The organism is Desulfocurvus thunnarius (assembly GCF_055390965.1).
Genome location: NZ_AP042411.1, coordinates 563,643 through 619,859, shown reverse-complemented (window position 1 = coordinate 619,859; position 56,217 = coordinate 563,643). Strand labels below are relative to the sequence as shown.

At 68.5% G+C, this 56,217-nt stretch carries 50 protein-coding genes, 2 tRNA genes and 1 other RNA gene (2 of these 53 running past the window's edge); 21 read left to right on the top strand and 32 right to left on the bottom strand.

From position 1 onward, the window contains the following. The 4 genes from ACZ5KV_RS02750 to ACZ5KV_RS02735 form a co-directional block, all read left to right on the top strand. Positions 1-343, top strand: partial view of a 3-isopropylmalate dehydratase large subunit gene (locus tag ACZ5KV_RS02750; protein ID WP_464240812.1) — the end only. Its footprint begins 917 nt before the window's first position; 343 of the gene's 1,260 nt are visible here — the last part of the coding sequence; the start codon falls outside the window, past its left edge; its stop codon occupies positions 341-343. A 16-nt stretch (positions 344-359) separates the two neighbouring features. After that, positions 360-863 carry a 3-isopropylmalate dehydratase small subunit gene (locus ACZ5KV_RS02745; RefSeq protein ID WP_464240811.1) on the top strand — a complete coding sequence of 168 codons (504 nt, stop codon included), beginning with the start codon at positions 360-362 and terminating at the stop codon, positions 861-863. Between the two features lie 2 nt (positions 864-865). Beyond that, complete coding sequence (leuB, locus tag ACZ5KV_RS02740) at positions 866-1,939, top strand: 3-isopropylmalate dehydrogenase (protein WP_464240810.1); 1,074 nt, start codon at positions 866-868, stop codon at positions 1,937-1,939. Positions 1,940-2,047: 108 nt separating this feature from the next. Then, on the top strand, positions 2,048-4,012 hold the full coding sequence (locus ACZ5KV_RS02735; RefSeq protein WP_464240809.1) for an ABC-F family ATP-binding cassette domain-containing protein: 1,965 nt from the start codon (positions 2,048-2,050) through the stop codon (positions 4,010-4,012). Positions 4,013-4,021: 9 nt separating this feature from the next. On the opposite strand, the gene ACZ5KV_RS02730 is transcribed toward ACZ5KV_RS02735, so the two are convergent. Further along, entirely contained in the window at positions 4,022-4,852 is an 831-nt protein-coding gene (locus ACZ5KV_RS02730; protein WP_464240808.1) for a substrate-binding periplasmic protein, read from the bottom strand. A gap of 199 nt (positions 4,853-5,051) precedes the next feature. On the opposite strand from ACZ5KV_RS02730, the gene ACZ5KV_RS02725 reads away from it, so the two are divergent. The 5 genes from ACZ5KV_RS02725 (at position 5,052) to ACZ5KV_RS02705 (ending at position 9,569) form a co-directional block, all read left to right on the top strand. Then, on the top strand, positions 5,052-5,471 hold the full coding sequence (locus ACZ5KV_RS02725) for a (deoxy)nucleoside triphosphate pyrophosphohydrolase (protein WP_464240807.1): 420 nt from the start codon (positions 5,052-5,054) through the stop codon (positions 5,469-5,471). Positions 5,472-5,483: 12 nt separating this feature from the next. After that, positions 5,484-6,356, top strand: a complete 873-nt coding sequence (locus ACZ5KV_RS02720) for a methylenetetrahydrofolate reductase (RefSeq protein WP_464240806.1) — start codon at positions 5,484-5,486, stop codon at positions 6,354-6,356. A gap of 80 nt (positions 6,357-6,436) precedes the next feature. Continuing rightward, positions 6,437-7,471, top strand: a complete 1,035-nt coding sequence (locus ACZ5KV_RS02715) for an aspartate-semialdehyde dehydrogenase (protein WP_464240805.1) — start codon at positions 6,437-6,439, stop codon at positions 7,469-7,471. Between the two features lie 20 nt (positions 7,472-7,491). Beyond that, a complete protein-coding gene (locus tag ACZ5KV_RS02710; RefSeq protein ID WP_464240804.1) occupies positions 7,492-8,433 on the top strand; it encodes an aminotransferase class IV in 942 nt (313 codons plus the stop codon). Positions 8,434-8,495: 62 nt separating this feature from the next. Beyond that, a complete protein-coding gene (locus tag ACZ5KV_RS02705) occupies positions 8,496-9,569 on the top strand; it encodes a glycosyltransferase family 4 protein (RefSeq protein ID WP_464240803.1) in 1,074 nt (357 codons plus the stop codon). A 160-nt stretch (positions 9,570-9,729) separates the two neighbouring features. Here ACZ5KV_RS02705 and ACZ5KV_RS02700 read toward each other — a convergent pair whose 3' ends face one another. Further along, a complete protein-coding gene (locus ACZ5KV_RS02700) occupies positions 9,730-10,476 on the bottom strand; it encodes a TIM44-like domain-containing protein (protein ID WP_464240802.1) in 747 nt (248 codons plus the stop codon). A 256-nt stretch (positions 10,477-10,732) separates the two neighbouring features. Then, positions 10,733-11,131 carry a response regulator gene (locus ACZ5KV_RS02695; protein ID WP_464240801.1) on the bottom strand — a complete coding sequence of 133 codons (399 nt, stop codon included), beginning with the start codon at positions 11,129-11,131 and terminating at the stop codon, positions 10,733-10,735. A gap of 157 nt (positions 11,132-11,288) precedes the next feature. On the opposite strand from ACZ5KV_RS02695, the gene ACZ5KV_RS02690 reads away from it, so the two are divergent. Continuing rightward, entirely contained in the window at positions 11,289-11,828 is a 540-nt protein-coding gene (locus ACZ5KV_RS02690; protein ID WP_464240800.1) for a hypothetical protein, read from the top strand. 127 nt (positions 11,829-11,955) lie between these two features. On the opposite strand, the gene ACZ5KV_RS02685 is transcribed toward ACZ5KV_RS02690, so the two are convergent. Then, the gene (locus ACZ5KV_RS02685; protein ID WP_464240799.1) at positions 11,956-12,738 is read right to left on the bottom strand and encodes a DUF4198 domain-containing protein; all 783 of its coding nucleotides are present in this window, start codon (positions 12,736-12,738) and stop codon (positions 11,956-11,958) included. 437 nt (positions 12,739-13,175) lie between these two features. Beyond that, positions 13,176-13,271: signal recognition particle sRNA small type (gene ffs, locus ACZ5KV_RS02680), an RNA gene on the bottom strand. A gap of 200 nt (positions 13,272-13,471) precedes the next feature. Here ffs and ACZ5KV_RS02675 point away from each other — a divergent pair. After that, positions 13,472-13,828, top strand: a complete 357-nt coding sequence (locus tag ACZ5KV_RS02675; RefSeq protein ID WP_464240798.1) for a hypothetical protein — start codon at positions 13,472-13,474, stop codon at positions 13,826-13,828. A 24-nt stretch (positions 13,829-13,852) separates the two neighbouring features. Here ACZ5KV_RS02675 and ACZ5KV_RS02670 read toward each other — a convergent pair whose 3' ends face one another. From ACZ5KV_RS02670 to ACZ5KV_RS02640, 7 genes are all read right to left on the bottom strand, one after another. After that, a complete protein-coding gene (locus ACZ5KV_RS02670) occupies positions 13,853-15,508 on the bottom strand; it encodes a methyl-accepting chemotaxis protein (RefSeq protein WP_464240797.1) in 1,656 nt (551 codons plus the stop codon). 456 nt (positions 15,509-15,964) lie between these two features. Beyond that, positions 15,965-16,056, bottom strand: a tRNA-Ser gene (locus ACZ5KV_RS02665). Between the two features lie 678 nt (positions 16,057-16,734). Continuing rightward, the gene (locus ACZ5KV_RS02660; RefSeq protein WP_464240796.1) at positions 16,735-17,838 is read right to left on the bottom strand and encodes a DegT/DnrJ/EryC1/StrS family aminotransferase; all 1,104 of its coding nucleotides are present in this window, start codon (positions 17,836-17,838) and stop codon (positions 16,735-16,737) included. A 110-nt stretch (positions 17,839-17,948) separates the two neighbouring features. Beyond that, a complete protein-coding gene (locus ACZ5KV_RS02655; RefSeq protein WP_464241797.1) occupies positions 17,949-19,025 on the bottom strand; it encodes an NAD(P)H-dependent flavin oxidoreductase in 1,077 nt (358 codons plus the stop codon). Positions 19,026-19,191: 166 nt separating this feature from the next. Next, a complete protein-coding gene (locus tag ACZ5KV_RS02650) occupies positions 19,192-20,091 on the bottom strand; it encodes a phosphoribosylaminoimidazolesuccinocarboxamide synthase (protein WP_464240795.1) in 900 nt (299 codons plus the stop codon). Between the two features lie 97 nt (positions 20,092-20,188). Further along, positions 20,189-21,493, bottom strand: a complete 1,305-nt coding sequence (hisD, locus tag ACZ5KV_RS02645; protein ID WP_464240794.1) for a histidinol dehydrogenase — start codon at positions 21,491-21,493, stop codon at positions 20,189-20,191. 350 nt (positions 21,494-21,843) lie between these two features. Further along, positions 21,844-23,211, bottom strand: a complete 1,368-nt coding sequence (locus ACZ5KV_RS02640) for an outer membrane homotrimeric porin (RefSeq protein WP_464240793.1) — start codon at positions 23,209-23,211, stop codon at positions 21,844-21,846. A 333-nt stretch (positions 23,212-23,544) separates the two neighbouring features. Between ACZ5KV_RS02640 and uvrC the strand changes: the two genes are divergently transcribed. Then, positions 23,545-25,560: an excinuclease ABC subunit UvrC gene (uvrC, locus tag ACZ5KV_RS02635; RefSeq protein WP_464240792.1), complete on the top strand. Its 2,016-nt coding sequence runs from the start codon at positions 23,545-23,547 to the stop codon at positions 25,558-25,560. A 273-nt stretch (positions 25,561-25,833) separates the two neighbouring features. Here the strand turns inward: uvrC and ACZ5KV_RS02630 are convergent, their stop codons facing one another. From ACZ5KV_RS02630 to ACZ5KV_RS02620, 3 genes are all read right to left on the bottom strand, one after another. Beyond that, entirely contained in the window at positions 25,834-26,535 is a 702-nt protein-coding gene (locus ACZ5KV_RS02630) for a metal-dependent hydrolase (RefSeq protein ID WP_464240791.1), read from the bottom strand. 35 nt (positions 26,536-26,570) lie between these two features. Next, positions 26,571-27,755, bottom strand: coding sequence for a M28 family peptidase (locus tag ACZ5KV_RS02625; RefSeq protein ID WP_464240790.1), 1,185 nt, complete (start codon positions 27,753-27,755; stop codon positions 26,571-26,573). Between the two features lie 108 nt (positions 27,756-27,863). Next, the gene (locus tag ACZ5KV_RS02620) at positions 27,864-28,385 is read right to left on the bottom strand and encodes a UbiX family flavin prenyltransferase (RefSeq protein WP_464241796.1); all 522 of its coding nucleotides are present in this window, start codon (positions 28,383-28,385) and stop codon (positions 27,864-27,866) included. A gap of 268 nt (positions 28,386-28,653) precedes the next feature. Here ACZ5KV_RS02620 and ACZ5KV_RS02615 point away from each other — a divergent pair. The 7 genes from ACZ5KV_RS02615 (at position 28,654) to ACZ5KV_RS02585 (ending at position 32,335) form a co-directional block, all read left to right on the top strand. Next, positions 28,654-28,730 (top strand) — tRNA-Arg (locus ACZ5KV_RS02615). A gap of 125 nt (positions 28,731-28,855) precedes the next feature. Further along, positions 28,856-29,026: a S24 family peptidase gene (locus ACZ5KV_RS02610; protein ID WP_464240789.1), complete on the top strand. Its 171-nt coding sequence runs from the start codon at positions 28,856-28,858 to the stop codon at positions 29,024-29,026. Beyond that, the gene (locus ACZ5KV_RS02605) at positions 29,023-29,451 is read left to right on the top strand and encodes a hypothetical protein (protein ID WP_464240788.1); all 429 of its coding nucleotides are present in this window, start codon (positions 29,023-29,025) and stop codon (positions 29,449-29,451) included. The genes ACZ5KV_RS02610 and ACZ5KV_RS02605 overlap by 4 nt, the downstream gene beginning before the upstream one ends. 471 nt (positions 29,452-29,922) lie before the next feature. Continuing rightward, a complete protein-coding gene (locus ACZ5KV_RS02600) occupies positions 29,923-30,318 on the top strand; it encodes a terminase gpA endonuclease subunit (RefSeq protein ID WP_464240787.1) in 396 nt (131 codons plus the stop codon). A 248-nt stretch (positions 30,319-30,566) separates the two neighbouring features. Further along, the gene (locus ACZ5KV_RS02595; RefSeq protein WP_464240786.1) at positions 30,567-31,256 is read left to right on the top strand and encodes a dual OB domain-containing protein; all 690 of its coding nucleotides are present in this window, start codon (positions 30,567-30,569) and stop codon (positions 31,254-31,256) included. A gap of 13 nt (positions 31,257-31,269) precedes the next feature. Next, entirely contained in the window at positions 31,270-31,899 is a 630-nt protein-coding gene (locus ACZ5KV_RS02590) for a DUF488 domain-containing protein (protein ID WP_464240785.1), read from the top strand. Further along, the gene (locus ACZ5KV_RS02585) at positions 31,892-32,335 is read left to right on the top strand and encodes a DUF488 domain-containing protein (protein ID WP_464240784.1); all 444 of its coding nucleotides are present in this window, start codon (positions 31,892-31,894) and stop codon (positions 32,333-32,335) included. Before ACZ5KV_RS02590 ends, ACZ5KV_RS02585 begins: the two co-directional genes overlap by 8 nt. Positions 32,336-32,602: 267 nt before the next feature. Here ACZ5KV_RS02585 and ACZ5KV_RS02580 read toward each other — a convergent pair whose 3' ends face one another. The 8 genes from ACZ5KV_RS02580 to ACZ5KV_RS02545 all read right to left on the bottom strand — a co-directional run bounded on the left by ACZ5KV_RS02580 (position 32,603) and on the right by ACZ5KV_RS02545 (position 42,932). Continuing rightward, positions 32,603-33,667 (bottom strand): lipid II:glycine glycyltransferase FemX, encoded by a 1,065-nt coding sequence (locus ACZ5KV_RS02580; RefSeq protein ID WP_464240783.1) that lies wholly within the window; start codon positions 33,665-33,667, stop codon positions 32,603-32,605. Between the two features lie 578 nt (positions 33,668-34,245). Beyond that, positions 34,246-35,856 carry an N-acyl-D-amino-acid deacylase family protein gene (locus tag ACZ5KV_RS02575; protein WP_464240782.1) on the bottom strand — a complete coding sequence of 537 codons (1,611 nt, stop codon included), beginning with the start codon at positions 35,854-35,856 and terminating at the stop codon, positions 34,246-34,248. Between the two features lie 60 nt (positions 35,857-35,916). Continuing rightward, positions 35,917-37,101 (bottom strand): YgeY family selenium metabolism-linked hydrolase, encoded by a 1,185-nt coding sequence (locus ACZ5KV_RS02570; RefSeq protein WP_464240781.1) that lies wholly within the window; start codon positions 37,099-37,101, stop codon positions 35,917-35,919. A gap of 9 nt (positions 37,102-37,110) precedes the next feature. Further along, positions 37,111-38,580 (bottom strand): pyridoxal-phosphate dependent enzyme, encoded by a 1,470-nt coding sequence (locus tag ACZ5KV_RS02565; RefSeq protein ID WP_464240780.1) that lies wholly within the window; start codon positions 38,578-38,580, stop codon positions 37,111-37,113. Positions 38,581-38,622: 42 nt separating this feature from the next. After that, entirely contained in the window at positions 38,623-39,924 is a 1,302-nt protein-coding gene (thrC, locus tag ACZ5KV_RS02560) for a threonine synthase (protein WP_464240779.1), read from the bottom strand. 127 nt (positions 39,925-40,051) lie between these two features. Further along, positions 40,052-41,083, bottom strand: a complete 1,032-nt coding sequence (locus ACZ5KV_RS02555) for a TRAP transporter substrate-binding protein (protein ID WP_464240778.1) — start codon at positions 41,081-41,083, stop codon at positions 40,052-40,054. A gap of 26 nt (positions 41,084-41,109) precedes the next feature. Then, the gene (locus ACZ5KV_RS02550; protein WP_464240777.1) at positions 41,110-42,393 is read right to left on the bottom strand and encodes a TRAP transporter large permease; all 1,284 of its coding nucleotides are present in this window, start codon (positions 42,391-42,393) and stop codon (positions 41,110-41,112) included. Then, positions 42,390-42,932: a TRAP transporter small permease gene (locus ACZ5KV_RS02545; RefSeq protein WP_464240776.1), complete on the bottom strand. Its 543-nt coding sequence runs from the start codon at positions 42,930-42,932 to the stop codon at positions 42,390-42,392. Before ACZ5KV_RS02545 ends, ACZ5KV_RS02550 begins: the two co-directional genes overlap by 4 nt. Before the next feature lie 370 nt (positions 42,933-43,302). Between ACZ5KV_RS02545 and ACZ5KV_RS02540 the strand changes: the two genes are divergently transcribed. Beyond that, complete coding sequence (locus ACZ5KV_RS02540; protein ID WP_464240775.1) at positions 43,303-45,081, top strand: sigma-54 interaction domain-containing protein; 1,779 nt, start codon at positions 43,303-43,305, stop codon at positions 45,079-45,081. 79 nt (positions 45,082-45,160) lie between these two features. Here the strand turns inward: ACZ5KV_RS02540 and ACZ5KV_RS02535 are convergent, their stop codons facing one another. From ACZ5KV_RS02535 to ACZ5KV_RS02510, 6 genes are all read right to left on the bottom strand, one after another. Next, a complete protein-coding gene (locus tag ACZ5KV_RS02535) occupies positions 45,161-46,654 on the bottom strand; it encodes a tripartite tricarboxylate transporter permease (RefSeq protein WP_464240774.1) in 1,494 nt (497 codons plus the stop codon). 3 nt (positions 46,655-46,657) lie between these two features. After that, the gene (locus ACZ5KV_RS02530) at positions 46,658-47,212 is read right to left on the bottom strand and encodes a tripartite tricarboxylate transporter TctB family protein (protein ID WP_464240773.1); all 555 of its coding nucleotides are present in this window, start codon (positions 47,210-47,212) and stop codon (positions 46,658-46,660) included. 31 nt (positions 47,213-47,243) lie between these two features. Next, positions 47,244-48,233 (bottom strand): tripartite tricarboxylate transporter substrate binding protein, encoded by a 990-nt coding sequence (locus tag ACZ5KV_RS02525; protein ID WP_464240772.1) that lies wholly within the window; start codon positions 48,231-48,233, stop codon positions 47,244-47,246. A 936-nt stretch (positions 48,234-49,169) separates the two neighbouring features. Then, on the bottom strand, positions 49,170-49,907 hold the full coding sequence (locus ACZ5KV_RS02520) for an IclR family transcriptional regulator (protein ID WP_464240771.1): 738 nt from the start codon (positions 49,905-49,907) through the stop codon (positions 49,170-49,172). A 511-nt stretch (positions 49,908-50,418) separates the two neighbouring features. After that, a complete protein-coding gene (locus ACZ5KV_RS02515) occupies positions 50,419-51,531 on the bottom strand; it encodes a (Fe-S)-binding protein (RefSeq protein ID WP_464240770.1) in 1,113 nt (370 codons plus the stop codon). A gap of 46 nt (positions 51,532-51,577) precedes the next feature. Beyond that, complete coding sequence (locus tag ACZ5KV_RS02510; RefSeq protein ID WP_464240769.1) at positions 51,578-52,954, bottom strand: FAD-binding oxidoreductase; 1,377 nt, start codon at positions 52,952-52,954, stop codon at positions 51,578-51,580. 355 nt (positions 52,955-53,309) lie between these two features. Between ACZ5KV_RS02510 and ACZ5KV_RS02505 the strand changes: the two genes are divergently transcribed. Beyond that, positions 53,310-53,966, top strand: coding sequence for a hypothetical protein (locus ACZ5KV_RS02505; RefSeq protein ID WP_464240768.1), 657 nt, complete (start codon positions 53,310-53,312; stop codon positions 53,964-53,966). A 164-nt stretch (positions 53,967-54,130) separates the two neighbouring features. Here the strand turns inward: ACZ5KV_RS02505 and ACZ5KV_RS02500 are convergent, their stop codons facing one another. The 3 genes from ACZ5KV_RS02500 to ACZ5KV_RS02490 form a co-directional block, all read right to left on the bottom strand. Further along, positions 54,131-54,958: a class I SAM-dependent methyltransferase gene (locus tag ACZ5KV_RS02500; protein ID WP_464240767.1), complete on the bottom strand. Its 828-nt coding sequence runs from the start codon at positions 54,956-54,958 to the stop codon at positions 54,131-54,133. A gap of 216 nt (positions 54,959-55,174) precedes the next feature. Continuing rightward, positions 55,175-55,789 carry a class I SAM-dependent methyltransferase gene (locus ACZ5KV_RS02495; protein ID WP_464240766.1) on the bottom strand — a complete coding sequence of 205 codons (615 nt, stop codon included), beginning with the start codon at positions 55,787-55,789 and terminating at the stop codon, positions 55,175-55,177. Beyond that, positions 55,786-56,217 carry the end of a metal ABC transporter permease gene (locus ACZ5KV_RS02490; RefSeq protein ID WP_464240765.1) on the bottom strand. Its footprint extends 459 nt past the window's final position, so the window shows 432 of its 891 coding nt (coding positions 460-891); its start codon lies beyond the right edge, outside the window; its stop codon occupies positions 55,786-55,788. Before ACZ5KV_RS02490 ends, ACZ5KV_RS02495 begins: the two co-directional genes overlap by 4 nt.

Below are 56,217 nucleotides of genomic sequence, written 5' to 3'. Positions count from 1 at the left end.
GGACCTGCGCGAGGCCGCCGCCGTGCTGCGCGGCCGCCGGGTGGCCCGGGGCGTGCGGCTCATCGTGCTGCCCGCCACCCCGCGCATCTGGCGCCAGGCCCTGAAGGAAGGTCTGCTGGAAACCTTCATGGACGCCGGGGCCGTGGTCGGTCCGCCCACCTGCGGGCCGTGCCTGGGCGGGCACATGGGCATCCTGGCCAGGGGCGAGCGCACCGTGGCCACCACCAACCGCAACTTCAAGGGGCGCATGGGCAGCCTGGAGTCCGAGGTCTACCTCAGCGGGCCCGCCGTGGCCGCCGCCTCGGCCGTGGTCGGCTCCCTCGCCAGCCCGGCGGACCTCTAGGACGGAGAAAGCGACAATGCACTATACCGGAACCGCCCACGCCGTGGGCGCCAACATCGATACCGACGCGATCATCCCGGCGCGCTTCCTGGTCACCACCGACGAGGCGCAGCTCGGGGCCAACTGCATGGAAGGCCTGGAGGCGGGTTGGGTGTCCCGCGTCCGCCCCGGGGACATCATGGTCGCCGGGCCCAACTTCGGCTGCGGCTCCTCGCGCGAGCACGCGCCCATCGCCATCAAGGGCGCGGGCATTCCCGTGGTGGTGGCCCACAGCTTCGCGCGCATCTTCTACCGCAACGGCTTCAACATGGGCCTGGTGCTCATCGAGGTCGGCGACGGCTACGCCGACCTCGGCGACGGCCACCGCATCGAGGTGGACACCGACGCGGGCGTGGTCCGTGATCTGGACACCGGAGTCGAGGTCCGCTGCCAGCCCGTGCCGCCGTTCATGCAGGAGATCCTCGACGCCGGGGGCCTTGTGGGCTACGTGGGCCGACGTCTGGCCGGGGAGGCCCGCTAGCCATGCGCAAGACCATCTGCATCCTGCCCGGCGACGGCATCGGCCCGGAAATCATGACCCAGGCCCGCAAGGTTCTGGAGCGCGTGGGCGCGCGCCACGGCTGCGAGTTCGTCTGCACCGAGGCGCTGCTGGGCGGCGCGGCCATCGACGCCACGGGCGGCCCCCTGCCCGAGGCCACCGTGGCGGCCTGCAAGGCGGCCGACGCCGTGCTGCTCGGCGCCGTGGGCGGCCCGAAGTGGGACACCATCGACCCCGCCATCCGCCCCGAGCGCGGCCTGCTGGGCATCCGCAAGGCCCTGGGCCTGTTCGCCAACCTGCGTCCGGCCAAGCTCTTCCCGCAGCTTCGCCGGGCCTGTTTCCTGCGCCCCGACATCGTGGCCGACGGCCTGGACGTGATGGTCGTGCGCGAACTGACCGGCGGCGCATACTTCGGCGAGCCCCGGGGCGTCGAGGTCCGCAACGGCGTGCGCGTGGGCTGGAACACCATGATCTACGACGAGCACGAGGTGGAGCGCATCGCGCGGGTGGCCTTCGAGGCCGCCATGCGTCGCTCGCGGCGGTTGTGCTCGGTGGACAAGGCCAACGTGCTCGACGTGTCGCGCCTGTGGCGCGAGGTGGTGGTCGAGGTCGCCCGCGACTACCCCGAGGTCGAGCTTTCGCACATGTACGTGGACAATGCGGCCATGCAGCTCGTGCGCAACCCCGCGCAGTTCGACGTGCTGGTTACCGAGAACCTGTTCGGCGACATCCTCTCCGACGAGGCCGGGTGCATCACCGGGTCCATCGGCATGCTGCCCTCGGCCTCGCTGGGCTCGGGCGGGCCGGGGCTCTACGAGCCCATCCACGGCTCCGCGCCGGACATCGCCGGGCAGGACAAGGCCAACCCCCTGGCGACCATCCTCTCCGTGGGCATGATGCTGCGCCATACCCTGGACATGCCCGCCGCCGCCGACGCCGTGGAGGCCGCCGTGTCCGCCGTGCTCGACGAGGGCTGGCGCACGGGCGACATCCGCGAGGAGGGCTGCCGCATGGCCGGGTGCGAGAAAATGGGTGACCTCGTGGCCGAAAAGCTGTAGAAGCGGTGCGGCGCGAGCCCGCACATTGCCAGCAACCCAGAACCCGGGAGGCCGCGCGGCTTCCCGGGTTTTTCTTCGTCAGCCGCCCCAGCCGGGCGCATGTGAGCCATGTCCAGAATCAGCATCCAGTCCCTGTCCAAGTCCTTTGGCGGGCGCGACCTGTTCCAGGCCTTTTCCCTGGAGGTCACGCCCGGCATGCGTCTGGCCGTGGTCGGCCCCAACGGCTGCGGCAAGTCCACCTTCCTGCGCATTCTGGCGGGCATCGAAGACCCCGACTCCGGAACGGTGTCCATCCCCAAGGACGCGCAACTCGGCTACTCCAAGCAGGAACTGGCCGAGCGCGACCTGGGCGAGTCCGTGACGAGCTGGGTCATGGAGGGGCTGCCGTCGTGGGGCGACTTCTGGGAGCGCTGGGAGGCCGCCACCCGCGCCGGAGACAAGGCCGCCCTGGGCGCCCTGGCCCAGGAGCAGGCCCACCTGGAGCACGTGTGCGGCTACAACCCCGAGCACAAGGCCCGGGCCGTGCTCTCGGGCCTGGGCTTCTCCGCCGAGCAGTTGGGCAGCCCCCTGCGCGAGCTTTCCGGCGGCTGGCGCGAGCGGGCCAAGCTGGCGCGCATCCTGGTGGAGGGCGCGGGCGTGCTGCTGCTCGACGAGCCCACCAACCACCTGGACCTGGAAGCCGTGGAATGGCTTGAGGACTACCTCAAGGCCTTCGAGGGCGCCCTGGTCTTCGTGGCTCACGACCGCATGCTCCTGGACCGCGTGTCCACCCATGTGCTGTTCCTGGGCGGGGTCAAGCCCGTGGTGCGCAAGGGCACGTTCACCCAGTTCTGGGCCTGGATGGACGAAACCGAGGAGCAGCGCCGCCGCGCCGAGCAGCGCGTGCAGGACGACATCGCCAAGAAGATGGATTTCGTGCGCCGCTTCCAGGTCAAGGCCACCAAGGCCCGGCAGGCCAACAGCATGAAAAAGCAGGTGGCCAAGCTGGAAAAGGAGCTGGAAGGCGTGCGCGCCGAGCCCAAGGCCAAGGAGCTCAAGTTCTCCTGGCCCGCGCCCGAGCGCGGCAACAAGACCGTGCTCTCGGCTATCGGCGTGCAGGTGGCCTATTCGGGCGGCACGAGCCTGTGGCGGCCCCTGGATTTTCACATCTACGCGGGCCAGAAGATCGCCCTGGCCGGGCCCAACGGTTGCGGCAAGACGACCCTGCTGCGGGCCATCACCGGCCAGCTCGCGCCCAGCGCCGGGTCCATCGAGGTCGGCTCCAAGATGCGCGTGGGCTACTTTTCCCAGCATCAGGCCGAGACCCTGAACCTCGACCGCACGGTGCTCGGCGAAATCCGCCGCCTGTCCGACCCGCGCACCACCGAGGAGGAGCTGCGCAGCGTGCTCGGCCTGTTCATGCTGCCCGAATCGTTCTGGGACCGGGAGGTCCGCGAGCTGTCCGGCGGCGAGAAGAACCGGCTGATCCTGGCCACCCTGTTCCTCAAGCGGGCCAACTTCCTGGTGCTGGACGAACCCACCAACCACCTGGACCTGGAAAGTCGCGACGCGCTCATCAGGGCCCTGTGCGACTACGAGGGCACCATCCTCATGGTCGCCCACGACCGGCACCTCATGAGCGCCGTGGCCCGCGAGGTCTGGTGGCTGAAGCCCGGGGGCATCGAGGTCTTTCCCGACGGGTTCGAGGGCTACGACCGCGCCCGGCGCGCGGCCCTGGAGCCCGCGTGCGCGCCCCAGGCCGATGCCCGCCGGGGCAGCCGCGCCGATGCCAAGGAGGCCAAGCGCCGTCAGGCCGAGGCCCGCAACGCGCTGTACAAGAAGCTGCGCCCGCTCCAGGAGCGCTACGCCGCCAAGGAGGCCGAGCTGGAAAAGCTGCTGGCCGAGCAGGGCGAGGTGGAGCAGACCCTGGCCGATCCCGAGGTCTACGCCGACGCGGCGCGCTCCTCGGGGCTCATGAAGCGTTTCGCGGAGCTGCAGGGGCTGACGGAGAAGCTCGTGGAGCGCATGGACGGGCTCGAAGGGGAGATCGCGGCCCTGGAAGCCGAACGCGAGGCCCTGGGCGACGGCTGCTGACCCGGGGCGCTAGCGGTAGGTGTCCACGATGGCCTGGAGCCGTCCATCGGCGCGCATGCGTTCGATTTCGGCGTCCAGGCGCCCGACCAGGGCCCTCCAGTCGCGCGCGCGGGTGAAACCGAAGCGCATCCAGGCCAGGCCCACGCTCCGTTCGGAAAAACGCAGGGAGTCGGCCCCGGGCTCGTGCAGGCCGCGCAGCACCCAGCGCGCCACCAGCTCGTTGACCACTGCGGCGCCGGTCCTGCCGTAGAGCAGTTTGCGCAGTTGGCTCGCGGTGTCCGGGGCGTCGTCGCGCGTCACCCGGCCGCTGGCCAGGGCCTCGTCCAGGCCGGGATAGGAGTAGCCGAGCACAGTGCCCAGGCGCAGGCCCGTCAGGTCCTGCGGGCCGTCGATGGGCCGCCCGCCCGCCGGGGCCACGAGCACGTCGCGCGAGGGCAGCACCGGCGCGGACCACAGGAACGCCTCGGAATCCTCCACCCACTCCGGCGCCTTGCTGTACACGTCCACCTCGCCCTGGCGCAGCATGACCAGGCTGCGCTTTTCGGGAAAACTGCGCGTGACCACGGTGACGCCCAGGCTTCGCATGGCCTCCCGGAATATCTCGGGCATGATGCCGCGGCAGTCGGAACCGTTGCAGGGCAGGAGGTAGGGCGGCCAGCCCGCTTCCGGGCAGCAGAAGACGATGGTGGCGGGCGCGTCGCCTCCGGGCCGCCCGGCCCGCGCCGGGCCCCCGGGCGAGGCCAGCAGCAGCGCCGCCAGCAGCAGGGCCGCGGGGCAACGGCCCCATGTCCGGCGGGAGGGCGCGGCGCGGGCGGGCAAAGGCGGGGCGGGGGGGTGCATGAATTCTCGCTGGTTCGGCGGGCGAACAAAATATAGTCTGTTTGTACAGGTGGTTCAGTTGGCTTGTCAACGCGGTGGCGCTACTTTGTCGCCACGGGGGCGTTTTGCGCGGCGGGCCCGCCTCGGGCTTGCCTTCGGCGGACATCGCGAATAAGGTCTGCGGTTGCCGCAAGCTTTTTGGAGTCCGGGAGGACGCACGGTGCAGACGACGGGCAGCGCGCCGCCGAGGGCGGAAATCGACGTGGTGGCTGCCGTCATCTGGCGGGACGGGCGCTTTCTGGCCGCGCGGCGGCCCGAGGGCAAGCCCCAGGCCGGGTTCTGGGAGTTCCCGGGCGGCAAGGTCGAGCCCGGGGAGAGCCTGGAGCGGGCCCTGGCCCGCGAACTGGACGAGGAGTTGGGCATCGCGCCCACCGAGATGGCCTTCTGGCGCGAAGCGCGCCACGCCTACCCGCATCTGCGGGTGCGGCTGCATTTCTTTCACGTTTACGGGTTCACGGGGCGGGTCGTCCCGCGCGAGGGCCACGAGCTGCGCTGGCTGGCCCCGGGGGCGGCGGACGTGCCGTTCCTGGAGGCCGACGCCGGGATCGTGGCGCAACTGGCCCAGACCCCGGCCCGCTGAGGAGTTGGCATCGTGCGCATCATCGATATGATCCGGTCCGGGGGCAAGTTCGTGTCCCTGGAGTTCTTTCCGCCCAAGGACCCGCAGGAGTGGCCGGGTTTCTTCCAGACCGTGGAGCGCCTGGCGGCGGTGAACCCGCTGTTCGTCTCCGTGACCTACGGCGCCGGGGGCGGCACCCAGGACAACACGCTGGAAATCGTGCGCCGCCTGCGCCGCGACATGGGCCTGACGCCCATGGCCCACCTGACCTGCGTGGGCGCCAGCGCCGCGCGGCTGGACGGTTTCCTGTCCGCCCTGGAGGGGGCCGACGTGCATAACGTCCTGGCCCTGCGCGGCGACCCGCCCAAGGGCGACGCCCGTTTCGTGCCCGACTCCGACCAGTTCCGCCATGCCTCGGATCTGGTGGCCCACATCCGCCGCCACTACCCCGACATGGGCGTGGGCGTGGCGGGCTACCCCGAGGGGCACCCCGAGTGCTCCACCTTCCGCGAGGATTTCGAGTTCCTGAAATTCAAGCTGGACCGGGGCGGCGACTTCGCCATCACCCAGCTTTTCTTCGACACGCGGCTGTACTGGAACTTCACCGAGCGCCTGGGCGAGATGGGCGTGACCAAGCCGATCGTCCCCGGGGTTCTGCCGGTGATGAGCGTGAAGTCGGCCAAGCGCGTGCTGGGGTTCTGCGGCGCGAGCATCCCGGGGCGGCTGCTGCTCGACCTGGAGGAGGCCGACGCCCGGGGCGGCGCCGAGGCCGCCTACCGCGTGGGCATCGACTGGGCCAAGCGCCAATGCCGCGAACTGCTGGAAGGCGGCGCCCCCGGAGTGCATCTGTATACCCTCAACCGCCCCGAAGCCTGCCTGGAAATCGTCGGGGCCCTGGACCTGTGAGCAGGCCCGAAGCGGATTCGTAACCCTCCCGGCGCCCGCACGGGGCGCGCCGGGGCATCGCTAGGAATGGAGAGGTCGCAATGAAGAAGGACGGACTTGTCGTCGCGGTGTGCGGCGCCACCGGGGCCGTTGGCCGCGTGATGCTCGAAGTGCTCGCCGAGCGCAATTTCCCCGCCGCCGAGGTGATTCCCTTCGCCTCCAGCCGCAGCGCGGGCAGCACCGTGACCTACAAGGGCCGCGAACTGACCGTGCGCGAGCTCAAAGAGGACTCCTTCGCGGGCATCGATCTGGCCCTGTTCTCCGCCGGGGGCGGCACCTCCGAAAAATTCGCGCCCCTGGCCGCCAAGGCCGGCTGCGTGGTGGTTGACAACTCCAGCGCCTGGCGCATGGACCCGGCCTGCCCGCTGGTCGTGCCCGAGGTCAACCCCCACGACCTCGCGTGGCACAAGGGCATCATCGCCAACCCCAACTGCTCGACCATCCAGATGGTGGTGGCCCTCAAGCCCATCCACGACGCAGTGGGCATCCGGCGCATCGTCGTCTCGACCTATCAGGCCGTGTCCGGCACGGGCCAGAAGGCCATCGAGGAGCTGGCCAACCAGGTGCAGCTCATGTTCAACGGCCGCGTGGACGAGATCGAGGCCAAGGTCTACCCGCACCGCATCGCCTTCAACTGCCTGCCGCAGATCGATGTCTTCCTGGACAACGACTACACCAAGGAAGAGATGAAGATGGTCAACGAGACCAAGAAGATCATGGGCGACGATTCCATCCGCGTCACGGCCACCACCGTGCGCGTGCCGGTCTTCTTCGGCCACAGCGAGTCGGTGAACATCGAGACGGGCGGGAAACTCACGGCCAAGGAGTGCCGGGCGCTGCTGTCCCAGGCGCCGGGCGTGCGCGTGCTGGACAACCCCTCCGAGCGCATCTACCCCATGGCCATCGACGCCCAGGGCCAGGACGACACCTTCGTGGGCCGCATCCGCGAGGACGACACCATCGACAACGGCCTGAACCTGTGGATCGTGGCCGACAACATCCGCAAGGGCGCGGCCCTCAACGCCGTGCAGATCGCCGAGAAGCTTGTGGAAATGGATCTGCTGCGCGTGCCCTGACGCGCGGCGAGGAGACGAGCATGATAGCTGTCCTGGAGTCCGAGGAATACCTGAGGCGGATGCTGGCCGTGAAGCGGCCCGGCACCGACGAGGTGCTGGCCTTCTACGAGCACCGCATCGGCGCCGTGTGCAAGGATCCGCGCCTGATGCTCATCCCTCTGGACGACCACATCGTCCACCGCGGGGACGGCATCTTCGAGACCATGAAGTACCTCGGGCGGCGGGTTTACCAGTTGGACGCGCATCTGGCGCGCATGCGGCGCGGGGCCGAGGCCATCGGCCTGACCCCGCCCTGCACCTGGGAGCGCCTGCGCGAGATCGTCCTCGAGGTCTGCGCGGCGGGCGGCTCGGACGACGGGCTGGTGCGCATCCTGCTCGGGCGCGGCCCGGGCGGCTTCGGCATCGACCCGCGCGAATGCCCCCTGCCCAGCCTTTACGTGGTGGCCTACCGCTTTACGCCCAAGCCCGCCCAGTGGTTCGACAAGGGCACGACGGCCTTCCGCACGGCCATTCCCGCCAAGCAGGACTGGATCGCCCAGATCAAGTCCGTGAACTATCTGCCCAACGTGCTCATGAAGCGCGAGGCCACGGCCCAGGGCTACGACTACCCGATCTGCTTCGACGAGAACGGCTTCGTGGCCGAGGGCGCCACGGAGAACATGGCTATCGTGGACGCGGCGGGCACCCTGGTCATCCCCGAGTTCACCAACGCCCTGCCGGGCACGACCCTCATCCGCGCCGTGGAACTGCTGGCCGGAAAGGTCAAGGCCTTCTTCCGCAAAGTGACGGAGGAGGACCTCTATCAGGCGCGCGAGGTGCTGGTTTTCGGCACCACCGGGGACTGTCTGGCCATTGTGCGCTACAACGGCAAGCCCATCCACGACGTGCGCCCCGGCCCGGTGTGCCGCTTGGCGCGTGAACTGATCGCGCGGGACATCGCCGAAAGCGGCGTCCCCTTCTAGCAACCACGGGCCCCGGCGGCATGCGCCCCGGGGCCCTCTGCCCTCGCCCGGAGGCGGAGCGCGTGAAGATCCTGCACCTCGACCTCGGCCGCGGGATGCGCGGCGGGCAGCGCCAGGTCCTGTACCTGATGCGGCGGCTGGCCGCGGCCCCCGGGGTGGAAACCCTGCTGGCCGCGCCCCGGGGCTGCCCCCTGGGCACGGCGGCCCGCGCGGCGGGCCTGGACGTGCACGATTTGCCCGGCCGCCAGGGCTGGGACCCACGCGCCCTGTGGGCCCTGCGGGCCCTGGTCCGCCGCCGGGGGGTGGACGTGATCCACACCCACTGCGCGGCCAGCGCGCTGCTCGGCGCGCTGCTCAAGGGCCTGACCGGCGCACGACTGGTGCATTCGCGCCGCGTGTCCTACCCGCTACGGCCCGGCCCGGCACGGGCCAAGTACCTCGCCGGGGACGCCGTGGCTTGCGTGAGCCGCGAGATCGCCCGGGTCATGGCTCGCTGCGGCGTGCCCGAGGCGCGTCTGAGCGTGATCCACAGCGGCATCGACCCGGCGCTGTACGCCGCCGCCGCCGCGACCCCGCCGCCGGAGTGCCCGGTGCTGGGCGTCGTCGGCGCCCTGACGCCGCAAAAGGGCGTGGCCGTGTTTCTGGAGGCACTGGCCGAGCTGGAGCGGCGCGCTCCGGGGCTGGGCTGGCGGGCCCTGGTGGTCGGCGACGGGCCGCTGGGCCCCGGGCTGCGGGCCCGGGCCGAGGCCCTGGGGCTGGCCGGGCGGGTGACGTTCACGGGCTGGCGCGAGAGCGCGGCCGTGCTGGGCGAGCTGTCCGTGCTGGCCGTGCCCAGCGTGGACGGCGAGGGCTCCAGCGCGACCATCAAGGAAGGCTGGGCCGCCCGGCGCCCGGTGGTCTGCTCGGACCTGCCGTCGAACCTGGAACTGGTCGAGCCCGGGCAAAGCGGCCTGGCCTGCCCCCGGGGCGACGCCCCGGCCCTGGCCGCCGCCCTGGAGCGGCTGTGCGCCCCGGGCGGGCAGGGCGCGGCCCTGGCGGAAGCCCTGGTGCGCGGCGGAGCCGGGCGCCTGGAACTGTTCACCGAGGCGGCCATGGCCCGGGGCTACCTGGAATTGTACGCCCGGCTGTCGGCCTGAGGCCCGCCGGAAGAATTACCGCCGCAACGCAAGGACGCCCGCCCCTTTTCCGGGGGCGGGCGTCCTTGCGTTGCGGCGGCAGAAGCGTTGATCCGATGGTAGGCCGGCAGCGGGCCGCCGGTTGCCCGGGGTGCCAAAAACGGCTGGCCGGGCTCCGGGGCTACTGGCGCGTGCCTTCCTCGGCGCTGACCGGGCGCACCTCGTCCAGCAGCCAGCTCCCGCCCGTGGGCGTGGTGAAGCGCCACAACTCGCGGACCTTGCCCACACGGTTGGAAGACAGGTCCTTTTCGGTGATCACGTAGTAGACCGTGGCGTCGCGGCGGCCGTCGGGGTGGTCGGCCACCCCGGCCAGCCCGGCCTCCAGGTGCTGGATTTCGTGGCGCGGGGGCCGGGCCTCCACCTGGGCCCGGCGACGGAATTCTTCCATGCACGCTTCGGTGCAGAAGGCGCGCAGGTCGTTCAGGTCGCGGTTGTTCCAGGAGCTGCGGATGCGCGAGCAGAAAGCCTTGGCCCCGCGCATGAAGTCGTCGGTGTCGAAGTCGGCGGGCACGGGGCCGGGGGCGGGCAGGGCCGGGGGCAGGTCCGCCGTGTCCAGGGTGGAGGCGGGAACCTCGCCGGGGCTGGCCGTGTGGCCGGGGACGTAGGCCACATCGGGCACCGGGGTGTCCGCGCCGGGCTGTCGGCGCTCCCGGGGCGGCTCGGAGCGCAGCATGTCCCAGGCCTGCTGGGCGCGGGTGTAGGCGTCGTTGGCCTGGCGGCGCTGGTCTTCGGGGGCGGCGGGGCCGTCGTTGTGCGGGGCGCGGGGGCCGTCCTGGCGTCTGCCGCCGCCCGAGCGGCGCCGGAACCAGCTTATGACCAGATAGACCAGGATGCCGACGAGGAGTATGTCCAGTGGACTGGCATTCATGATTTTTCCCTTGTCTTGTGCGTCCGGGGCGCCGTGGGGATGCTCCCGCCGGGGCCGGACGCTGTGGGGCGATGGCCGCCACCCCGACGCTACCGCGCCGGGGCCCGGGGTGCAAGCCTCAAGCGCCGAAGGCGTCGGAAAAGGCCGGGTCCGTCGTCTGCCCGGTCTTTCCCCGTATTCCTGGCTTTTTCGTACCGCGGCGCTTGCCTCGCCGTGGTCATCCGCCGCTGCGCCGCTACGCCGCTACGCCGCTACGCTACTTGATGAGGCCGATGTTGCGCAGCAGTTGCAGGAAAAGCTGGCGGTCGATGGGTTTGGGCACGTAGGATGTGGCCCCGCCTTTGTAATAGGCCTCGACCACGTTCTTGGGGTCGTCCAGGGCGGTGGTCATGATGACCTTGGCTTCGTCGGGCCCGGAGCGCTCGCGCAGGCGTTCGATCTGGCGGATGCGCTTCAATGCTTCCTGGCCGTCCATTTCTGGCATCATGATGTCCATGCAGACCAGGTCGTAGGGTTTGGCGTCGCGCAGGGCGGTTTCGAAAGCGTCCACGGCTTCCTGTCCATTCACTGCGACATCCACCTCGCCATAGGGGGAGAGGATTCGTTGCAGCAGTTTGCGGCTGGTGAAGTCGTCCTCTACGACCAGAAATCGCATCTTTCCCTCCAGGGGCTGAAGGTGTACGCTTGGCAGGATGGGCTTTTGCCCGCCCTTCGGGGCGGAGCAGGTCGGCCCGATGTCCACAATACCAAAGCGCAAGAGGAAAGCAACTTCTGTTCGCTTTTGCAGCGGGTCTTGCGCCCAGCGGGGAATCATGGCCGGTTCCGAACATGCGAGCCTGGCCCGGGTCCGGGGCAGGGCCTTTCTGGGGGCGCTGCTGGCGGGTCTGGTGGCGGGCGCCCTGGCGGCGCATCACGCCGGAGACGGCTGGCTGCTCACGGGCGCCTCGGGCGTGATGCTCGTGCTGTTGGGCGGCGGCATGGGCGGCTTCGCGGGCACGTTCGTGCGCCTGGCCTGGCTGCACCTGCGCGGGGCCGCCGGGGGCGCCGGAGACGATGACGGCTATGGAACCGAGGGCGTGTTGGTCCTTTCGGCCTACGGCGCGTTTTTGGGGCTGGTGGCGACCCTGGCCCTGGGGCTGCCCGCGCGGGCGCACCTGCTGGCCGGGGCCGGGGCCTTTCTCGGCGGAGCCGTGGCGGCGCTGCTGGGCCGGGCCGGGCAAGTGCTGCTGGCTCTGCTGGTTCTGGACGGCCTGGACGACGCCGCACGGACCCGGGCGCTGCGCCGGGCAAACGAGGACACGCGCCGCGCGCTGCTGCCGCCCGACGACGAGGACGGCCCCGGCCGCCCCTGAGCGGTACAGCCCGCCCCCTGCCCGGCGCGTCGTTTGCCGTCCCCTCGCGCGCATTTCTCGCGCCCCCGAAAGACAAGGGCCCGCCCGGGATCACTCCGGGCGGGCCCTCGCGCAGCGGCGCGCCGGGTTACTTCCAGGGCGCCATGTAGGTCCAGAATACGGCGCCCAGCTCCACGCCCTTGTCCTTGCCCTTGTCGGGGCCGCTGGCGGCGGGCAGGGTGTAGTCGGCCTCGGACAGGGCCGCGAAGCCCCACCAGCCGGGCTGCGGACAGGTGAAGGCGAAGACGCCCTGGGCGTCGGCCTTGATCACCTGGGTCTCGTTGTACTCGGTGGGCATGGTGAAGCGGCCCTGGTTGTACAGTTCCACTTCCACCTCGGCGCCGGGAACGGGCTTGCCGTCCAGCAGCACCTGACCCACGAAGGTGTTGCCCGCCCAGTTGCCGAAGGGCCGCAGCATGGGCACGATCTCGGTCTTCAGGCCCAGGGGCTCGTCCCAGCCCTCGTCGCCGCCGAAGGCCGCCACGCTGACCTTGGTGTAGTGGATGATGGACACGTCCTCGGCGGGCTCCCAGTAGGGCTCGGGCTCCATGAAGAAGGTGTATACGCCCGGGCGCTTGAAGGCGTAGTCCAGGGTGAAGGCGTCGTGGTCCATGATCTTGGCCGGGGCCAGGGCGGCGCGCAGGTCGGTGATCTGGCCCTCGAAGGCCACACCGGCGGCCTTGGGCCGCACCAGGTTCATGCCCTCGCCGCCGAAGGGATGCGAGAAGGAAAACTCCAGGGTGATGGACTTCTGGTCCATGTCGGCCACGGGAGCTTTGGGGACGATCATGCCGAAATGGGCCCAGGCCGGTGCGGCCAGGGCGACCACCAGGGCCGCCGTGGCGGCCAGACGGGGCAGGAAGCTGGTCATGGGGGACTCCTCTGGTTTGGATTGGCGAACGCCAGTTTCATACTAAAATGATTTTCGTATGTAAACAGAGTGGGCATGATTTCCATTCATATTCGTTAAAATCATATTACATAATATGATGTATGGGATTGTGAAAGGCGACAGGGGATGCCAAGGCATCTGCTGCGGGATGAAGATTGCGCTGTATTCCTGGAATAATTTGGAAATAGCATTTCCTGGAGGTGCTGTTTCGGCGTAAGGCGGGAGCGTGTGGTGGCACGTTCTTTTCTGCGAAGGAAGTGGCGGCCGGTGGCGCCTGCGTGGCATTTTCAAAATATCGGCAGCCCCGGTGAGGCCTGTGCGCGAGGGGGGGCACGACGGAGGCAGGAGCGTGGCGGAGCGGGGTTCCCAGTTGCGTCCGAGGCCCAAAAGGAAAGCGCCGACCCGAAGGTCGGCGCTTTGAGAGGAGGCCGGGCACCCAGCGAAAACCGTTACCGTTGCTCCCTTTCGGGCCTGGCGGGGTTGGCGGCGCCGCTGCCGCCCGGCCTCCCTCGTGGACGGCTCTTATGGCCCGGCGAGGCGATTCTGTCAAGCCCGCCACCGGGTGGGCGGCCCTCCATCGGCCGCACCGACGTGCCGAGGCGGGCGCCCGGGTCAGGATGCGGCCCCGGACCCGGGGGGTTGCCCGGGCCCGCTCCCGAGGGTATCGTGAACTCCGCGTGTTTTTTGAGGGGCCGTGCCCCGGGAGACTGCCATGAAACCGCTTGTTCTGCCCGTTCTCATGCTCGCGCTGCTGGCCTGCGCCGGGTGCGCCCCGCGCGCCATGCCCCTGACCGAGGCGCGCGGCCTGTGCTTCACCTATTCCACCGGCGGGGGCCACAGCTCCCAGAATCCCGACGGCGGCGGCGGGAGTTGCAGCGAGGTCACGCCCATCTGCGAGGCCTTTCTGGACGAGGGGCGCCTGGGGCCCCTGGACCGCGAGGCCTGCCTGAGCGACTGCGAGGCCACGCGCCGCAGGCTCTACGCCAAGCATCTGACCGACGGCTGCTGGCCCTATGCCAAGCGTGCTTCGGACTTGTGCCAGCGCTATTGCCGGGGCCTGGAGGACTAGCACCCCGCGCCGCTGCCGCCGGGCCTAGAAGCGCGTCAGGCCGTCGTCCGCGTCGTCCGCGTCGGTGGGCGCGCCCGGCTCTGTTTCGCCCGCCGCGCCGCCGGGGCGGACGGCCGACGGAAGCGCCGTCCGTCCGTTCCGCGTCTGCTGGCCGACGTTGAAGAAGCTCGCGGTTTCAAGCAGTTGCGACGCCTGCTCGGACATTTCGCGCGAGGCGGCGGCCATCTGCTCCGATGCGGCGGCGTTCTGCTGGGTCACGCGGTCCATCTGCTGGATGGATTCGTTGATCTGCCCGGCGCCCGCCTTCTGCTCGGCGCTGGACGCCGCTATCTCCTGCACCAGTTCCGCCGTGCGCAGAATGTCGGGCACCAGTTCGTCGAGCATGGTTCCGGTCTGCTCGGCGGTGCGTACGCTCGTGGTCGACACCTGCCCGATGTCCGCCGCCGCCGCGCCGCTGTGTTCGGCCAGACGGCGTACTTCCGCCGCCACCACCGAGAAGCCCTTGCCGTGGGTGCCCGCGCGCGCGGCTTCGATGGCCGCGTTGAGGGCCAGCAGGTTGGTCTGGCGGGCGATTTCACCGACGACGGCGATTTTTTCGGCGATTTGCTTCATGGCGCTGACGGTCATGCGCACGTGCTCGCCGCTGGTTCTGGCGTTGGCGGCGGCCTTGGTGGCCAGGCGCTCGGTCTGGGCGGCGTTCTCCGCGTTCTGCATGATGCCCGAGGTCATCTGCTCCACGCTGGCGGAAACCTCCTCGATGCCTGCGGCCTGGCTGGTGGCCCCGCGCGAGAGGGAATCGGCGGTGCTGTGCATCTCGCCGCTGCTGGCGGCGACGTGGGACGCGCCCGCCAGCACGCGAGTGACGACCTCGCGCAGGCGGTCGGCCATGCCGTTCAGGGCCCGGGCCAGGTGGCCGATTTCGTCGCCGGAATCGATGTCCACACGGCGGGAGAAGTCGCCCTCGGCCATGTCGCTGGCAAAGGCCTCGATGCGCGCGATGGGCCGGATGATGCCCGTGCGCAACAGGGCCCAGGCCGCAAGCACCACCAGGATCAGGATGCCGCCCGTCCACAGGGCCACGCCCAGGGCCGCCTGGCGCACCTTGGCCCTGGCCGGGGCGCGGGAGGTGATGATCTCGAAGGCGCCGTGGACCTCGCCCGCTTTCCAGCCCTCCTTCACGCCGCCCACGGCGTCGGGCTGGCCCTGGGGGTAGCCGTGGCAGTAGAGGCACTCCTCGGTCAGCCGCACGGGCCGCAGGTAGCGGATCTGGTCGGCCTCGACGATGATTTTCTCCTTCAGCCCCAGGCGCTGGAATTCGTCCAGCACGGCCTGTTCCACGGCGTCGGGGGCGTTGGCGGGGTTGCGCGGGCTGTTCTTGGGCGCCTTGAAGCGGTAGCCCATGGCCTCGGCGTTTTGCGCGGCCATGCGCATGGCCGTGACCACGGGCACGGCCTCCAGGAGCTGGTCGCGCGGAATGTCGTCGAAGGGGCGGATGATGCCCGCCTTGAGTTTGCGCGACATGTCGTCGCGCACGGCCTCGGCCATGAGGGTTACGGCCCGGCTTTCGCTGACCAGGGCGGCCGTGGCGTCCCCGTCGATGCCGCGCACGCGCATGACGGCCATGACGACGGCGATGACCAGCGGCCCGGCCACGGCCACGGCCAGAATTTTCCATTTCATGCTCATGTTCCCGAACATGCTTCCCCCTCGGCGTCTGCGCGCGGGCCATGCCCACACCCGCCCCGAACGGCCCGCGCGAGCGCCGGGGCGGCTTGCGAAAAATTGGAGACTGGAACAACAGTCCCATAGGTTCGGCGTTTTGTCATTGCAAAAGGAATAAAAGGCCAGCCTTGGCGAGGCGGATTTTCTTTTCCCGCTGCGGGGCTGGGGAAACAGGCGGGAAAGGCGGGCGGACGCCGGGGATGGAGAAGGGCTGCGGCGCGGGGTGGCACGGCAGGGACGATTCGCAAACGCAAAGGCGAAGCGGCGCACACGACGCGCGCCTTGGCCGGGCACCCGGTTGTGTGCCTGCCGCCCGGCCTGCCCGCCGTCGGATGTGCCGCCTCTTGCACCCCCGGCCGTCCGGCGCCAGACGCAAAAAAGCCCCGGGATTGCTCCCGGGGCCTTGCTGCCTTGTGGCGGAGAGGAGAGGATTTGAACCTCCGACTGAGTTTCCCCAGTACACGCTTTCCAGGCGTGCTCCTTAAACCTGGCTCGGACACCTCTCCGCGAGGGAGTGCCTATGTAGTAAAAAGCCGGGCGCTTTTCAAGGCTTGGGGGCCGGAAAAATGAAGAAATCCGCATAATGGCGGATTTCTTCATTTTTCGCTGCGGCGTGGCTGGCGCGGAGTCATTTGTCCCCGGGGCGCCTGGAGGTTTCGCGGGCTTCGGGGGCCTGGGGTTCCACTGTCTTGCCCGGGGCCTTGTCCTTGGGGTGCCAACTGCACTCCGAGGCCGGGCCTCAGCCCCGGATGCCCAGCCTGGGGAAGACGAGTTTCACCAGCACGAGGTAGGCGGCGACGGCCCCCAGCAGGGGCAGCAGGTTGTCCATTGGGCCTCCTTGCGGCCATGCGGCCGCGTATCGAAAAGGGTAATGCTTCCCGGCGCAGTGTCAATGCCGGGTCGATGCGGGAGCGGAACCGGCGCCTGCGGGGGGCGACCGGACAGACCTGCGCGACCGCCGGGGTGGCGCGGTCGCTCCGGGTCGGAGTGCTTGCCGGGCCGGTGTGCTTTTCGCGGCTATGGCCCGCGGCCCGGCGGAGGGAATCGAACGGCAGGGGCCGCCGCATCGGAACGGCAGGCGAGAGCGCGCCCCTTCGGCCCCGGCAGCACCCGTCGCTTTGCGGCACCCCGGGCGGGGGCGGGCTTTTGCCCAGCCCCCGGCCTTTGCCCCGGTTCCCCCGGCCTCAGGCGTAGAAGCTGCGGATTGCCGCGCAGACCTCTTCGACCTGCCCGGGCTCCAGGCCCGGGTACAGCGGCAGGGAGAGCACCTCCCCGGCCAGACGCTCGCTCAGGGCCAGGGCGTCGGCGCGCATGGGCGCGCGGCCCTCGGCGAACAGCGGCTGGCGATGCCCGGGCACGGGGTAGTGGACGGCCGTGCCGATGCCGCGCGCGTTCAGGTGCTCCACCAGTTCCGCGCGGCGCGGGGCGCGCACCACGTAGAGGTGGAAGACGTGCTCGCGGTCCGCGCCCGTGGCGGGCAGGACCAGGGGGGTGCCTGCCAGCAGGGCGTCGTACTGCGCGGCCAGGGCGCGGCGGGCGGCGTTGTCGGCCTCCAGGCGCCCCAGGCGCAGGCGCAGGAACGCGGCCTGCATCTCGTCCATGCGGCTGTTCACGCCGGGCACGGCGCTGTGGTAACGGCTGGATTCGCCGTACTGGCGTTCCAGGCGCAGGGCGGCGTCCACCGCCCCCGCGTCGCAGCACACGGCGCCGCCGTCGCCCAGGGCGCCGAGGTTCTTGGTCGGGTAGAAGCTGTAGGCCGCCAGGGCGCCGAAGGTCCCCGCCATGCGGCCCTTGTAGGTCGCGCCGTGGCTCTGGGCGCAGTCCTCGATGAGCGGCAGGCCGTGCGCGGCGCACAGGGCGCCGAGTTCGTCCAGGTCGCAGGGCTGGCCGTAGAGATGCACGGCCAGGACGGCGCGGGTGTCCGGCCCGATCATGCGCGCGGCGCTGGCCGGGTCCAGGGTGTAGGTGTCCTCGCGGACCTCGGCGAACACGGGCGTGCATCCGGCGGCCAGCACGGCGTGGTAGCAGGGCAGGGCCGTGTGCGCGGGCAGGACCACCTCGCCCCCCGGGCAGTCCAGGGCGCGCAGGGCCAGGATCAGGGCATCGGTGCCGCTGTTCAGGGCCACGCAGGCCCCTCGCCCGGCCCAGGCGGCGAATTCGGCCTCGAAGGCCTGAACCTCGGGGCCCATGAGGAACCAGCCGCGCCCGAGCACGCGCTCGAAGGCCGCGCGCAGGTCGTTTTCGCAGGGGGTGAGCTGAACCTTGAGGCTGTTGAAGGGGATGGACATGGGGGAACTCCGGCGGGGTTGCGATGCGGCAGCGGCAAAGACGGCGCACGCCCCGGGCGGGCCGGTGTGTCCGGCCCCGGCCCGGGGCGCGCTGGCGCGGCGTCTGGAGGCTAGGCCTTGGCGCCCATGGCCTTGGCGTATTCGGCCTTGAGCGAGTCGATCAGTTCGCCCACGGAGACGATTTCCTTCACGCGGTGCACGTTGGCTCCGGCAAAGGCGAAGCCGTTCTCCAGCTTGCCCTTGACGGCGTTGGTCAGGGCGGCGGCGATGCAGTACGGGCTCTTGGTGATGTCGCAGGTCTTGATGCAGTGGAAGGGGCAGCGGAACGGGCGGCGGCGCCCCTCGCGCACGGCGTCCAGGAACTTGCTGTGCACCGCGCGGCCCGGCAGGCCCACGGGGCTCTTGATGATTTCCACGTCGGCCTCGGTGGCGTTGACGAAGGACTCCTTGAAGCGGATGTCGGCGTCGCACTCGTGGGTGGCCACGAAGCGGGTGCCCATCTGCACGCCCGAGGCGCCCAGGGCCAGCATCTTGCCGATGTCGCCGCCGTCGTAGACGCCGCCCGCCGCAATGACCGGCACGCGGCGGCCTTTTTCCTCCTCGAAGGGGCGCACGGCCTGGATCACGTCGGCCACCAGCCGCTCCAGCTCGAACTCGGGCTTGTCCAGCTCCTCGGGCTTGAAGCCCAGGTGCCCGCCCGCTTTGGGCCCCTCGACCACGAAGGCGTCGGGCAGGTAGTCGAAGCGCGAGAGCCATTTCTTGCAGATGATGGCCGCCGCGCGGCCCGAGCTGACGATGGGCGCCAGCTTGGTGCGCGCGCCGTCGGTCAGGTAGCCGGGCAGGTCCAGGGGCAGGCCCGCGCCGGAGAAGATGATGTCCGCGCGCTCGCGCACGGAGGTGCGCACCATGTCGGCGAAGTTGGTCAGGGCGACCATGATGTTCACGCCGATGATGCCGTCGGTTTTTTCGCGGGCGGCGCGCAGCTCGTTTTCCAGGGCCCGGACGTGGGCTTCGGAGTCCTTGGCGGCGGCGTTGTCCTTGAAGCCGATCATGGCGGCGGCGATGACGCCGATGCCGCCCTCGTTGGCCACGGCACTGGCCAGGCCGGACAGGGAGATGCCCACGCCCATGCCGCCCTGGATGATGGGCACCCGGGCCACCAAGTCGCCGATGTGCAACTCGGGCATCTTGAATTCCGGCACCGCGAACTGCGGCATCCGAAGCTCGGGGAGCTTGAATTCGGGCATCTTCAGTTCGGGCAACTTGAATTCGGGTATCTTCACTGGCGTGTCCTCTCTTGGCGCCCCGGTGGCGGGGCGGAGGTATGGGGTCCGGCGCGGGGCGCGCCGGGGGTCATTTCACCGGGAAATCCGTTCCGGTCAGGCGCTCGTAGGCTTCCACGTATTTGGCGCGGGTGCGCTCCACCACCTCGGGGGTCAGGGCCGGGGGCGGGGGCGTCTTGTCCCAGGGCTGGGCCGAGAGCCAGTCGCGCAGGTACTGCTTGTCGAAGCTGGGCTGGCCCTGGCCCGGGGCGTAGCCGTCCATGGGCCAGAAGCGCGAGGAGTCGGGGGTCAGCACCTCGTCGATGAGAATCAGCCCGGCGGCGGTCATGCCGAACTCGAACTTGGTGTCGGCGATGAGGATGCCGCGCCCGGCGGCGTAGTCGCGCCCGGCCTTGTAGATGGCCAGGGCAGCGGCCTGGGCCTGGCGCACCACGTCCTGCCCCGCCGTGGCCATGGCCTGCTCCACGGTGATGTTCTCGTCGTGGCTGCCCAGCTCGGCCTTGGTGGACGGCGTGAACAGCGGCTCGGCCAGCTTTTCGGACTCGCGCAGCCCCTGGGGCAGCGTGTAGCCGCAGACCTGCCCGCTGGCCTTGTAGTCCTTCCAGCCCGAGCCGGTGATGTAGCCGCGCACGATGCATTCCACGGGCAGGGGCCGGGCGCGGCGCACGATGACCGCGCGGCCCTCCAGGGCGTCCGCGTGGCGCGCCAGGGGCGCGGGGAAGCGCGACACGTCCGATTCCAGCAGGTGGTTGGGGATGATGTCGCGGAATTTGTCCATCCAGAACAGGGTGATCAGGTTGAGCACCACGCCCTTGTGCGGAATGGGCTCGTTCATGACCACGTCGAAGGCGCTCATGCGGTCGGTGGTCACGATGAGCAGGCGCTCGGCGTCGATTTCGTAGATGTCGCGGACCTTGCCGCGCGACAGCAGGGGATATTCGGTGATGTCCGTCCTGGTGACGACTTGCATTGCGGTTCCTCGCTTGCGGGAAATTGTTTTACCATACGCCAAAGGCGGCGGATTTGGAAGGGGCGCGCCGGGGCCCGCCCCGGGCCGCCCGCCGCCCCTAGCCCCGGCGGGCCTCCACGGACCGGGCGTGGGCCTCCAGGCCCTCCATGCGCGCCAGCCGCGCGATCTTGTGCGCGTTGGCGGCGGTGAAGGCCGGGCTGGTGGCGACGATGCTCGACTTCTTGAGGAACGTCTGCACCGACAGGGCCGAGGAGAACCGCGCGGTGGACAGGGTCGGCAGCACGTGGTTCGGCCCGGCGAAATAGTCGCCGACGGGCTCGGGGCTGGTGTGGCCCATGAAGATGGCCCCGGCGTGGCGCACGCGGCCGACCAGCGCCCAGGGGTCGGCCACGGCCAGCTCCAGGTGCTCGGGAGCCAGGTGGTTCACGAGGTCCACGGCGGCGTCCAGGTCCGGCGTGAGGATGGTCGCGCCCCAGGCGGCCAGGGAGCGGGCGGCGATGTCCGAGCGCGGCAGCAGGGCCGTCTGGCGCGTGAGCTCGGCGCGCACGGCCCGGGCCAGGGCCGCGTCGGGCGTGGCCAGGATGGACGAGGCCAGGGGGTCGTGCTCGGCCTGGGAGAGCATGTCCGCCGCCAGCCAGGCCGGGTCGGCGCTGCCGTCGGCGATGATGGCGATTTCGCTGGGCCCGGCGATCATGTCGATGCCCACGCGGCCCATGAGCAGGCGCTTGGCCGTGGTCACGAAAATATTGCCCGGCCCGGCGATGACATCCACCGGGGCCACCGTGGCCGTGCCGTAGGCAAAGGCCGCCACGGCCCAGGCGCTGCCCATGCGCACCACCTCGTCGATGCCCAGCAGGGCCGCCGTGGCCAGGAGCACGGGGTCCAGGCTGCCGTCGGGGCGCGGCGGCGAGGCCACGCAGATGGAGCCCACCCCGGCCACCTGGGCCGGAATGGCGTTCATCAGCAGGCTGGAGACCAGGGGCGTCTGCCCCGCCTGTCCGCCGGGTACGTAGAGGCCCACGCGGTCCACCGGGCGGACCATCTGGCCGAGGATGGTGCCGTCGGGGCGGGTGGTCCACCAGGAATTTTCGCGCTGGCCTTCGTGGAAGGCGCGGATGTTGGCGGCGGCCTCGGCCAGGATGTCCAGGTCCGCGGCGGGCACCCCGGCCCGGGCGGCGGCGATTTCCGCGGCGGGCACGCGCAGGGCGGCGGCGGTCAGGGTCGCGCAGTCGAAGCGGCGGCCGTAGTCGGCCAGGGCCTCGTCGCCGCGCATGCGCACGTCGGCCAGGATGGCGGCGACGGTGTCGTCCACGGTGGCGCCGGGCTCGGCGCGGGGGGTCAGCCAGTCCTTGATGGCGGGCCAGGACTGCGGGCCGGAGTAGGCCAGATCGCGGCAGGGCATGGGCGGGGTCTCCTCGGGGGCGATGGATTGCGGCGCGCGGCGCCGGTGCGGCTTGTATAGAGGAGCGCGGCCCAAAAGTCGAGCCGCGCCGGGCCGGAGCCCTTGGCCGCGTCGGGCCGGAGGGCTGCCGCCCGGTGACGCCGGAGCGTCGCGCCGGGTTGGATGCTCCTCCGGTTGCCGCCTTCCTCCCGGCCATGGCCCGTCCGGTTCGCTCCGGCTCGGCCCCGCGCCAGCCGCGCCGGATGCGCCGGGCGCCTCGTCGCCGCAATGCCGCGCGCGGCATAAAAAAGGGCCGGAACCCGAAGGTTCCGGCCCGTGGTGGTGTGCGTCAGCAGGTGGTCAGGCCACAACTAGAAGTTGTAGCGCAGGATGACGGTGAACTTGTAGGCGTCGTCCAGATCGGAAGCGGCGGTGCCCCACACGTCCTCGTCGCGGTCGGCGGAGACGTAGCCGAACTTGCCGGCCAGGGACAGGTTCTCGTAGATCTGGTAGGTGGAGTCGAAGTTCACTTCCCAGAAGGTGTCCTCGTCGGTCAGCACGGGGCGGTTGGCAGCGTAAGGAGCGCCGCCGAGGCCGTACTTCTTGACGATGTCGGAGTCGGAGGTGCCCATGCCGTAGGCGATGGTCAGCTTGTGGGTCAGGTTCTCCACGAAGCTGATGTCGTCCACGATCAGAGCCACGGCGGCGTAGTCGGTGCGGCCGCCGAGGATGCCGCCGGTCTCAGTCCAGGCAGCGCCGTCGAAGCCGAAGTGGGTCAGGCCGAAGCCGCTGCTGCCGCCGCCGCCGCTGGCCAGGGTGGGCAGCACTTCGGAGCCGTCGGTCGGGTCGTCGTCGTCGCCGGTGCCGTACATGAAGGCCAGGGACGGGGTGACCATGTCCATCTTGTAGGTGGCGATGGCGGCGAAGAACCAGCCGGCCATGTCGTTCTGGCTGGCCTTGTCGCCGTCCACGGAGCCGTAGATCAGGTCGGCGCCGAAGACGAAGGGATCAAACATGGTCAGCTCGAAGGCGCCGCCGGCCCACCAGGCGTCCATGTTGTCGGTGGTGCCGGTGGCGTTGACGGCCTGCATGGAGGTCAGCAGACCCACGTCCTTGCCGTACTTCGCGTAGATCACGTAGGGGCTGAGGGACCAGCCGTCCATGGTGATGGGGGCGATGACGGTGAAGGCGTCGACTTCGTCGTCCAGGCCGTTGTTGTTGCCGGTGCCGTCGTCGCCGGTGACGGCGTCGACCAGGCGGGCCCAACCGGCGGTCACAGCGAAGTTGTCGTTGAACTTGTAGGAGGTCACGATACCGGCGACGTCGTTGTCGAAGATCGGGTTGCCGGCGACGGCGGAGGGCCAGGTCAGGCCCTGGAGACCGACGCGGAAGGCCACGCCGCCGACGTTGAAGTCGGTGTAGGCGTGCTTGACTTCGACGGCCACGCGGTCGGTACCGAAGTTGGCGTTAGCCGGGTTGCCCCAGACGTTGTCCATCTCGAAGCCGACCACGGCGCGCAGCACTTCGCTGTCCACGTACTGGAAGTACATGCGGATGCGCTGCAGGGCGGTGAAGTCGTCTTCGGAGTCGCCGGACTTGTCGGAATCCAGCAGGCCGGGGTTGTCGAGCCACTCGAGGGTGTGCTCGAACTGACCGACGAACTGCATCTCCTTGGCGGAGACGAAGCCGGCGGACAGCACGAAGCAGGCCACCAGAGCCAGGGTAAGAATGCGTTTCATTTCCTTTCCTTCCTTCGTTCGGGTTGGATGACCACTGCCAGACGCAGAGCCGCTTGCGCAGGCTCAGGTTCGTGACTATCGACTTCGGGCCCCGGTTGCAAGGGGAAAGTCGGCGTTTTTTTGACGAACGTAAAAATTTTTTTACCGTCCAAATTGTTGAACCGGGCTGGATGGATGTTTTCTGTGTCTGTAGCAGATTGTTTTATTTACTAAAAATGGTGTCATCCCGCCCGGCCATGGAGTCATGAGGAATTCTAAAAAAAATCTCGACCCCGGGGGCGCCCCCGTCCCGGGCTTTGACCGCAACCCGCCTTTGGCGCATCATCCCCAGCCATGAACGACCAGCCGGACACCGCCGCGGGCTACGCCTTCACTCCCGCCGAGCACCCCAAGGGCCCCGGGGTCTACCTGATGAAGGACGCGCGCGGGCGCATCATTTACGTGGGCAAGGCCAAGAGCCTCGTGCGCCGCCTGACTTCCTACTTCCGCGGGCAGGACCGCCACACGCCCAAGACGCGGCTCATGGTCGCGCGCATCGCCGCCGTGGAGACCATCTCCACCGCCACCGAGAAGGAGGCGCTGCTCCTCGAAGCCAGCCTGATCAAGAAGCACCGCCCGCGCTACAACATCGTGCTGCGCGACGACAAGTCCTACGTGCTCTTCCGCCTGACCCGCGCCGAGGCCTACCCGCGGCTGATGATGACCCGCAAGGTCGTGCGCGACGGCAGCACCTATTACGGGCCCTTCACCTCGGCCCTGGATGCCCGCCAGGCCTGGAAGCTGCTGCACAAGGTCTTCCCGCTGCGCAAATGCTCCGACCGCGCCTTCGCCAACCGCGTGCGGCCCTGCCTGTATTATCATATGAACCAGTGCCTGGCGCCCTGCGTGCTGGACGTGCCGCCCGAGGCGTACGCCGCCGTGGTCCGTCGGGTGGAGCTGATTCTTGCCGGGCGCGCCGGGGAATTGCTGACCGGGCTGCGCAAGGAGATGCTGGCCTGTTCCGCACGCCAGGAATACGAGCGCGCCGCCGCCCTGCGCGACCAGATCCGCGCCGTGGAGGGCACGGTGGAGCGCCAGGCCGTGGTGCTGCGCGAGGGGGTGAGCCTGGACGCCCTGGCCGTGGCCGAGGCCGCCGGAGGCCTCGGGCTGGCCGTGCTCTTCGTGCGCCAGGGCCGCCTGCTGGACAGCCGGACTTTCCACTGGCCCGGCCTGGGCCTGGACGACGCCCCCGAGGCCGTGGCCGGGTTCCTGACCCAGTTCTACTGGGCCACGCGCTTCATCCCCGAGCGCATCCTGCTGCCCTGGACGCCGGAGGACGCCGACGCCCTGGCCGAAGCCCTGGCCGAGCGCCGGGGCGGCCCCGTGCGGCTTGCCGCCGCCTCCAGCGGCCCGGAGAAGCAGCTTTTGGAAATCGCGCGGGCCAACGCCGCCCGGGCCCGCAGCGACACCCCCGCCGCAGAGGACGCCCCCGCACGGCTGGCCCGGGCCCTGCACCTGCCCGCGCCGCCCGCGCGCGTGGAGTGCGTGGACGTGTCGCACCTGGGCGGGCGGGGCATGCGCGCCGGGCTCGTGGTTTTCGAGAACGGCGCCCCGCGCAAGGACGAGTACCGCACCTATACTTTCGAGGACCTGGAAGGCAGCGGCGACGACTATGCGACCCTGGCGGCCTGGGCCGGGCGGCGCGTCCTGGCCGGGCCGCCCTGGCCGGACCTGCTGCTGGTGGATGGCGGGCGCGGGCAGGTGGGGGCCGTGGTCGCCGCCCTCGAGGCCGCCTTCGGGGCGATCGGGGATGCGGAGGGGGGCCTGACCCCGGGTCTGCCTTCGGAAATGGCTCCGGGTGCGGCCTCGGGCGTTCTTTCGGACGCGGCCTCGACCTCGCCCCAGGCCTTGCCCCCGAGCACGCCCCCGGACGCGCCCCGGCCTGGGCCCGGGGCCGCCGTCTTCCCCGTGGCGGGCATCGCCAAGGCCACCGGCGCCCCGGGCACGGGGCCCGACCGTCGTGCCGGGGCCCTGGACGACCGCATCTTCCTGCCCGGGCGCAGCAACCCGCTGCCCCTGCGGCCCGGCAGCCCGGAGCTGCTTTTTCTCCAGCGCGTGCGCGACGAGGCGCACCGCTTCGTCATCGGCCGTCAGCGCCGCAGCCGGGGCCAGGCGCTGCTGGCCAGCGAGCTGCAAAGCCTGGGCGGCATCGGCCCCAAGACCGCCCGCCTGCTGTGGGACGCCTTCGGCTCCCTGGACGCCATGCGCGCCGCCGACCTGGAGACGCTGCGCAAAATCCCCGGCCTGGGCAAAACCCGCGCCGCTCAGGTGCTTGCTGCCCTGCGCAGCCTGGGCGGCGGTGAAAAGTAACCGGAGCGGAGGGCGGTCGATGCGCGGCGGTGCAAGCCAGCGAAGGAGGGGGGCCTTCCCCCCAAAGACCGTTTTCAGTGGGGGCCGAGGCTGAATGTGAAGGACGTGGGGAGAGTTCCGACGCCTGCTGCTTCGTGAAGGAGGCACCGGCGCGAGTTTTTTCGATTCTCCCCGGACCGGGCCGTGCGGCGCTTCGCCGTGCGGCCCGGTTCGCGTGTGGGGTCAAGGGGCTGTTGGCCCCTTGCGGGGGGCCGGGGCGGCGCCCCGGCGGCCTCAGGCCGGGGGCAGGGCCAGGGGCTGGCCGATGGCGGCCTGGACGAGGGCGGTTTCCGGGGCGAATTCGGCCAGGGCGGCGGCGAAGGCGGCGGTGCTTTTTTCCAGCACGGGGAAGGTGCCCCAGTGCATGGGCAGCACGGCCTTGCAGCGCAGGAGCTGGCAGGCCAGGGCGGCCTGGCGCGGGTCCATGGTGAAGAAGCCGCCGATGGGCAGCAGGGCCAGGTCGATGGCGTGCAGCCGCCCCCAGGTCTGCATGGAGGCGAAGATGCCGGTGTCGCCCGCGTGGTAGATGGTGTAGCCGCCGGGCAGGGTCAGGATGTAACCGGTGGGCGCGCCGCTTTCGGAGGAGTGGAAGGCCTGGGTCATGGTGATGCGCACGCCCGCGATTTCGGTGCTGCCGCCGATGTTCATGCCGATGCCGCCGACGATCTGCGCGGCGGGAACGCCCGCCTGCTGGAGCCTGGCGGCGGTGCCGACGATGGCCACCAGGGTGGCGCCGGTGCGCTGGCAGATGTCCACGGCGGCGCCGACGTGGTCGCCGTGGTCGTGGGTGACGAGCACGGCGTCGCAGGCGGTGACGGCGGCGGCGCCCACGGGGGCGGTGGGGTTGCCCTCGAAGAACGGGTCCACGAGGATGGTCGCGCTGCCGGTGTCGATGCGGAAGTTGGCGTGGCCGTACCAGGTCAGGGTGTTGGTCATCGGTCCTCCTTGCCGGGTGGGCGGGGGCTGGTTTCTCAGGGGCCGGGCGCGGGCGCCGGGGGGCGCAGGGCGCGCACGGTGAATTCCACGAGGCCGAGCACGGTTTTTTCCATGATCCGGAAATCCAGGATTTCCGGCGTGTCGCAGGGGGCGTGAACGCAGGCGGCCAGGGCCACGCCCGGCGAGGTCAGCAGGGCGCCCTGCCAGCCGTGGCGGATGAAGGCGCTGTGGTCCGAGTTGTCGATCCAGGCGCCGCCGGAGTCGGTGACGACGGTCTCCACGGGCAGGCGGGTGCCCAGGGCGGCGGCGAGGTCGCGGGCCAGGGGCCCCGAGGCCTCGCGCGCGCCCACGGCCACGCCGGAGCCGAACAGCGCCGCCAGGACGCCCGTGGCGGGAGCCTTGGCGCTGAGGCCCACGGTGTCCACGGCCACGACGCGACCGGGGGGCGCCCCGGGGGCCGGGGGCGCGGCCAGCAGGGCGGCGTAGACCACGCTGCCGCTGGCGGGGGTCATGAAGTTGGGCGCCTCCTCGTTGGGGAAAAAGGCGATGCGCACGGCCCCGGGCGGCGGGGGCAGGGGCTGGTCGCGCCAGGTCTTGCCCGGCGGCGGGGCGTGCAGCAGGTGCGCGGTTTCCAGGAGGATGGCCACGCCGGAGGCGTTGTCCGCCGCGCCGGGGGCGTCGGGCACGGTGTCGTAGTGTGCGCCGAGGACGAGCGGCCCCGGGGGCGGCGGCACGTCGAGGATGGGCGGCTCCGGCATGGCGGGCGGCGGCGCGTCGGCGGCCGGGCCGGAGGGCGCCGGGGGAACGGGCGGCGCCGGGGGCGGCGGCACGGGCGGGCCGCCGGGATAGGCGATGATGATCGGCGGGGTGTTTTCGGCGCCGGGCACGGGGATTGTTTCATAGGGCACGCCCCAGCGCGCGAGCAGGGCGGCGATGCGCGCGGCGGCGCGGGCGTAGGCCTGGGGCGCGCCCTGGTGGCGCGGGCCGATGCCCACGGCCAACTCGTGGACCGTGCGCTCCAGGCTGGCGCGCAGGCCGGGAAGCTCCGGGTGGGCCCGGGCGGCGGGCGCCAGGGCCAGGAAGAGCAGCACGGCCAGCGCCAGGGCCGGAGCGCGGCGCGCGCGGGCACGGTCGGGATGGCGGACCGGGGCGGCCGTGGAGTGGCTTGGAATAAATGGAATGCCCCGGCGCGGGGGACGCGCAGGGATTTCGGGGAACATGGGCGCCATGGCGCCGGGGTTGGGGGCGGAGGCAAAGCCGGACTTTGAGCCGGACCCGGCTCCGGGGCCGGAGATGAGGCGGACTGCGGCGCGGGGGCGCATGGGCGGTCAGCCCTCCCAGGGGCGGGCGAGGGTCTGGGCGATGCCCAGGGTGTCCAGCACGCGGCCGCAGAAGTGGTTCACGAGGTCCTGCACGCTGGCGGGCCGGTGGTAGAATCCGGGGCTGGCCGGAAGGATGGTCGCCCCGGCGTCGGTGGCGCGCAGCATGTTTTCGAGGTGGATGCGCGACAGGGGCGTTTCGCGCGTGACCAGCAGCAGCGGGCGGCGCTCCTTGAGGGTCACGTCGGCGGCGCGGTGGATGAGGTTCGTGCCCGCGCCGCTGGCGATGGCCGCCAGGGTGGCCATGGAGCAGGGGCAGACGACCATGCCCGCGTGGCGCCAGGAGCCGCTGGAGGGCGGCGCGGCGAAGTCGGCGGCGGGGTGGACGGCGTGGGCCAGGGCGGCCAGATCGTCGGCGGTGGCGTCGGATTCGCGGGCGAGCACGGTCCGCGCGGCGTCGGAGACGATGAGGTGGGTCTGCACGCCGGGGGCGGCGGCCAGGGCCCGGGCCAGGGTCAGGGCATAGGGCATTCCGCTGGCGCCGCTGACGGCCAGCACGATGCGTCGGGTTTCGGTCACGGGAACTCCTTGTGGTCCAAGGACGATAGCCTTGGCGGGCGGGGATGACAAGGCGCGAAGGGACGCCGGTCCGGGCCGGTCGGACGGCCGGGGCGGGTGCCGGGGGCGGAACTGGATTTCCGTCCGCCGCCTGCCCCCCCGGCCCGCCGCCCGCCATCCGCGCGCAGCAATCATCCCTTGACAACGCCCTTGCGCCGTCATAGGTACTCATCCCTCAAGCGGGCAATTAGCTCAGGTGGATAGAGCGTTGGCCTCCGGAGCCAAAGGCCGTAGGTTCGAGTCCTACATTGCCCGCCATATTTTCAGCGGTTTGCGGTGATGATGCCGCAAGCCGCTGTTTCTTTTGCTAGCCTATTGCTACCCTGACACGCACTTCCCTCCCCCACGCCCGACCCAGGCCGTCGCCTCGTGCCCGGGCTCTCATGGGGATTGACGACGAGGTCTTGATCAAGCATGTGGACAAGGAACCTGGGGTCTATATTCTAAGATCGGCCAACAGGGACTATAGGCCGATCTCAATAGACCTCCGGGATGAATCCCTGAACGTCCGCGTCATAGGAAGAGTCATCTGGTGGTGTCGGGAGGCAAGATGAATACTGTCTATTCTGGGATTCTGGCGCTGTTCATAGTTTGTGGAACACCTGGAATATTACCTGCCAATGAGTTCCTACTCGTTGGAGATTTCGAGTATTCCATTGCTGGGAAGCCTGCTATACCCATCATGTTTGGCCCATCAAGCGAGCAATATTATGATGTCGCAATAGCGAAAGAGGCTGTTGTAGACGGCGCGATGGTCAGCAACCCGTACATTTCAATGAGCTTCACAAAAGATGCCCGCGTTTACGTCTGCCCCAAGGAGCATCGTGATTGCGTATCTGTTCAGATTGAGATGGACGCCAATAGCGTTGAATTCTTCTTTGATTTCAGGCTGGTAAATACAGACACAGGCGAGGTGCTGGCAGGCCACGAGCAAGTCATCGTTGACGGTGAAAACTACGGGCGCCTGGGCCTGGAGTAGCTAGGTGTTTTCTCATCTATCGTGCAACCACCGCCCCTCTTTCGGTATTTTTCTCATTTTGACCTTTCGGCCTGGCTACGCCCAAACAAACCTCAAAACCCCGCACCACTCCTGCACTTCTCCCACATCTCTCCGACTGCCCCAAGGCACCTGGCCCTTTCTCAACTAGCCTGCCCCCCTATATCTCACTCCGTGCGGGTGATGTATCCCGCGCTCCTGCTCCCACTGGCCGTCCGGCGCCGCTCCCCCCGCTCCTCTCTGACTGGTGGGCTGGCCAGAGGGTCCTGTTTGCGGCCTCGGGGCGAGGCGGGGGCGCGGGGCCTTCCCGGGCGTCGCCCTGTGCGGGTGCGCGACCTCTCACGGTTTTCGCGTGGGGGTGGAAAAGATTGTGCGAGAAAATGGAAAATGTCGTGGCGCCGTACCTGGCTGGTGCTTGTTGTCCGGGATTCGTGACACGCTCGGAGGTGGTGCATGGGCGCTGACGGCGAGCACGGCACCGGGCCGCAAATCGTGGCCGACGCCGCCGGAATGCGGGGCGCGGGCAAGGCCAGGGCGCACGCCGTGGACCAAACCAGGGTGCAGGGCGCGGGCGATATGACCGCCGAATACTTCGACGACAAGAAGCTCTGCTGGCTCTGCCCCGAGGGCAAGGACAACCACTTCTGGGACTGCGAGGTCATGGCCCTGGTCGCCGCCTACGAGCTGGACCTGCGCAACTGGAAGCGCCCAACCCCCAGACCCAGGCAAACCGCCCAGACCCCGCGCGGCGCAGCCCCCACCCCGCACTCCCTGCCCGGCTCTGGAGCCCGTCCGGACTGGTTCAACCAAAGGAGATGCTCGTGGACAAGAAGAAAGGCAGAAAGCTGAACTGGAAGCAGGCCTGCGATATCCTGAATTGTTCCAAGAGCCATTTTTATAATTTGGTCAACGAGAGCAAGATTCCCGCCTTCCGGTGCGGGAAAGTGCGGGGGGTGTGGGTCTGGGAGGAGGATGTCGCGAATTTTTTGACAAATTTATAGATTGAAAGATGAAAGGCGGTGAAGTAAGCGTTTGAGGTGGATTGAATAGAAAGAAGAGGGGATTGTATACTGTTTTAATGTAATAGGAGGGGGGGTATGCGCATTATTGTGACGGATTTGACTCATTTTCAAAATGAGGATTGCGTATGTATTGCAGGTATTTGTTTGGATAATAAGGTGTGTGTTCGGCCTATGCCTTATTTGGATTCTCAGGTTTGCAAAAATAGTAACATATTACCTGGAGCAATCCTCGAGGGTGATTTTAAGCCAAAATCAGTTGTAACCAAACCTCATACAGAGGACTATTCGTATACTTCTTTGAAATTTTTGGGTCCGTCGTCATCCGATGACTTTTTATCTAGTTTGTGTTGTGGATTAGTTGGTTCTATTGAGGAAGGGTTTGGGGTCAAACTTGAAGATGGTCAAAAACACATCCCACTTGATGAGGCTCCAGAGAGATCGATAATAACAGTTGGCGTCAATTCTATTTCTATTGTTGAAGATAAGTATAACCCTGGAAAGATGAGAGCTGTTTTTACTGATAAATCTGGAAAAACGTTCAGGTATCTGTCAATTACAGATCTTGGCTTTTATAGCTACGCTAAAAAGAATAATACGGAAGAGGGGCGGCGCAAGGTTAATGGTTTTTTGAGGAGGCAGAAAGTATATTTACGCATTGGTTTAAGTAGAGAACATTCAGTTGGTGATAGGGTTGGGTATTGGATGCAGGTGAATGGCATATATACATTCCCTGATTTCTTGGAAGAAATACGCTGTCATAAGTAGATTGGGTGTCTTTGTGGTATCTGAAAAAAAGGACTTGTACACAATAGGCTATGCACAGTTCTCATTGGATTCGTTTGTCCGCGTTCTAAAGCAATTTGGTGTTACTGCTGTTGCGGATGTGAGATCCGTGCCATTTAGTTCTTTCCATAGTGAATATAACTCAACTAATTTAAAACGGTTTTTGAAGTATAGTGGTATTGAATATGTTTTTTTAGGCGAGCACCTTGGTGCTCGGTTTCCCGATAAGTCTGTATATGTGAACGGGGTTGCAAGATATGACAAAATAGCTAAACATGAGTTGTTTCTCAGAGGTATTAAGAGGTTGATAGACGGGTCAATGAATTATACTATCGCATTAATGTGCGCAGAAAAAGATCCACTCAATTGCCATAGGGCTATGTTAGTTGCAAGAAATGCAACGAATTTTTTTAATATAAAGCATATTTTGGGTGTAGGAAAAGTTGAGATTCATCGTGATACAGAGTTTCGGCTGCTCAAAATGTATAATCTTGAGCAGCTTAAACTTCCTGGTCTGAGTGGTGAAAGTGCTGCTCTGGATGAAGCTTACCGGCGGCGTTCCGAACAGATCGCTTATAACGATGGTACTGAGAGTAATGACAACGAGGATATGGATTGTGCATAGTAATGTCATTTATACAATAGGTTTCACGAAGAAGAAGGCTCGTGAATTTTTTGGTTTACTTAAAAAATATAATATATCGCTATTAATAGATGTTAGGTTGAATAATGTTTCTCAGCTTGCAGGTTTTGCTAAAAAAGAAGATTTGCAATTTTTTTTGGAAGAGATATGTGGATGTGAATATGAACATAAACCGGAGTGGGCGCCTACAAAAGATATTTTGTATAGGTATAAGAAAAAACAAATTGATTGGATGGCGTATGAGAAGGATTTTTTGAGATTATTGAGTGATCGTAAAATTGAGCACGGTGTGGATGTAAAGCGTCTTGGCAGTGCAGTACTCTTGTGCAGTGAGAGCCGGCCTGATAAATGTCACCGACGACTAGTCGCTGAATATCTGAAGTGTATGGTCGGCGACATTGAGATTCATCATCTTTGATGTTTTATTTTTCAGGCCATAGGTGATAAGAATAGTTTGTACAGAGATAGTATTCACCTGACACTGCCGCCCCTGGCGGGGTGATTTCTAGGCGGCCTTTGTGGTCGCCTTTTCCTTGTCCTTTTTCGGCTTGGGCAGCCCGTCCAGGAAGGCCTGGTTCGGGGTTCTGCGCATCGCGTAACCCTGGTCAACTACCGGCCCCGGCGCATCACGCATTCCATTGACACGGGAGACCCCAGAAGGCGAGATATTCAGCGGACAACCGGTTCAGCCCACATCCAGCCGCGCGAGTTTTTCGGCGGTGCGGAAGGCGTTGTAGGCGTCGTGGTCCAGGGGGTAGTCCCAGGAGCCGCTGCGGTATTCGATGCGGCCGCCGAAGCCGGTCTTGAAGCGGTAGAGCCCGTGGAAGGGGTGATCGGGGTCGTCGGCGGGGGAAACGGCGCCCATCTCGTAGCTGCGACAGCCGCGTTGCCGGGCCAGGCGCATGGCCTCCCAGTGCATCAGGCTCGGGGCCATGCAGTCGCGCTTGGCGTTGCCCGAGGCGCCGTAGAGGAAATGCGCGGCGCCCCGGGCGATGCCCACGATGGCGCCCGCCAGGATGTCCGTCTCGTGGCGGGCCAGGAGGAAGAGCAGCTCGGTGTGCTCCGGGGCCGCCAGCAGGCCGTGGAACATGGCCGCGAAATGGCGCTGGCCGCAGGGCGTGAAGCCGTTGCGCCGCGCGGTCTGCTCGTACAGTGCGTGGAAGTCCGGCAGATTGTCCGCACTGCCGGGCAGGATCGTGACGCCCTTGCGCCGGGCCAGGCCGATGTTGTAGCGCGTTTTGGGCTTCATGGCCCCGAGTATGGCCTCCTCGCTGCCGCGCAGGTCCACCACCAGCGAGCTGGCGACGGTCAGGTCCTCGAATGATTTGCGCAGGTTCCAGTGCTGCGTGCCCATGTTCATGCGCATCTCGCGCACGCGGGCCTCGGGGAAGGCGTCCCGCTCGCCCTGGCGCAGGGCCTCGGCGTAGGGCGAGGACCAGGGCAGGTCGTAGCGGATGAAGGCCGTTTCAGGGCCGAGGCATTCGGCCAGGGCCAGGGAGAAACGCTCCAGGAAGGGGCCGCGCTGGTCTTCGGGCGGGGCGTACTCCGGGCCCTGGGGCACCACGGCGACGGTCCGCCCGCCCCAGCGGCGCAGCAGCACCAGCACGTCGCCCCACGGCCCGGCGCTGCGCAGGTCGAAGGCCAGGGCGCCCAGGCCCAGACGGGCCTTGACCCGCGCCCAGTAGGCGGTCTGGAAAAAAATGTCCGTGGGCAGCAGCGCCGCGGTGGATTTGGCTGCGAGGTCGAGCATATCGTGTGTCCTTGTGTGGCTGTGGGTTTTCGTCGGCCGCGCGGCTGCGGGCGGCGCGGCGGGCAAAAAGAAAGGGCGCCCCTGGCGCCCCGTCGTGAATGCAGCGGTCCGGAGGCGTTCTACACGACGGCAGCCTGGCGATTTGCAAGCGCCATGGCCGGGGCGGCCTGGATGGTGGGCGTGTTTTTCGGGCTGGCCATGCGTGTGTCCTGTCCTGTTGTTTCGTGCGTCGCGTCATGGCGCGGGGGTGTTTCCGCGAGGCCATAGCCCGGCTGGATGGTTTCGGCAACCGAAAAAAAGAAAAAGAGGCATCATCCTCTTGCGGATAATCCCTTTGTGCATGCCCTGACGGAGCGGGGGAGGGGCTGGCGGCTTTTCGGGAACGGCCATGGGGGGCGGCGCCTGATGGCGCGACCCCGCGCCTCCTGCCGACCATCGACGGCGCGACGCAGCCGCGCAGGCCGGGCCGCCGAGGGCCCGGAAAAGCCGGGGCCCTCGGAGGAGGGCCCCGGCTTGGTTCGTCCGGGGGCTGCCGCCGTCCCGTTCAGAGCGGTCGGCGGCACGGAGCCGTCGCTTCGTCAGCGCGTCGCGCGCAGCACGTGGCCCGCGGGCCGGCCCGACCAGTGCGGCAGGGCGTCCAGGCGCGGCCCGGCGTGGGCCACCGCGCCGTTGACCATGACCAGCTCGATGCCCGTGGGGTGGCGGCAGGGGTCGGTGTAATCGCCGGTGTCGCGCACGGTGGCGGGGTCGAAGGCCACGAGGTCCGCGAAATAGCCCTCGCGCAGCAGGCCGCGCCGAGGGAGGGCGAAGGTCCGGGCGGGCTGGCCGGTCATTTTGCGCACGGCCTCCTCCAGGCTCAGGATGCCGCGCTCGCGGGAGTATTTGCCCAGCACGCGCGCGAAGGCGCCGTAGGTGCGCGGGTGCGGCTTGCCGTGCATCAGTCCGTCGGTGCAGACGTTCATCTCCGGCCGGGCCAGGAAACCCTCCACGTGCTCTTCCAGCCCGTAGAAATCGACCATGCTGACGCCGTTGGCCTCCTCCAGGATGAGGTCCAGGGCGGCTTCCAGGGGCGCGACGCCGCGCATGGCGCCCAGCTCCACCAGGCTCTTGCCGATGGCCTCCGCGTTGGCCGGGGTCTGCACGTTGGTGACGAAGATGCCGTCCACCGAGGCGAAATCCACGAAATTGTCCCAGGCGCTGGGCACGGTGGCGATGTCGTCCAGCATGCGCCGCCGGGCCTCGGGGTCGCGCAGGCGGCCGAGCAGGGCGTCGGTGCCCCCGGCGTGGGCCCAGGGCGGCAGGATGGCGCTCAACATGGTGCTGCCCGCCACGTAGGGGTACTGGTCGAAGGTCACGCGCAGGCCCTCCTCGCGGGCCCGGTTCAGCAGTTCCAGCATCTTCGGGAACTTGTCCGCGTTGTTCCTGCCGCAGATCTTGAAGTGCGAAAAATGAACGTGCACGCCGCTGTCGCGGCCCACGGCCAGCACCTCGGCCATGGATTCCAGCACGGCGTCGGCCTCGCTGCGCTGGTGGATGACCAGCGGGCGGCCGAAGCGCGCGGCCACGGCGCACAGCGCCGTCAGCTCGCGCCGGTCGGCATAGGTGCAGGGCGGGTAGATGAGGCCCGTGGACAGGCCGAAGGCTCCGGCCTCCAGTTCGCGCTCCAGCACGGCGCACATGCGCTCGAGCTGCGCGGGGCTCGCGGTCTCCGGGCCCAGGCCCATGGCCTCCATGCGCACGTTGCCGTGGGGCGCCAGGGCGCAGACGTTCACGCCCACGCCGCGCTCCTCCAGCAGGCGCAGGTAGCCCGCCGTGTCGCGGTGGTCCCAGGCGATGGAGTCGGACACGCCCTCCAGCCCGGCGAGGTTGCGTCGCCAGGGGCCGACGTGTTCGGCGGGCAGGGGGGCCATGGCGATGCCGTCCTGACCGAAGATTTCGGTGGTCACGCCCTGGCGCAGCTTGGGCCAGGGCATGGGCGCGTCGAGGATGGCCAGGTCGGTGTGGCTGTGGGTGTCGATGAAGCCGGGGCACAGGGCCAGGCCGCCCAGGTCCGCCGTGTGGTCGGCTTCGGGGCGCTGGCCCGGGGCGGTCAGGGCGGCGATGTGCTGGCCGTCCAGCAGCAGGCCCCCGGGGCGGGGGGCCGCGCCCGTGCCGTCGATCAGCAGGGCGTTGTCCAGGAAAATGCGCATGGGCGTGTCTCTTTGGTGGACCGGCCCGACCGTCCGTCGGCCCGGGCCGGTCCCGTTGCGTCAGCTTGCGGGCAACAGGGCCCCGAGGATGGCGCGGTAGCCCTCCTCGGCCTTGGCCAATTGCTCGATTTCCACGTATTCGTCGATGGTGTGGGCCAGGTTCTCGCGCGAGGGGCCGAAGCCCAGGGTGCGGATGCCCGCCTCGCCCGCGTAGTGGCTGCCGTTGGTGCAAAACGCGTAGTGCGACACCGCCGGATTCTGCCCCGCGCCGCGCAGCCCGGCCAGCACCGCCTGGACGAAGGGTTCGTCCTCGGTGTGCAGCCAGGCCGGGAAGAAGCGCTCGCCTTCGATGTCGCGGCCGGTGTAGCAGGTTTCGCGGCCCCGGGCGAAGGAGACCTCGGCCCGGAAGTCGGCGTACTCGGCGCTCAGTTCGGCGATGGCCTGCCGGAAGGGGCGCAGCACGTCCTCGCGGGTTTCGCCGGTGAGCAGCCGCCGGTCGTAGGTCACTCGGCAGGCGTCGGGCACCACGGAGGCTCCGGGGTAGGGGCTGGACTTGATGTCCGTGAGCACGCAGATGCCCTTGCCCAGCACGGGGTGCTCGGGCGGGGCGATGCGCTCCACGCGTTCGGCCAGGCGCAGCATCATCAGCACGGCGTTGACGCCTTTTTCCGGGTTGGCCGAGTGGGCCGGGCGCCCGAAGGTTTCGACCACGATTTCGGCCCGGCCGCGCTGGGCGATCTTGAGGTTCAGCTCCGAGGCCTCGCCGATGACCACGTAGTCCGGCTTGACCGCCGCCGTGACCTCGCGCGCGGCCACGCCCTCGAAGCACTCCTCGTGAACGACCCCCGCCACGCAGACCCGGCCCCGGAAGGCCCGTCCGCTCCGGCGGGCGAACTCCGCCGCCGCCACGGTCATGGCGGCCACGGCGCCTTTCATGTCCGACGCTCCCCGGCCGTGGACGCGCCCCCCGGCGATTTCGCCGCCGAAGGGGTCGCGCGCCCAGGCCGACGGATCGGGCACGGGCACGGTGTCGATGTGCCCGTCGAGCAACACGCAGGGGCCGGGGGCGCTGCCCGCGATGGTGCCGACCACGTTGCCGTGGCTGTCCACGTCCACACGGTCGAAGCCCAGGCGCCGCATGGCGGCGGCCAGGACGCGGGCGGCCTCGTCCTCCTGCCCGGAGAGGCTCTTTGCGCGGATCAGCTCGGCGCACAGCGCCGCGACCGGATTTTCCATATTGTCCATGGCGTCCTCCTAGGCCAGGGCCTTGAGCAGGCCGGTGCGCTCGTTGAATTCCCGGATGCGCTTGTCGATGGCCGGAGCCAGGGCCGGGATGGCGCTCCAGTAATGCTCGTCGTACCACTGGGCCTGGATTTCCTCGTAGGTTTTGCCCTGCTGCTCGACCCAGGTGTAGTACTTCAGGTTGTGGATGCGCTTGCGCGACAGGTAGGTCAGTTCCTCCATGGCGTCGGTGCCCACGGCGGCAAAGGCGCCGTGGGTGCGCGCGGCGTCCTCGCGGGTCAGCGGGCCGCGCTCGGCGTCCAGCTCCGCCAGGCGCGAGCCGTACATCTCCATGGAGTCCGTGGCCATGGTCAGGACCACGTCGTCCGGGCCCAGCTCATAGTACTTGGCGAACTTGATGGCCGCCACGGTGTTGGCCACCGAGGAGATACCCAGCTCGCACAGCCGGGCGATGGTCGCGGCGGGCACGCCCTGCCCGGCGAGGTATTCGTGGCCCGTCGGGTCGTTGAAGACGCGGATCAGGCGCATGGGCAGTTCGTCGTCCACGGCGATGACCATATCGGTGTTGCGCACGTTGTGTACCCAGGGCACGTGCTTGTCGCCGATGCCCTCGATGCGGTGGGCGCCGAAGCCGTTCATGAGCAGGGTCGGGCACTGCAGGGCTTCGCAGGCGGCGATCTTCATGCCCGGGTAGCGGGTTTTCAGGTAGTCGCCGCTGGCCAGGGTGCCGCCCGAGCCCGTGGAGAGCACCACGCCCCGGAAGCGCCGGGGGTCGTCCATGAGCGAGGCCAGGCATTCGGCCATGGCCCGGCCCGTGACCTCGTGGTGCCACAGGTAGTTGCCCGGATCGTCGAACTGGTTGAAGATCATCAGCTTGTCGCCCGAGGCGGCCAGTTCGTTGCACTTGTCGAAGATTTCCTTGACGTTGCTCTCCGAGCCGGGGGTGCGGATGGTCTCCCCGGCGACCTTGGCCAGCCAGTCGAAACGCTCCTGGCTCATGCCCTCGGGCAGGATGGCGATGGAGTCGCAGCCGAGCAGGTGCGAATCGTAGGCGCCGCCGCGGCAGTAGTTGCCCGTGGAGGGCCACACGGCCTTTTGCTGCGTGGGGTCGAACTGCCCGGTGACCAGACGCGGCACCAGACAGCCGAAGGCCGCGCCGACCTTGTGGGCCCCGGTGGGGAACCATTTGCCGACGAGCAGCACGATGCGCGCGGGCACCCCGGTTAGCGCCGGGGGCAGCTCGATGTGGTTGACCCCGCCGAAGCCGCCGCCCGTGGCCACGGGCTCGTTCTTCCAGGTGATGCGGAACAGGTTCAGGGGGTCGAGGTCCCACAGGCCCAGGGCGCCCAGGCGCTCGCGGATGGGCGCGGGGATGGTCTCGGGGTGGCGCATCTGTTCCAGGGTGGGGATGATGATGTTCTTTTCCCGGGCGCGGGCCACGGCCCGCTCCAATCCGGGTTCGTTCACGGTCAGGTCGAGCATGGGGTCATCCTTGCGGCTGAAGGTGCATGATGGGTGAAAAACTCATTGCCCGGCCAGCCGGGCGGCCTGGGCGTCCAGGGCGCGGCGCAGTGTCCGGGGGTCGGGGTCCAGGGCCAGGGGCTGGTCCGCGGGGCCGGAGCAGGCGCGCATGGCGGCGTCGACATCCTTCAGGCCGTTGCCGGTGATCAGCAGCACCACGCGGTCGCCCGGGCCGGTCAGGCCCTGGGCCCGGGCCTGGGTCAGCCCGGCCAGGGCGGCGGCTGCGGCGGGCTCGGCGAACACGCCGCTGGCGCGGGCCAGTTGCGGAATGGCTTCCAGGATGGCCTGATCGGCAACCCGCAGCCACGCGCCGCCCGTTTCGGCCACGGCGGCGGCGGCCTTGATGCGGTCGCGCGGCAGCCCGGCGGAGATGGAATCGGCCACGGTGCGGGCCTCGATGGCCGGGACATCGAGCAGGTCCGCCCCCCGGAGGCCCCGGGTCCAGGCGCGGTGCATGAAGTCGCTGCCTGCGGCCTGCACGCCCATGAGCCGGGGCATGGAGTCGATGAAGCCCAGGGCCAGCAGGTCCTTCAGGCCCTTGTGCAGCCCGCCGATGATGCAGCCGTCGCCCACGCCGACGAAGATCTGGTCCGGCGCGCGCCAGCCCAGTTGTTCGCAGATTTCAAAGGCGGCGGTCTTCTTGCCCTCGGTCATGTACGGGTTGTAGCCGGTGTTGCGGTTGTACCAGCCGTAGGTTTCGGCGGCGCGCAGGCACAGCTCGAAGGCCTGATCGTAGCTGCCGCGCACCAGATGCACCGCGGCGCCGTAGGCCACGAGCTGGGCGACCTTGGCCCGGGGCGCGCTCTGGGGCACGAACAGGGCGCAGGCCATGGCGTCGGCCGCGCACATTCCGGCCAGGGCGGCGGCGGCGTTGCCCGTGCTGGCGGTGGTCACCACCCGGGCGCCCGCCTCGCGGGCCTTCATGACGGCCAGGGCGCTGGCGCGGTCCTTGAGGGAGCCGGTGGGCTGGCGGGTTTCGTCCTTGAGGTGCACGGCGCCCAGGTCCAGGGCGTCGGCCAGCCGGGGCGCGGGGAGCAGCGGCGTCCAGCCCACGGGCAGGGCCGGGGCCGGGGTGTCGGGCAGCACGGGCAGCAGGGCCCGGTAGCGCCACTGGGTCCAGTCGCCGCAGGCGGCCAGCCCCAGGCGGGAAATGTTTTTGGCGACGGCGTCGTAGTCGTATTCCACGTCCAAAACCCCGTGGTCCCCGTGGTCGGGGCACACGTAATCCACGTCCTGGGGCCGGTGGCGTCTGCCGCAGACCATGCAGCGCAGGGCGGTTACGTGCTCGGGGTGTTTTCGGGGCATGTCGTTTCCTGGTGGTTGCTGTTGTCCTGCGGCTTGGGGCCGCGTTTCGCGCAAAGCCCGTGCCTGCCCGCCGGGGTGGCGGGCAGGCACGGGAAGAGGGTTCCGTTGCCGGTTGGGCCGCTGGCGCCTAGGAGGCGTCCTTGATGGCGGCCAGGAAGTCGTTCAGCAGGGCCTTGCCCTCGTCGCCGAAAGCCTCTTCGAGGTACTTGGTGACCACGGGCAGGGACGCCTCGCGGAAGCGCGCCTTCTCGGCCTCGGGCAGGGTGTAGATTTCCATCTTCTCCTTCAGGAAGGGCAGGCCGCGCTCGGAGGCCTCGATGGAGTTGGCGATGCCCCGGCTGGTGACGATGGCGGCGCGGGCGGCGCTTTCGACCACGGTGCGCTCGCCGGGGGTCAGCGAGGCCAGGAACTCGGCGTTCATCAGCCAGACGTGGGGCGCGAAGAGATGGTTGGTGATGGTCAGGTACTTCTGGACCTCGTACAGTTTGGCGAACTCCACGATGGGCACGGGGTTCATCTGGCCGTCGGCCACGCCGGTCTGCAGGGCGGTGTAGACCTCGGACCAGGCGATGGACACGGGCTGGCCGCCCAGGCTGGACACGAGCAGCTTGTGCGTCTCAAGGCCCATGGTGCGGAGCTTGAGGTCCTTCATGTCCTCCAGGGTCTTGATGGGCCGCTTGGAGTTGGTGAACTGGAAGAAGCCGCCCGAGTCGCTGAAGCCGAGGACGGCCAGGCCGGTCTTGGCGGTGATGTCGGCGGCCAGTTTCTTGCCGAAGGGGCCGTCGAGAACGTCGTAGGCCACGGCGTGGTTGGGGAAGGCGAAGGGCACGTCGAGCACGGAGATCATGGGGTAGACGCTGCCCACGGCGCCCACGGAATGCACGCCGAGCTGGATGATGCCGGCCTTGACCTGCTGCACGACCTCGGCGTCCTTGCCGAGCTGGCCGCTGGGGAAGATCTCCACCAGCACGGAGCCGTTGGTGCCGGACTCCACGAGGTTCTTGAAGACCACCGCCGCCGCGCCCGAGGGGTTGTCGAAGGCGCCGTTCTTGTTCAGGTGGTGCATCTTGATGACCTTGGCGGCCAGGGCGGCCTGGGCCGTGAACACGACCAGGGCGCAGACCGCGAGCAGAACCGAAAGCCTCTTTGCAAATCGCATGACGAGCCTCGCTGGGGGTTGTTCCGCTACATGTCGAGCAGAAGTTTGGGGACGAACATTGCCAGGTCGGTCCAGAAGGTGATGGTGAACAACACGCCCACCTCCACCAGGATGAACGGCCACAGGGCGGCGCTGATGCGCTCGATGCGCTCGCCGGTGACCGAGGAGAGCACGAAGAGACAGGCGCCCACGGGCGGGGTCATGAGCGAGATGTTCAGGGCCAGGACGATCATCACCCCCGCGTGAACCGGATGCATGCCGATGGTCTGCGTCAGGGCGCTGAGCATCGGCGTGAGGATGATCAGCGCGGCGTTGATGTCCATGAACATGCCGATGGTCAGCAGCAGGGCCAGGATCATGGCCTTGATGACCACCGGGTTGGAGGACAGGGACAGGAACAGGTCGGCCATCTGCTGGGGAATCTGCATGAAGGTCATCCACCAGCTCAGGATGGAGGCCGAGGCGATGATCAGAAAGACCACGCCGGTGATGCGCGCGGTGCGGACGAGCATGTCCATGACATCGGCCATGCGCAGGGTCCGCTCGATGCACAGCCCCACGAACAGGGCGTAGAACACGGCGATGGCCGCCGCCTCGGTGGGCGTGACCACGCCGCCCAGGATGCCGCCCAGGATGATGGCGGGCATGATCAGCGCCAGCAACCCGCCCCGGAAGGCGGAGAGGATTTCACGCAGGCTGGGGCTGCCCTCCTGCTTGGGCAGGCCGAGCTTGCGGCCCAGGGCCACGATGAGCGCCATGCACACCAGGCAGATGAGCAGCCCGGGCAGGATGCCCGCCGCGAAGAGCCCGGCGATGGAGACTCCGGCCAGGGAGCCGTAGATGACCATGAGGTTCGAGGGCGGGATGGTCGGGCCGATGATGGACCCGGCGGCGGTCACGGCGCAGGCGAAGGGCCGGGAGTAACCCTGCTTGACCATGGCGGGCACCAGGGTGTTGCCGAAGGCCGCCGCGTCGGACACGGCCGCGCCGGTCATGCCCGCGAAGAGCACCGAGGCCACCATGTTGGAGTGGGCCAGCCCGCCGCGCATGTAGCCCACGAGGGCGTCGGCCAGCCCGGCGATGCGCTGGGTCATGCCCACGCGGTTCATGATCTCCCCGGCCAGGATGAAGAAGGGCATGGCCATGAAGGTGAACAGGTCCAGCCCCTCGAAGAAGCGCTTGGGGGCCATGACCAGAAAATGCTCGCCGCCGACCTGCACCAGCCCGGTCAGCCCCGCGATGCCCAGCACGAAGCCGATGGGCACCCCGGCGAGCATCAGCCCGAAGAACAGCACCGCCACCAGGATCATCGTCCACCCTCCCGCGCCAGATACAGCGGCTCGGTGCCGAACCACTCGCGGGCCATGCAGACCAGGATCTGGACCACGGTCAGCCCGCAGGACACGGGCACCGACAGGAAGGGGATGGTCATGGTCATGCCGAAAATGGAGGCGAACTGCGTGGCGCCCATGCGGGCCATGGTCACGCCGTACAGGGCCATGAAGGCGAAGAAGCCCAGGCCCACGCAGTCCAGAACGATGCGCGCCGGGCGCTGCGCGGTTTCCGGCAGCTTGCGGAAGAGCATGTCCAGCCCGATGTGTTCGCGGCGGTAGGCGCAGCAGGGCACGGCCAGCAGGGCGGCCCAGATCATGACGTAGCGCGCCAGCTCTTCGGTCCAGGTGACGCCGAAGTGCAGGGCCGGGAAATAGCGCCCGACGATGCCCAGCCAGACCACGAGGATCATGCCGGCCACCAGGGCCGCGCAGACCCGTTCGGTGATGTGGTTCAGGACGTGCCCGAAGCGCTCGATGCGCTGGGCCACGCCGGGGGTGTCGCTGGGATGCTTCATGCTGTCGTCCGTCCTGCCTGGGCTTGAGGGTCGCGGGTCGATTGCGCAGTTTGCACAGCCTGTGCCAGGGGGGCGAATGGACAGGACTGTTTTGATTTTTCATCATTGAATTTGCTGTGATAGGTGCCGCATCTTGGGCGGCGAAGCCCCTTGGCCAGGGTTCCTTGGTCTCCGGGCGCGGGCGCCTGGTGTCCGTTTTTAACAAAAAAGAAATCGTTTGTATCGTTATGATACTGGCGGCCCGTCATACCCGCCAGGAAGCGCCGGAGGAACCGTACTCCTGTTGAACCTTGCCTGTCGACAAGGATTGGGATAGTGTCTTCGTATCGTTTTGATACGAATGGAAATTGTTACATATCAAGAGGTTTCAATGACAGTCCTGCGCAGCCTCCGTTCCGAGGTCGAGAAGTTCGCCCTGGTCATCTCCCGCGTCCTGGGGGTGGACGTGGAAATCGTGGACACCGAGCTGTTCCGCGTGGCGGGCACGGGGCGCTTCGCCTCCAGGGTCGGGCTGCCCATGGACGCCGCCAGCAGCGTCTACCGCAAGGTCATCGCCCTGCGCCAGCCGCTGGTGGTCCGCGAGCCGGGGTTTGCCGAGATGTGCCGCGACTGCCCCAACTGGCAGTGCTGCGAGGAGACCTTCGAGATGAGCACGCCCATCCTGGAGGGCAAGGCGGTGGTCGGGGTCATCGGCTTCGTCTGCTTCACCCAGGAGCAGAAAGCCCATATCCTGGACAATTTCGACATGTTCTTCGACTTCCTGGCCCAGATGGCCGGGCTTTTGGCCGCCAAGGTCCATGAGGCCCGGGAGCTGCGGCGCACCCGCAGCGTGGGGCGCCTGCTGGAGCATATCGTCAACCGCGTGGACGAAGGCGTGCTCATGCTCGACCGGGCCGGGGCCGTTCTGGGCTACAACCGCGCCGCCGGGAGCATCCTGGGCCTGGATGCGCGCCGGGCCATGGGCTACGAGGGCCCCGACGCGCAGCCCGGCCCGCAGCCCGGGCTGCGCGCCGTCCTGCGCCAGGGTGAGGAGGGTGTGCTGCACTATCAGGCCTACGACCTGGAATGCGCCGGGCGGACCCTGCCGGTCATGGGCCAGGAGCACGCCCTCGACTACGGCGACTGCGCGCGGGTGTTCGTCTTTCAGGACGCCCAGGCCATGCGCAAGAACGCCTACCGCATCACCTCGGCCACGGACCGCATCGGCCTGGACGTGCTGCTGGGCGAGTCCGAGGCCATGGCCGAACTCAAGCGGCAGATCAGGCGCTTTGCCGGGGCCCGGGCCTCCACGCTGGTCATGGGCGAGTCGGGCACGGGCAAGGAACTGGTGGCCCGGGCCCTGCACGACGAGAGCGGCCGGGCGGGCGAGGTTTTCGTGGCCATCAATTGCAGCGCAATCCCCGAAACCCTGCTGGAAAGCGAGCTGTTCGGCTACGTGGGCGGAGCCTTCACCGGGGCCGACCCGCGCGGGCGCGTGGGCAAGTTCGAGCAGGCCCACGGCGGGACGCTGTTCCTGGACGAGGTCGGCGAGATTCCCCTGCACCTGCAGGCCAAGCTGCTGCGGGCCCTGGAGCAGCGCGAGGTCCAGCGCGTCGGCGCGCCGGGCCCTCTGCCGGTGGACACGCGCGTGGTCGCCGCGACCAACCGCGACCTGGGCCAGATGGTCGCCGACGGCCTGTTCCGCGACGACCTCTACTACCGCCTGAACGTCATCCCCATCACCACCCCGCCCCTGCGCGAGCGCGGGCGCGACGTGTTCCTGCTGGCGCGGCATTTCCTGGAGTTGAGCTTTTCCCGGCTGGGCAAGTCCTTCGTCACCGTGCGCGACGACTTCTGGAAGGCCGTGGGTGCCTATTCCTGGCCCGGCAACGTGCGCGAATTGCAAAACGCCATGGAATACGCGGCCCACGTGGCCGACACGCGCTGCGCCGTGTGCGCCGCCATGCTGCCGCGCAAGATCGTGCGCCGCGAACCGGCCCTGGACGGCACCACCCTGCACCTGCCGACCATCGAGCGGTTGGTCATCCGCAAGGCCCTGGCGCCTTACGGCGGGGCCTCGGCCTCCAAGCAGGACAAGGAATTCGTGGCCGGGCAGCTCGGCATCGGCATCGCCACCCTCTACCGCAAGCTGCGCGAGGCGCAGGGCTGACGGCGGCCCGGCGGCCGCCGGGCGCAGGCCCGCAAAGAAAGGGGCGGCCCCGGGGCCGCCCCTTTCTTTTGGGCTTTCGTCAATCCGCCGCGCAGGTCAGGCGCCTGTTGCGCAGGTTGCGCCGCGCCAGCAGCACGCAGGAGAGCACCGTCAGGCCGATGAAGAACCAGCAGATGCCCGAGCGCAGGAAGATGGACGGGTCGCCGCCGGACAGCAGCAGGGAGCGGCGCAGGTTGTCCTCGAACATGGGGCCGAGGATGAAGGCGATGAGGAAGGGCGCCACGGGCAGCCGGGCGGACTGCATGGCGTAGCCCAGGATGCCCATGCCGGTCATGACCAGCACGTCGAAAAGGCTGCTGTTCACGGCGTAGGCGCCGTAGGCGCAGAGCACGGCCACGGCGGGCAGCAGCAGGGCGCGGGGGATGGCCGCGATGCGCGCGAAGAAGCGGATGCAGCCCAGCCCGGCCAGCAGCAGGAAGCCCGAGCTGAGAATCAGGCCCATGAAGATGGCGTAGACCAGCCCGGTCTGCTGCTCGAAGAGCAGCGGCCCCGGGGTCAGGTTGTGGATCATGAAGGCCCCGAGGATGATGGCCGTGATCACGTCGCCGGGCACGCCCAGGGCCAGCAGGGGGATCATGGTCGCCCCGCAGCAGCCGCTGTTGCCCGCCTCGGCGGCGGCCACGCCCTGCAACTCGCCCCGGCCGAAGCGCTCGGGGTGCCTGGAGGTGCGTTTGGCCTCGCTGTAGGCCATGAAGGCGGCGGGCGCCCCGCCGATGCCCGGGATGGCGCCCAGGAACACGCCGATGAGGCTGCCGCGCAGGATGTTCTTCAGGCTTGCGCGGTATTCGGCGAAGGACAGGGACGAGCCCTGCGTCGTCGCCGTTCGCGGCAGGCCGCCCGTGGGTTTGGCGACTCCGCCGATGATCTCGGGCAGGGCGAACAGGCCGATGAGCACGGGCACGAAGTTCAGCCCGCCCATGAGGTCGGGGCTGTCGAAGGTGAAGCGGTTGGTGCCGTAGACGAGGTCCAGCCCCACCGTGGCGGCGAACAGGCCCAGGAAACCCGCTATGAGCCCGCGCAGCAGGCTGTCGCCGCTGACCCCGGCGATGATGGTCAGCGCGAAGGCCACCAGGGCGAAAAACTCCGGCGGGCCGAAGCGCAGGGCGAACCCGGCGATGGCCTTGGCGAAGAAGATCAGCGACAGGTTGGAGATGAAATCCGCCGTGCACGAGGCGTACAGGGCCATTTTCAGGGCCTTGCCCGCCTGGCCCCGCTCGGCCATGGGGTAGCCGTCGAGCACCGTGCAGGAGGCCGCCGGGGTGCCGGGGGTCTTGATGAGGATGGCCGGGATGGACCCGCCGTAGATGGCGCCCTTGTAGATGCCCAGCAGCAGCAGGATGCCTGTGACGGGTTCGAGGGTGAAGGTCAGGGGCAGGGCCAGGGCCACGGCCATGGTGCCCGTCAGCCCCGGGATGGCCCCGACGACGACGCCGCACAGGATGCCCCCGCCGATGGCCAGCAGGTTGACCCAGGAGGCGAACAGGCCAATCGCGTATCCGAGATGTTCCAGCACGGGTCAGTCCTGCGCCCCGGCCAGCAGCCCGGCCAGCAGGTCGCCCGCGGGCATGGGCACGTTGGCGACCTGGGTGAAGAAGAGATACAGCCCCACGGGCAGGCCCACGGCCACGACCGCGAGCACCCCGGGGCGGCGCTCGCCGTAGAGCAGGGCCAGGGCCGTGAAGGCCAGGGCCGAGGGGATGATCATCCCGGCGGCTTCCAGGGTCCAGGCGTAGGCCGCGAGCAGTGCGGCAACGCAGGCCGGGGCGGCCCTGCCCGGGCGCGCGGGCCGCGTGGGGCCGGGGGCGGGGTCGGAGCCGGGCGCCGGGGCACACCCGCCGCAGCCGGACTCCGGGGCCGGGCGCGCGGGCCCCGACAGGGAGCCCGCCGCAAGGCCCAGCCCGAGCAGCACCAGCACGCCGCACAGGATGGACGGCCAGAAATCGGGCCGCAGGGAGGGCACGACGGCGCTGGAAGGGATGACCACCGCCCGGGGGATGACGAAGAGAAGCACGGCCCCGAAGAAGGCGGCCAGCCCCAGCCCGAGAGAGGTGTCTTTGTTCGGCGTGCGCATGGGATGCTCCTGGGCTTGGGCGGCGGCGCGGCTAGTGGATGATGAGGCCGCGCTTTTCGCCGAGGGTGCGGTACATTTCGTACTGCTGGCGGATGAACTCCCGGGTTTCCTCAGGGGACTTCACGAAGGGGATGGACCCCGCCATGCGCGTGCGTTCCGCCCACTGCGGGTCTGCGGCGATCCGCGCCATGGTCGCGGCCCAGGTGGCGATGATCTCCCGGGGCAGGTCCTTGGGCCCGAGCAGGGCGCTCCAGCCGATGACCGACTCCAGGGCCGGATAGCCGCATTCACGCACGGTGGGCACGTCGGGGATGGACTCCAGGCGCTCGGGGGTGGTTACGGCCAGGGCGCGCAGCTTCCCGGCCTTGATCTGTTCCAGCACGGGGCCGATGTTCACGCCCAGGAAATCGACGTGCCCGCCGAGCAGGGCCGTGGCCGCCGTGCCTCCGCCCTCGTAGGGGATGCCGACGGCGGCGTCGGGCGCGAGCCCGGCCTGGTCCAGAAGCATGAGCGTGCCCAGGGCCAGCAGGGTCTGCGGGCCGGAGTCGCTGTAGGATATGGTCCCCGGGGCGGCCTCGATGGCGGCCAGGAGGTCGGCCAGGGTCTTGTGGGGCGAATCGGCCCGGACCACGTAGACGAAGGGGTTCATCTCGACCAGCCCGATGAAGGAGAAGCTGTCCCAGTGGTAGGCGATGGATTCGTTCAGGGCCGGGACCAGGCAGTTGGCGCCCACGCGGCCCATGAGCAGGGTGTAGCCGTCGGCGCGGCTGCGGCTGACGAAGGTCGTGCCGACCACGCCGTTGGCCCCGGCGCGGTTGACCACGATCACGGGCTGGCCCAGGTATTCGGGCAGCGACACGGCCAGGGACCGGGCGGCGAGATCGGACGAGCCGCTGGCCCCGTAGGGCGTGACCAGGGTGACGGGCCTGCGCGGATACCCGGCCAGGGCGTCGCCCGCGGGCAGCAGGAGCAAAAGGAGCAGGGGCAGGATCGCCAAAGGCCAGGTGGTACGTCGCGGCATCGCTCCCTCCGGTTCGGACCTTGTGCGGCTTCGCGTTGCGGTCGGCTGCCTGCGTAAGACAGGCACCCTAGCATTGCGGGCGCCATTGAACAACTTTGCCCGGCTTCCGGGCCGCGCGCGCCCGGGGGCCGGTCGGCGGCCTGCGCGGCCGCCCGGGGCAGGCCCCCTTCCGGCCCCCCGGGTGCGGTCCGGTTTGCCGTTTCGGATGTTTCGGCGTGTTGCGCGCGCTCCGGGCTTCCGGCACATGCCGCGCCGCTGCGTGCGGCGCGGTGGATGCTCCGCCGCCCCGGCGTATTGTCGACCGCCGACTGGTCTTTTGTTTTATCAAAAGAAACGTGATTGCATTATTGCGACGCCAGCCTCGGGGCTGGAGGCTTTCCGGCGAGCCGTGCCCGGCGGGCCTGGCATCGGCGCTTTTGCCTGCTTCCACCGGGCGCCTTCGCTGGCGGGATGACTCTTCCGGGCCGGGCCGGTTCCGTGGGCTTCTTGCCTCGCAATTGGAAACAAAGCGTCGTAAAACGAAATAACGTTTAGCATAAAGAAACAAATGGGGTCAACGGGAAAATCTTCGGCGCTCGCGTCTTCTCGGGTGGAAAGCATTTTCCCGTTGCGGGCGGTGTGCTCCGGAGGGGGGCGTCGGATGCCGGACCCGGCGCTGCGTCCCGGCGGCGGCACGGCGGGCACGCCAGGGACGGGTGCCGCGCATTCCGCCCGGCCGAGCCGGACGCCCGGGCGACGGCATGCGGGGGACGGGGCGCTCCGGTCCGGGGAGGGCGGCGGAAAAAGAGCAGGCCCGCCGCGTCGCCCGGAGCGGGCGCGAAGCTTTGCGGCATGGCCGTCGGACGAAGCCGCGCTGTCAGCGGGCGGCTGGCGGTGCAGTTCGCCTTCGGAGCGGGGATGGGCCGCAAGCGGACGGCCCCGATGCCCCGGAGGCGGCTAGCGGTGGTAGCCGAGCTTGCGGGAGATGCGGGAGCTGTAATCCAGGATGAGCTCGCTCAGGCGGGGGATATTGTGCTCGATGCGCACGCTGGGCCCGGTCAGGCTGACCGAGGCGACCACCTCGTCGGAATAGTTGCGCACCGGGGCGGCCACGCAGGAGATTCCGGTGTTGTTTTCCTGGCGGTCCACCGAGAAGCCGCTTTCGCGGATTTCGTCCAGTTGGCGTTTGAGCACGGTCCGGTCCACGATGGTCATGGGCGTGTGGGCGTCCAGCGGCGTTTCGGCCAGATAGTCCTCCAGCCGGTTCAGGGGCAGATGGGCCAGGAAGACCTTGCCCGTGCCCGTGGAATACAGGTCGCTGCGCCGCCCGATGTGGAAGGAGACCTTGGTGCCGGTGCGGGCCTCGACCTTGTCGATGATCACGGCCATGACTCCGTCCTTGATGGACAAGTGGACCGACTCACCGGACTTTTCGCTCAGTTCCTTGATGATGTCCGAGGCCAGACCCCGGATTTCCATCTTGTTCATCACGCTGTTGCCCAGGGAGAGGATCTTCATGGTCGGGCGGTAGCGGTCGGTGTCGGGGTCCTGCTCCATGTAGCCGGTTTCCACGAAGGTGCGCAGCAGGCGGAAGACCGTGGCCTTGTTGATGTCCAGTGCTTTGGAGATGTCCACCACGCGGGCGTCCTTGGTCGCGCGGCAGACGAATTCGAAAACGCGCAGGGCTTTGTCCACGGATTGGATCATGGTGGAAGGGCTGGATGTTTGGGCGGGTGCTGTCATGTCCTTGGGTGTTTGTGGTTTGGAAGGTCTATGGGGTGGGAGTGTCTTTGCGGAATGTGGTTTTCCGTCTGGTGGCGTCGTTTCTCCTGTTGCATACGGCAAAGCGCAGGGGGTGTCTAGTTTTGTTTCACGTTGGGAAACATTGTTCCATGGATTAAGGATTCCAGATCAGGCGCCAGCGCGCGGACCTGCCGATGCGCAGGAACGGGGCAGCGTTTCCCGGGCGGCGCGGCGGACGGGATGGCGACGGCAACAAGAATGATGAAGGGCATCCGGGGCGGGCGGGGTGTACCAGGGAGTGCGGGGAGAGGCCAGGGGCGGGGGCGCCGCCCCGGATGCATGTGCCCCCGTGGCGCGAGGGCGGGGGCGGCGGAAGGGAAAACGGGTGCTTATGATTTGGGCCGCCCGCCCCGGGGGTTGACGGGACGGGCGGCCACCGGGTGCGGGTGGGCCTGCGGGCTGGCTATGGCCGCACCACGTCGAGCCAATGGGCCACGTGCACTCCCTGCGGGCGCGTGGCCGTAAGCTGGATGGTGCAACCCGAGCAGCCGGTGAGCACCTGGGTGCCCGGCTCGGGGGCCAGCGCCTTCCAGCAGGCGTCGGCAATGTCCATGGAAAGCTGGCGGTTGGAGAGTTGGACCACTCCGCCCAGGCCGCAGCAGTTGATGCCCTGCGGCGCGGCCAGCGCCTTGCCGACCACGCTGCGCAGCCAGTTCTGGTCGGCCTTGTGGGTCAGGCCGTGGCAGGGCGTGTGCCAGCGCAGGGAGAGCGGCTGGTCGTGCAGATCGAAGGTCGTTTTACCCCACAGGGCGGCGAGGCTGCTCAGGCCCGCGCTCCACTGCCGGGCTTCGTCGGCGTTCAGGAACAGCCCTTCGTGCTGCGGGTAGGCGCTCAGGGCGTGCAGGCACGAGGCGCAGGCCGTGGCCACTTCGGGCCGTCCTGCTTCGCGCCAGGCCGCCACGTTGGCGGCCATGCTCTCCCGGGCGCTTTTGCGCAGGCCCGCGCTGAGCAGCGTGCCGCCGCAGCAGGCCTCACGGGGGCGGACGACCTCGTAGCCCAGGCCTTCCAGGATGCTCTGGCTCGTGGCGAGCCACCCGGGGCGCACGCGCCGGGCGGTGCATCCGGCAAAGAACTGGATGCGGCGCCCCCCGGCATGGCGGTCGTATTCGCGCACGCTGATCCAGGGCGCGATGCGCGGGGTGGCGCCCATGGCCTTGGCCCCGGCGAGCACGCCCTTGCCGGGCGCGTCGCCCAGGGCCTTGCCGATGGTGCCCAGGGCGGGCCAGAGCATGTCGCCCTGGGTGATCCACAGTTTCCAGAGATACTGCTCCCAGCCCGGATGCGCGGCGCGCAGCTCGGCCAGCCGCTCGGGGACGGACAGGTGCTGGGCGCAGGCCGTCACGCAGCGTCCGCAGGACACGCACATCTCGCCGAGCTTGCGGCACAGCGCCTCGTCGAGCCGGGCGTCGCCCGCCGCCAGATGCTCGAAAAGCTGGTTCTTGGCCTTGGGCGACCATTCCTCGCGCTGGCTTGAGAGAAACACCGGGCAGAAGGACAGGCACCGGCTACAGGCCACACATTTCTTTGCCGTTGTCATGCGGGGGCTCCGTGCGCTCGCCCGGCTAGTAGGACTTGCCGGGATTCATGATGTTGTCGGGGTCGAAGACCGCCTTGATCCCGCGCATGAGGTTCTGCTCCACCTCGCCGATTTGCAGGCGGAACGTCTTGGCCTTGGACAGGCCGATGCCGTGCTCCCCGGAGAGGACGCCCCGCAGGGAGATGATCAGTTCGTTGATTTCCAGCTTGGCCTTGGTGGCGATGTCCTGCTGGGTTGCGGCGTCGAACATGATGTTCACGTGGATGTTGCCGTCGCCCACATGCCCGAAGGTCAGCACGGTCAGCCCGGAACGCTGGCCCACGGCGTCGATGCCCTTCAGGGCCTCGTGCAGCCGGGAGCGTGGCACGGTCACGTCGTCGGCGATCTTGTTGGGCGCCACCAGGGCCGAGCCCGCGTTGATCAGCCGACGCACGGTCCACAGTTCCTCCTCGTCCTCGCGGGTCAGGCCTTTGCGCAGGAAAGCCGGGCGCATGGGCTCCACCACGCGCATCAGCTTGTCGATCTGCGGGGCCAGGGTGTCCTTGGCGCCGTCGAGCTTGATGAGCAGGCAGGTGGTCACTCCGGCGGGGAAGATGTCGTGGCCCATCTGGGCGATGGGTTTCAGGCACTGTTCGCCGATGAACTCCAGGGCGCAGGGCAGGATGCCCGTGGCGAAGACGTTGCGCACACAGTCCATGGCCGCCTTCAGGCTGTCGAAGCCCACGAGGATGGAGGCCGAAGCCTCGGGCAGCGGGATGAGCTTCAGGGTCATTTCGGTGATGACGCCCAGGGTGCCCTCGCTGCCGCACAGCAGGCGGTTCACGTCCAGGCCGACCACGTTCTTGTGCGTGCGCGCGCCGAAGACGGCCACTGTGCCGTTGGGCAGGACCACGCGGGTGGCCAGCAGATAGTCGCGCGTGACGCCGTACTTCACGGCGCTCATGCCCCCGGCGCAGGTGGCGATGTTGCCGCCGATGGTGCATACGTCGAAGCTGGCCGGGTCGGGCGGATACATGAGGCCCTTGGCCTCCACGGCTTTCTGGAGATCTTTTGTAATGACCCCGGGCTGGGTGACGACCACGAAGTCGTGCTCGTCGATTTCCAGGATGGCGTTCATCTTGAGCAGGGACAGGACGATGCCCGGCGTGGTGGGGGCGCAGCCGCCCATGGTGTTGGTGGCCCGGGCCCGGGGGTAGACGGGAATCTTTTCCCGCGTGGCCCAGCGCATGAGCGCGACGATCTGCTCTTCGCTCGTGGCGCGCACCGTGGCCAGGGGTTCGCCGCTGATGCGGCTGGCGTCGGTGGTGTACACCAGCAGTTCCTCGGGGGTGAACAGGCAGTCCTGTTCGCCGAAAATATCCAGAAGTGCTTTTTTCCGCTCCATTGAAAGCTGTGTGGACATGCGGCCACATCCTCCTTGGTTTCCCGCTGCGGGCTCGGGTGCCATGACCAGCTTCAGGCGATCCCGGTCTGTTTGTTTCGTTTAATGAAACAGTGTTTCCCTGTGAGGTATTCCTTTTCGTTCTTTGGGTCAAGCCTGTTTGTGGAGAAGACAGGGCAACTCGCCGCCGGAGCTGCCGCGTGGGGAAGGGCGGGGTTGCCGTCTCAGGAAGAGGGAGCGGGGCCGGGCGCACAGGGGAAGGCGCGGTGCGGAATTCCTCTTCCCGGCGGAGGGGAATATAAAGTTTTATGCAAAACATCCGAAAAAGAATGCAGCAGCGGCTTTTGTCGATGGGCAGAAGCATCGGGAGGGCAGCATGGACATTGGAACGATTCTGGGGAGTGGAACCATCGGGTTGAATACGGAGGCCGCCGCGCCGCGTCTTGGCGGGCAGGCCCGGGTGGAGCATGATGACACCGTGGCCGTGCAGGCGGCCACGGGTGCAGCCATTCCCGAGGCGCAGACTGGGAGCGCGGCCACGGCTGGCGATGCATCCGACGCTTCCGGCAGGTACGTCACGGCGCGCATGGAAGGCCTGCGGGCCGCCTCGGCCCAGCGCAGCCGCCTGGACGGCGTCCTGGCCGCGGCACTGGAGCAGGCGGGTCAGGGCGGGTCGTATGTCGAGCGGATCATTCGCGGTCGACGGGCCGCCCGGGGCGCGATGCGGGAGATGGGCCGGGGCGTGCAGGAGGCCAGCGAGCAGACGCTCAAGGAGAACCGCGAGCGCATCGAGGCGGCGGCGGAAAAGGCCCTGGCCGCGGACCCCGACACCACGACGCAGGTGCCCGTCACCGGGGATGTCCCCGCTGCCGAAGCCACGCCCGCTGCCGAAGCCGCCACGCCCGCGGCGTCCGTCGCGCCCGCCAGGTCGGCCGCGAGCGAGGCCCCGGCGGCCAAGGCGTCCGTCGCGTCCTCGTCCTCCTCTTCATCCTCCTCCGCTCCGGCGGCGTCTTCCGTGGATATTACGGTCTGAGCGCGCCGCCCCCGGGCAAAGCGAAAGCGCAGACGGAGCATTCCGTCTGCGCTTTTCGCCGTGCTGGCGCCGCATCTTCGGGGAAGGGGGCGGGATGCCCCGACGGGGCCGGCGCGGGTGCGGTTCCACGCCGCTCCGGCGGCCCGGAGGCCGCTTGCCGCCTGTCAGGCCTGGGCGGGGGCCGTCTGGTAGTGCAGCATGCGGAAGGCCCGGGCGAAGGTCGGTACGAAGGACATCAGCCGGGACGTGAAGTCCCAGCGGTGTTTCTCCTTGTTCATGTAGTACTCGACCTGGCGCAGGGTCAGGTTCGGCGCCCACTGCTGGAGCAGGGCGTTGTCGTCCAGGCCCCAGAGGAAGCGCGCGTTGGTCTTCTTCACCGTGTCGTGGCGCGAGGAGAGCTTGCAGCCGAAGCTGGAACACACGTCGAAAGCCATTTCCCCGGGGGCGAAGACGCGGGCCAGGTTCTGGATCAACGGGCGCATCCGCTCCTCGGTGAAGTACATGAAGACGCCCTCGGCCAGGACCAGGAAGCGCCCTTCGGGGTGGCGCTCGCGGATGGGCGCCATCCAGGAGGTGTCGAACATGGACTGGGAGATGGAGACGTTGCGCTCGTCCGGGGGCAGGAGTTCGTCGCGCAGTTCCATGACCTCGGGCAGGTCCACGTTGTAGAAGACGCCCTTGGTTCCGCCCACGCGGGCGGCCCGGCTGTCCAGCCCGCAGCCGAGCTGAATGACCACGGGCTCGGCGTTCGCGTCGAGGAAGCGGCGGGTCACGTCGTCGAAAAAGCGTACGCGGATGCAGGTGCCCACCTGGCTGCGGGTGGCCTGGTCGTATTTGGAAAAATCGTAGTCCACGGCGTCGACGATGCGGCAGGCGTCGGGGTCCTCGATGATGCGGTCGGTGCGGCGCGTTTCCAGGCAGCGCATGTACAGCGGGATGAACAGGGTGTCGGCCACGGTGTCGGAGATATGCACCTTGATGGTGTCGGGCATGATGGGCCTCGTATGTGCCTGCCCGGGCGGTTGCGGGGCGGCACGGGGCGTGCCGGGTTGGGATGGAGGCGGCGGCCGCCGGGCCGCGCGCGGGGGCCGCGGCGGGCACGTGTCACCACGGGTGCCGTGAAAATGAAACTCAATATCACTTAAGTCAAGGGTTTTCTGCCCGGCGGCGCGCTGGCCCGGCAGAAAGGGGGCGCGGGTGGCGGCGGGTTATTTCACGGCGTGCAGCAGGTAGCCGAGGGTGTCGTCGTCGGCGAAATAGATCCGGCGCAGCCCCGTGCCCGTCAGCAGGGCGTCCATGGTCTCCAGGTCGGGCAGCATGTCGTGCTCGACCACCGTGCCCGCCTTGCGGTGCACGTCGTTGATGGCCGCGCGCTCGCGGAAGTGCATGACCAGCAGCGCGCCCCCCGGGCGCAGCGCGCGGGCCATGCAGGCCAGGGCGGCGGCCTTGTCCTCGTAGTGGGGGAAGACCTGGTGGCAGACCACGAGGTCCACGCAGCCCGGGGCCAGGGGCAGGCGCTCCATGGCCGCCAGGCTCACGGTCGCCTGGGGCAGGTCGGCCACGCGCTCCATGGCCGCGGCGCACATGCGCGGGCTGATGTCGCAGGCGTGCACCGCGCCTTCCTCGCCCACGGCCCGGGCCAGGATTTCGGTCAGCCGCCCGGTGCCGCAGCCGGGCTCCAGCAGGGTGCGCCCCGCGAGCGGTCCGGTGCGCGCGAAGAAGCGCTCCAGCTTGGGGGCATGTTCCGCGCCGTAGGGCGCGGCGGCCCAGGGCGCGGCGGCCTCGGCGTCGAAGAAGGCCGCGCGGGGATTGGCTGTGGTCATGGCGTATGCTCCCGGGCCTTGTCGCGGACGCCTACGCGGCCGGAAAAGGCGGTTTGCAGGCGGCTTAGGAAGGCGGCCGATCGCGGCGACTTGGGCGAGAATATCGTGGCGGCCACGAAGATGGCCGTGGACAGCAGCACGATCATCGCCCCGGCCGGAACGTCCAGGACCGTGGCCAGCAGCAGCCCGCCCCAGCTCGACCCCACGGCGAACAGGCAGGCCAGGGCGAAGATGCGCCGCAGGCTGTAGGACAACTGGTAGGCCGCCGCCGCCGGGTTGATGATCAGCCCGTAGATGAGCAGCCCGCCGACGCTGCGCAACGAGGCCGCCACCGCCGCGCCCACGGAAAAGAGCATGGCGTAGTAGATCAGCGTGGCGGGCACGCCCACGGCCAGGGCCACGGCGCGGTGGCAGAGCACGGCTTGGAT

Coding starts and splice junctions, on each gene's coding strand:
- ACZ5KV_RS02685 (WP_464240799.1), bottom strand. CDS start 12,738: ATGACCAGCTTCCTGCCCCGTCTGGCCGCCACGGCGGCCCTGGTGGTC.
- ACZ5KV_RS02690 (WP_464240800.1), top strand. CDS start 11,289: ATGGCCGGTTCCGAACATGCGAGCCTGGCCCGGGTCCGGGGCAGGGCC.
- ACZ5KV_RS02730 (WP_464240808.1), bottom strand. CDS start 4,852: ATGCACCCCCCCGCCCCGCCTTTGCCCGCCCGCGCCGCGCCCTCCCGC.
- ACZ5KV_RS02640 (WP_464240793.1), bottom strand. CDS start 23,211: ATGAAACGCATTCTTACCCTGGCTCTGGTGGCCTGCTTCGTGCTGTCC.
- leuB (WP_464240810.1), top strand. CDS start 866: ATGCGCAAGACCATCTGCATCCTGCCCGGCGACGGCATCGGCCCGGAA.
- ACZ5KV_RS02500 (WP_464240767.1), bottom strand. CDS start 54,958: ATGCCCGACACCATCAAGGTGCATATCTCCGACACCGTGGCCGACACC.
- ACZ5KV_RS02650 (WP_464240795.1), bottom strand. CDS start 20,091: ATGCAAGTCGTCACCAGGACGGACATCACCGAATATCCCCTGCTGTCG.
- ACZ5KV_RS02540 (WP_464240775.1), top strand. CDS start 43,303: ATGACAGTCCTGCGCAGCCTCCGTTCCGAGGTCGAGAAGTTCGCCCTG.
- ACZ5KV_RS02550 (WP_464240777.1), bottom strand. CDS start 42,393: ATGATCCTGGTGGCGGTGCTGTTCTTCGGGCTGATGCTCGCCGGGGTG.
- ACZ5KV_RS02675 (WP_464240798.1), top strand. CDS start 13,472: ATGAAACCGCTTGTTCTGCCCGTTCTCATGCTCGCGCTGCTGGCCTGC.
- hisD (WP_464240794.1), bottom strand. CDS start 21,493: ATGCCCTGCCGCGATCTGGCCTACTCCGGCCCGCAGTCCTGGCCCGCC.
- ACZ5KV_RS02710 (WP_464240804.1), top strand. CDS start 7,492: ATGATAGCTGTCCTGGAGTCCGAGGAATACCTGAGGCGGATGCTGGCC.
- ACZ5KV_RS02715 (WP_464240805.1), top strand. CDS start 6,437: ATGAAGAAGGACGGACTTGTCGTCGCGGTGTGCGGCGCCACCGGGGCC.
- ACZ5KV_RS02610 (WP_464240789.1), top strand. CDS start 28,856: ATGGGGATTGACGACGAGGTCTTGATCAAGCATGTGGACAAGGAACCT.
- ACZ5KV_RS02695 (WP_464240801.1), bottom strand. CDS start 11,131: ATGCGATTTCTGGTCGTAGAGGACGACTTCACCAGCCGCAAACTGCTG.
- ACZ5KV_RS02580 (WP_464240783.1), bottom strand. CDS start 33,667: ATGCTCGACCTCGCAGCCAAATCCACCGCGGCGCTGCTGCCCACGGAC.
- ACZ5KV_RS02510 (WP_464240769.1), bottom strand. CDS start 52,954: ATGTCCACACAGCTTTCAATGGAGCGGAAAAAAGCACTTCTGGATATT.
- ACZ5KV_RS02700 (WP_464240802.1), bottom strand. CDS start 10,476: ATGAATGCCAGTCCACTGGACATACTCCTCGTCGGCATCCTGGTCTAT.
- thrC (WP_464240779.1), bottom strand. CDS start 39,924: ATGCCCCGAAAACACCCCGAGCACGTAACCGCCCTGCGCTGCATGGTC.
- ACZ5KV_RS02505 (WP_464240768.1), top strand. CDS start 53,310: ATGGACATTGGAACGATTCTGGGGAGTGGAACCATCGGGTTGAATACG.
- ACZ5KV_RS02525 (WP_464240772.1), bottom strand. CDS start 48,233: ATGCCGCGACGTACCACCTGGCCTTTGGCGATCCTGCCCCTGCTCCTT.
- ACZ5KV_RS02745 (WP_464240811.1), top strand. CDS start 360: ATGCACTATACCGGAACCGCCCACGCCGTGGGCGCCAACATCGATACC.
- ACZ5KV_RS02595 (WP_464240786.1), top strand. CDS start 30,567: ATGCGCATTATTGTGACGGATTTGACTCATTTTCAAAATGAGGATTGC.
- ACZ5KV_RS02565 (WP_464240780.1), bottom strand. CDS start 38,580: ATGCTCGACCTGACCGTGAACGAACCCGGATTGGAGCGGGCCGTGGCC.
- ACZ5KV_RS02530 (WP_464240773.1), bottom strand. CDS start 47,212: ATGCGCACGCCGAACAAAGACACCTCTCTCGGGCTGGGGCTGGCCGCC.
- ACZ5KV_RS02620 (WP_464241796.1), bottom strand. CDS start 28,385: ATGCCCTATGCCCTGACCCTGGCCCGGGCCCTGGCCGCCGCCCCCGGC.
- ACZ5KV_RS02630 (WP_464240791.1), bottom strand. CDS start 26,535: ATGACCAACACCCTGACCTGGTACGGCCACGCCAACTTCCGCATCGAC.
- ACZ5KV_RS02625 (WP_464240790.1), bottom strand. CDS start 27,755: ATGTTCCCCGAAATCCCTGCGCGTCCCCCGCGCCGGGGCATTCCATTT.
- ACZ5KV_RS02575 (WP_464240782.1), bottom strand. CDS start 35,856: ATGCGCATTTTCCTGGACAACGCCCTGCTGATCGACGGCACGGGCGCG.
- ACZ5KV_RS02660 (WP_464240796.1), bottom strand. CDS start 17,838: ATGTCCATCCCCTTCAACAGCCTCAAGGTTCAGCTCACCCCCTGCGAA.
- uvrC (WP_464240792.1), top strand. CDS start 23,545: ATGAACGACCAGCCGGACACCGCCGCGGGCTACGCCTTCACTCCCGCC.
- ACZ5KV_RS02495 (WP_464240766.1), bottom strand. CDS start 55,789: ATGACCACAGCCAATCCCCGCGCGGCCTTCTTCGACGCCGAGGCCGCC.
- ACZ5KV_RS02545 (WP_464240776.1), bottom strand. CDS start 42,932: ATGAAGCATCCCAGCGACACCCCCGGCGTGGCCCAGCGCATCGAGCGC.
- ACZ5KV_RS02670 (WP_464240797.1), bottom strand. CDS start 15,508: ATGAAATGGAAAATTCTGGCCGTGGCCGTGGCCGGGCCGCTGGTCATC.
- ACZ5KV_RS02570 (WP_464240781.1), bottom strand. CDS start 37,101: ATGGACAATATGGAAAATCCGGTCGCGGCGCTGTGCGCCGAGCTGATC.
- ACZ5KV_RS02600 (WP_464240787.1), top strand. CDS start 29,923: ATGGGCGCTGACGGCGAGCACGGCACCGGGCCGCAAATCGTGGCCGAC.
- ACZ5KV_RS02735 (WP_464240809.1), top strand. CDS start 2,048: ATGTCCAGAATCAGCATCCAGTCCCTGTCCAAGTCCTTTGGCGGGCGC.
- ACZ5KV_RS02555 (WP_464240778.1), bottom strand. CDS start 41,083: ATGCGATTTGCAAAGAGGCTTTCGGTTCTGCTCGCGGTCTGCGCCCTG.
- ACZ5KV_RS02655 (WP_464241797.1), bottom strand. CDS start 19,025: ATGCCCGAGTTGCACATCGGCGACTTGGTGGCCCGGGTGCCCATCATC.
- ACZ5KV_RS02605 (WP_464240788.1), top strand. CDS start 29,023: ATGAATACTGTCTATTCTGGGATTCTGGCGCTGTTCATAGTTTGTGGA.